Below are 54,879 nucleotides of genomic sequence, written 5' to 3'. Positions count from 1 at the left end.
TTCGACGCCCGGGGAACGGAAATCATCAGCCACCCACGCCCGCCCAAAGGAACCGTCTACATCGGCCTCAACGGCCCGGGCAAGCAACCGTCCACGAAGTCCTGAGACATGAAATGTCCACGATCAGCTGAGACATGAAGTGTCAACGATCAGGTGAGACATCACACGGCCCGGAAGCAACCACAACTGATAGCGCAACGGGTTTAGTTCCGGTTCTCCGGCGGCAGCGCCACCTGGAGCTTGCGGACCTTGCCGCGGCCCACAATGTAGCCGCGGCCCGGGATGAAGTCGGTACTGATCCGGCCCAGCGAGGTGCTGAGCAGGCTGTCGCCGTCGATGTCCCCGGGGTTGAGCAGCAGGCCGCGGCGGCCGGACTTGAACGGCTGCGCCAGGGACCACGCCGAGGACCAGGTGGAGGTCTCGGATTCGCCCACCACCCACTGCTCGGCCTTGATCGAGGACGTGATGAGCCGTTCGATCCCGGATTCCGCGCCCGTGTCGGTGAAGTCCGTCAGGCCCTCGATGAAAATGGCCAGCTTGCCCGGCGTGCCGGTGGAGTAGTCCACCAGCTCGTCCAGGGCTTCCTCAACGTCGTCAGGACCCACCACGGAGCGGTCCCACAGCTTGAGGGACGCGGCGGCCGAGCGCCGGGAGCCCAGGTAGATCAGTTCGACGCCGGGATTGGAGCGGCGCAGCGCGTACGCCAGGGTCACCAGGGCCACGGTGCGGCCGGAGCCGGGAGGGCCTGCCAGCAGCAGCGGGCCCTTGGCCAGGATCTCGGCCGGCTGGAGCGTCTCGTCGTCGACGCCGATCACCGGCAGGTCCGGGCTGCCGGCGGGAAGGATCTCGAGGTCGATCTGGTCCGGGAGGCGTTCAATCCGCGGCGCGCGTTCCATGCCCTGGCGCAGCATGGCGTCGGCGAGCTTGTGCACCTCGCGGGCCTGCACGGCCAGGTTGGAGTTGCCGCCCAGCACCGCCAGCTGCACCTCGAGGCTGCCCAGCAGGCCGCGGCCCGGAGGCGAGGCCTGGCCCAGGACATCCTTGGGCACGTCCATGGACAGGTAGTCGTCCTCGGAGGAAAGCCGCAGGACCAGCCGGCGCTGGATGGAGGCCAGCAGCGACGCGGGCACGGAGTTGGGCCGGTCCGCGCTGACCACCAGGTGGATGCCCAGCGGGCGGCCGTCGGTGGCGAGCTGCAGGAAGATGTCCCACAGCGCCGAGAGCTTGCTGTATTCGTAGGCCTCGCGGAAGGCTGACATGCCGTCCACCAGCACGAAGATCCGCTTCTCCTCCGGCTGGTTCGCCAGGGTGCGGTACTCCACGATGGTGGACGCGCGGACCTCCGCGTAGCGGGCGGACCGGTCGTCGGCGAGGTCCCGCAGCCAGCGGAGCAGCCGGCCGACGCGTTCGACGTCGTCGCCGTTGATGATCTCGCCGACGTGCGGCAGCTCATCGAGCATCTTCAGCCCCGAGGAGCCGCAGTCGATGCCGTAGACGTGCACCGGGCCGCCGCGCGGGGTGACGGCGGCGGCGATGGCGATGCCGCGCAGGGCGGCGGACTTGCCGGAGCCGCCCGTGCCGTAGATGGCCATGTTGCCGTCCTGGTCCGGCTCGTAGAACACGGTGGGCTGGTCCTGGTGCGCGGGGTCGTCCGCGACGCCGAGGAGCAGCCGTTCGTCCGTGCGGGGGTTCGGCAGCTTGGAGAAGTCGTACGTGGTGGCGAGCTCGTCCAGCCAGGGTTTGCGGGGCGGCTCGATCGAGAGCACGTCGGCGGCCCGGATGATGTTGGCCGTCATGCGGGCGATGTCGTTCGGGCCCGCGGCCTCCTCCCGTACCGGGGTTTCCGGGGCCGGGGCGGCCCAGGCCGGGCCGGAGCCGAAGGCCATCTCGACGATCTCGATCTGCGGCCGCTGCGGCTTTTCCGTGGTCCAGCCGCCGGCGTACCCGGTCTGGAAGCCCTGGATCCGGCCGGGGCCGGTCTTGGCGGCGCCGCGGCCGGGAATGGAGGGATCGAAGTAGGCCGCGGTGGGCACACCGAGGATGTCCACGGCGTCGTCCTCGTCGGCCATCCGCAGCGCCACCCGCAGGTTGGTGTTGGCGCGCAGGCTCTCCTTGATGACACCGGCGGGCCGCTGGGTGGCCAGGATCAGGTGCAAGCCCAGGGAACGGCCGCGGGCGGCGACGTCCACCACCCCGTCGACGAACTCCGGCACCTCGGTGGCCAGGGCGGCGAACTCGTCCACGATGATCACCAGGTACGGCGGCGCTTCCGGGTCCGCTTCGCGCTGCAGTTCCAGCAGGTCCTTGGCTTTCTTCCGGTTCAGCAGCCGTTCCCGGTAGTGCAGCTCGGCCCGCAGCGAGGTCAGCGCGCGGCGGACCAGATGCGGGGACAGGTCGGTGACCAGGCCCACGGTGTGCGGGAGGTGCAGGCAGTCCGCGAACGCGGCGCCGCCCTTGTAGTCGACGAACAGGAAGCTCACCCGGTCCGGGCTGTACGCCGCGGCCATGCCCATCACCCAGGACTGCAGGAACTCGGACTTGCCGGCGCCGGTGGTGCCGCCGACCAGCGCGTGCGGCCCCTCGTTCTTGAGATCGAGGTAGAGCGGTTCGATGCCCTTGGAACCGACCAGCGCCCGCAGGGTGCCGTTGTCCTTCCGGTTGGGGACCGCGGAGGCGTGCACGGAGTTGTTTTCCGTCCAGCGCTCGGCCACGGCCGCCGGGTTGTCCAGGAAGTCCTTGCCGATCAGCGTCGCGTAGGACACCGCGCGCGGCAGGTCGGAGTCGTCCTCCAGGGGCTTGCCGACGTCGACGACGGGCGAGAGCATGCGGGCCAGCTGGGCCGCGAGGCCGGCGTCGAGGCTTTCGCAGCTCACCGGGAAGGTGTGCCGGCCCAGCCGGACCTGGCCGGTGGTGGTGCCGTGGTCGCCGTCGACCGCCATGAAGTCCCGGCACGCGGCGGGCAGCTGCTGCACGGAGGAGGCCACCCACATCACGTGCACGCCGGAGTCCGGGCCGCGCTCGAGGACCCGGGTGAGCCGGCCGCGGTCCACGGGGGCGTCGTCCTCGACCACCAGCAGCACGGTGGGCACCAGCGGCTCGGGCAGGTCGGTGCTGAGCGGGTCGAGGCCGGGCCGCAGGGCCGGGCGGGGTTCCTGCGCGGCGGCCTCGCGCTGGTCGATCAGGTCTTCCAGCCGGGAGAGCAGCGCCGAACCGCCGGCCGGGCCTGCTGCGAGGTGGTCGCCGCTGAGCGGGCTGTGGCCGGAGCCGACGTGCGGGAGCCACTGCAGCCACTCCCAGCGGTCCTTCGACTGCGCCGAGGTGATGGCAGCCACCACCACTTCCGCGGGCGAGTGGAGCCCCACCAGCTGCAGCACCATGCCGCGGGCCACGTCGTCGACCAGGCCGCGGGAACCGGCGAGGCCGAAGGACCCGGCGGTGCGCAGCTGCGAGACGATCGGCACCCCTTCGATGTCCTGGAACTGCGCCATGCACTCGCGGATTTCGGCCATGTACTCGGCCTCGGTGTCGTTGCTGTTGGGCTCCTCGAACTGGATCCTCGAGGGGGCCGTGCCCAGGCCGAAGCGCAGGCCCAGGAACCCGGTGTGCTCGGGCCGGTGGGTCCAGAGCAGCGGGCCGAGCTTGTAGATCGAGTCCACCGTGTCACTGACCGACGGTGCTTCCTGCAGCCGGACCGAGCGCTCCACGTTCTGCAGCCGGGTGATGTCCGTCCGGAAGGCTGCCATGGATTCGCGGAACTGCTTGTGCTGTTCCTTGCGTTCCCGCTTGGCCTGCAGCTTCTGGTCCACGTAGTGGCCCACGATGAACAGCGGCATCATCAGCATGAACACGACGGACAGCACGTTCTGGGTGACGGCGAAGAGGATGCCGCCCATCATCAGCGGCGCGAGCAGCATGATGTACGGGAACGCGTGGTGCTCCTGGCGTTTGGGGCCGGCAGGGAGCATCCGCTTCTGCTGCTCAAACCGCGGCACCACACGGGGCGAACGGTTGAAGTCGATGAGCGGGGACGTGGGCCCCGCGCCGTGCCCTGTGCCCAGCTGCACCACGGCGACGGTGGTGTCGCCCAGGGCCACGGTGTCCGAGGAGTTCAGGGTGGCACGGGTGACCGGCAGCCCGTCCATCAGCAGGCCGTTGGCCGAATTCGTGTCCACGATCTCGACGCTCTCGCCGACGGTGATGCGGGCGTGGCGTTTGGAGGTGAGCGGGTCCGTGAGCCGGACGTCGGCGTCGCGGCCCCGGCCGATGTAGCTGGTGCCGGACGGCAGCGAGAATTCGCGTCCGACGTCGGGCCCGGACAGCACCCGCAGCGTCGCCGCGGCGGGTCCCCGGTTTGCCGCCGGCGCCCCGAACTGCTCGCTGAGCTGGGTCAGCGACACGATGGAGCCGGGCCGCAGCCCGGATTCGAGCAGGTTGTCCCCGCGGTCCAGGGTGGTGCCTTTCAGGCCGCCGGCGGCGAAGGCTTCCTCGATGCTGAGGGACAGGTTCGACGGCGGCGGGGTCCCCCGGCGTGCCGGGTCGGCCGCCCACAGCTGGGTGGCGATGTCCGCGACGGTGGCGAGCCCGTCCACGGTGACGGCCAGGTCTTTGGCCTCGGCTGGGTCGCGGCGCAGCGTCAGTCGGATTCTCACCCTTGGCCGCCCTTCTTCTGGTCTTGGCTTTTGTTGTCCGGGCTTGTGTTGTCAGGGCTTGCGTCGTCCGGGCCGGGTTCGCCGGTGCGGAATTTTTCCAGCAGGTACAGGTCGGCCGGGGTCACCAGGTGCGAGGTGACGGCGTGCTCCACCAGCCGGGCCCGGCGGTTGGTGGCGAGTTTTCCGCCGCCGCCGCGGAGGCCGGCCACCCCCACCCGGTCCAGCTTGTCGCAGACGTTGTCGAGCTTCCGGTTGAACCGGGTGAGCGCCCAGCCCAGGGTCTTGGCGGCGTCGGCGGAGGACGGGATGGCGCTGAAGCCGGTCCCCTCGCGGCGCAGTACGGGTTCGGCGAGGGCCACGATCAGTGCCTTCTGCGAGTCGGTGAACACCACCGGGCCGATGGTGGTGTCCCCGCCGCTGTCCTCCTCGCGCGATTCCTGCCGGAACGCGGGGGTCCGGAGGTGCACGGCGAATTCGTAGGTGGTGGGGCCGGCGGTGAAGATGACGTTGGTGTGGCTGAAGACCAGCGGGATCCGGGCCCCCGGCGACAGCCAGGCCTGCATTCCGCCGGATGCGTCGGCGATGGTCGCGGAGAGCATGCTGCCCACGTTGCTGAGCCACCAGATGCCGTCGTAGCGGGCGATCTGCAGGAACTGCCGGTGCAGGTAGGGGTTGTCGTCCACCTCAAGGTCGCCCTCGCGGCCGATGCTGAAGATGTCCTCGTCCGAGGGCTCATGCCATTCGCCGCAGAAATCTATTGCCAGATCCCCCATCATCCGTACCTTTCCGGGAAGTCGTTGGTGTGTGGTGCCGGTGCCGTGCACTGCCGGTTGGCGCGCTGGTGCCCTGCTACTTCGGAGGCCTGCTACTTCGGGACGCAGGCGATTGAATCGGGTCCCAGCGGGGAGGAGGCCCCGTCGCTGCGGACGATCATCACCTGGATGCAGCTGGGTTCGCTCGGGTTCGCCGCCATTTCGGCGGCCGGCCCGTCGGCGGCCTGGTACGGCCCGTCGCCCGTGAGGGTGTGGACCCGCCACTTGTAGCTGTCGCCGGGCTTGGGCTGCGGATTGGTCCAGGTGAAGCTGACCTTCCCGGCAGGTCCGGCCGTGCCGGCCAGCCCGGTGACGTCCGGGACGGTGCCGTTGTCCAGGGCATCCGCGGGCGGCTTGCTGACCTGGTCCGTGGCTTTCGGTGCCGGATCGGGCCGGGTGGTGCCCGCCACGAGTCCCAGGCCGACGGCGGCTACCAGCACAGTGCCGCCGACGATCGCCAGCATTAGGTTCCGGCGGCCGTGGCCGTTGGTCTCCTCCCCCGCGCCGTCGACGCCGTCGCTGCCTGCCGTGTCGGCGGACGGGGCGGCGCTGGAGCGGTTGACGGTGGCGGCGAGGTCGTCGTCGTCCGGCGCCGGCCGCCGCGGGGCGGGGGCATCGAACCCCGGCAGTGCCCGGGGCCGCTGGACCGTCCGGTTGTTGAAGGTGGTGGCGTTGTCAGGCTCCCCTCCGGTGTCACCGCCGGTGTCACCGGCCGGGAGCCGGGCCGGGAAGGTGGGCGCGTTGCCGGTGGCGTCCGGGTCGATCGCGGCGACGCTCCGGACCCGGGTTTCCTCGACGCCGTCGTCCGCGTGGTGTTCCTCGGCGCGCGGCTCCTCCAGGACCTCGAACGGGGTCACCGAGAGGTTCAGTTCGGCCTGGATCCGCTGCAGGGCCAGGGCGAAGGCGTGCGCGGAGGAATAGCGGGAGGAGGCGGACTTGGCCATCGCCGTCGAGAGCGCCAGCTCCAGGGATTCCGGCACGTCGGCGCGGCCCAGCCTGGGCAGCGGCAGGTTGGTGATGCGCGAGATCAGTTCGCGCTGGGAATTGTCCGCTCCCGGCAGGACGAACGGGGACCGGCCGGCCAGCAGGGTGTACAGGGTGGCGCCGAGCGCCCAGACGTCCACCAGGACGCCGTCCACCTGGTGTCCGGTGAACTGCTCCGGCGGGGACCACGGGATGGACATGCCCGCGTCTTCGTCGGCGTCCCCGGCCAGCGTGCCGGAGATGCCGAAGTCGGTCAGGGCGGGCCGGTTGTAGTCCGTGACCAGGATGTTGGCGGGCTTGATGTCGCGGTGCGCGATTCCGGCCCGGTGGGCGGTCTCGACGGCGGAGGCCACCTGGATGCCGACGGCGAGGACCTCGTCCACGCTGAACCGCTGGCGCCGGTAGCGGACGTCCAGGCTGGGCCGGGAGCAGTACTCCATGGCCAGGTACGAGTGCCCGGCGTCGGTGATCTCCGCTTCGAAGATCGTCACGATGTACGGGTGCGAGGACAGCTGTGCCATCAGGTTCGCTTCGGATTCGAAGCGGCGCCGGGCGCCCTCGGTCTTCAGGTCGGAGAGCAGCACCTTGACGGCCACCTTGCGGCGCGGCCGGTCCTGCTCGTAGAGGTAGACGTCGGAGAACCCGCCGGACCCGAGCAGGCTGATGTAGGTGAAGCCGGGGATGGCCGGCGGCGGGGCGACCGGGCGTTTGGTACTCACGGGATCTCCTCAAAGCGCAGGGAAATGCCGTCCCCGACGTCGGCGATGTCGCCGTCGAGCAGGATGGCCATCTCGCCCTGGGCCAGCCGGCGCGGCGGCTGGCCCTCGCGGATCAGCACAGTGCCGTTGGTGGCCTTGAGGTCGCACAGCATCACATGCCAGCCTTCCAGCCGGACTTCGACGTGCGAGCGGGAAATGTCCCCGCTGGGGCTCGCCACCTGGACCAGCTTCGGCATGACGGCGCCCTGGACGCGCGACACCGAGGGCTGGCGTCCCACGATCAGGGACTGGTCCAGGTCGATGAGCTCGCCGGTGGACAGCCGCATCCGGCCCAGCCGGGGGCGGCGGACCTGGATGCCGTCGCCGGGCAGGGGCGCACCGCAGCGCCCGCACTGCGAATAGGTGGAGGGGTTGGCGTGTCCCTGCGGGCAGACCCGGGCCAGCACCATGGGACCGGTGGACGGGGCGGCGCCCGGGTCCGGGGCGGCTGCGGGCCGCGGCTGCGCGCCGGCAAGATCGCCCTTCATGATCGTCTGGCCGTCGTGGTCGGCGTCGGCCGGCATCTGCGGGGCGGGTGCCTGCGGGGCGGACGGCGGGACGAAGGCCGTCGGCGGCACGAAGACAGCTGGCGGCGCCAGCGGGGATGCCGGGGACGCCGACGGCCGGTCGCCGCCGGTGTTCCACGGCACGGAGTCGATAAGGCCCGTGGGCAGCGGGTTCCGTGGTGCCGCCGGCGGTTCCGGCGCGAAAGCAGCAGCGGGCGCGGGGCCGGCGGTGTCAGGTTCCGGAACCTCAGGCGCCGTGCCCGGGCCCGGGGTTTCTGAATGCCCGGGTTCCGGGGAGCCCGCCGGATCCGCCCCGGGACCGCTGCGGTGGTCGGAGCCTGCTGCGGGCTCGGAAGCAGATTCGACGGCGGGATCGGCGTCGGGGTCCTCGCGGACGGCGGCGTCTTCGATGCTCCGCATCACGGTCTGTTCCCAGAGGTGGTCGTAGCTGCTGGTCGGCTCCTGCTCGGCCGGTTCCGGCGCGGCGGCAGGCTCCGGGGCACTGTCGGGCTGCTGCGGGGACGCCGCAGCAGCATCATCAGTTTCCGCGGCGGGGCCGGTGTCCGGCGCGGGGTCATCCTGGGCTGGGTCATCCTGCGCGGGGTCATCCTGAGCTGGGTCACCCTGCGCGTCGGCGTCGAGATCCTCTTCGGAGAACTCCAGCACAGTCTCCGCGGAGGCGCCGTGGTCGGTGAGCCCGGCGGCCATGTCAGCCTCGGCGGCCGCCAGGACTTCATCCTCCGAAGCGGCCTCGTCCGCTGCCCCGGGGTCCGGCTGCACCGGGCCGGCCGCCAGGGCGGCCGTTGTCGCCGCGGGCGGAATGGCGGCGGGAGCAATCTCGGCAGGAGCAATCACGGCGGCCTCCGCGGGCGCAGCCGCGGGCACGGACCCGGCGGCCGCGGGTGCAGCCGTGGGCACGGACCCGGTGCCGGCCGAAGGTGCGGCGCCGGTGAGGTCCACCCGCAGGGCCCGCAGCAGGACCACCCCGTCAGTCAATGGCAAGTCCTGTGCTTGGTCCTGGGTTGCGTCCTGTGCCTGGTCCGCGGTGCCGACGGACTCGGCAGCGGTTTCGTCCGCGGGGACTGTCAGGCTGAACCCGTCGGCCGCCGCGAAGCGCCGTTCCGTCCAGGTAGTGACATCGCGGCCGCTCAGTTCCGCCGGGCCCGAGGGCAGGTCCACGGTGAGGTCGATCTCGCCGCGGAGGAACACCTGGACGGGGCCGCGGCATGCCACAATCGCGAACCACGGCAGCCGGGCCAGGGAACCGCCCGAAGCGGCGGAGACGGCGTCGAGCACTTCATGGGCCTCGGGGCCGGTGGCCAGAAGCTTCCACAGGGAGTCGACGAGGTCCGCCCCGCTGTCCGGGCGCAGCAGCACCACGGTTCCGGAGCGCACCACGCCGAGCCAGCTGCCGGGTGTGTAGCGCGCGGCGGCGGGGTTACTGCTTGCCATCATGCGGGTCCTTGGCTTTTTCTGCCTCAGCGGCTGCGTCAGCGGCTGCGGCAGCGTGTTCTTCAGCGGCCGGCACTTCGGGGCCAACTGCCCCGGCCGGCGCCCCGTCAGCCGTTTCCGCTCCGGGGAGCAGCTCCCCGTTGGGGGCCAGATCCAGGGCATCGGTGCGGGGCAGGGTGTCCTCGTCCTCCGCTGCGGCTGCGCTGCGCGGCGCCGTCTGGGCGGCGGCGTCGTGGTGGGTGACGTTGGTGGCGTCCAGCACGATGCAGGTGACGTTGTCCCGGCCGCCGCTGCGGAGGGCGGCCTGGATGAGTTCGTCCACGGCCGCCTGCGGGTCCGCGTGGGCGCGCAGGATGTTGGCGATGTGCTGGTCGTCGAGTTCGCCGTTGAGCCCGTCGGAGCAGACCAGGATCCGGTCGCCTTCGTCCATGGGCAGCAGCCAGTAGTCGGCCTCAATCTCGTCGCCCGTGCCGAGGGCGCGGGTGACGACGTGCCGGCGCGGATGCACGGCAGCCTCGGCCTGGCTGATCTGCCCGGCGTCGACCAGTTCCTGGACCTCGGAGTGGTCCACGCTGACCTGGGTGAGCTTGCCCTGGCTCAGCCGGTACGTCCGGGAATCGCCGATGTTGAGGACCAGCCAGTACGGGACGCCCGTCTGTTCCACCACCACAACACCGGAGAGGGTGGTGCCGGCGCGGGAGCCCGTGGCCTCGCGGATACTCTCGTCGGCCATCAGCAGGTGTTCCTGCACGACGCCGGCGGTCGCGTCGCGTTTGCCGCTGGCCAGTTGCGGGATCCGGGCGAGCGTCCGGACGCAGATGCCGCTGGCGATCTCCCCGGCCTCGTGGCCGCCCATGCCGTCCGCCACCGCGAAGACGGGGTCGGAGGCGATAAAGGAGTCCTCGTTCATTTCCCGGCGCAGGCCGCGGTCAGTGCCGTAGCCGCAGTTGAGGCGCAGGCTTGAGGCGGCGCCGGCGGCCACGTCGGGGCCGCCTCCGGCAGCATTCGCGGCTTCGTCCAGGGACGTGGCAGCGGCGGGTACGGGGGCGGTGTCGGGACCGGGGGCGGAGGGAACAGCGGCCGGCGAGGGATTCATGCCTGTCCTAGGTAGAAGGAGCGGTCACCGAAGTGGACGGTGGAACCTGGGCGGACGTGGGTGGGCTCCCCGGCCGCAAGGGCGGTACGGATACCGTCCGGGGTGGTCACGGCGCTGCCGTTGGTGGAATTGCGGTCCGTCACCCAGACGCCCCCGTTGCCGGCGAGCAGGTGAAGGTGGGTTTTGGAGATCGAGCGGCCCGGATCGGCGACCGGGATCAGCTGCACGGACTCCTCGCCGGGGTGGCCGGCGGGGTTCCGGCCGATCAGCACCGTACGGTCCAGTTCGATATCGCGGCCGTCGTCCAGCCGGATCCGGAGCATGGCCACGGTCACCGGGGCGTGGGTGTCGCCGCGCACCTGGGTGCGGTCGTGGTCGTCATCCGGATGCGGCAGCTGCCGGACCGGGGAACTTTCGACGGCGACCCGGGCGGGCTGGGCGGCGGCGGCCGGCTGGACGGCAGGACGCACCTCGGCCGGCTGGACTGCGGAAGGCAAAACCGTGGCGGGCGGCTGGACCTGATTGACGGGGGCGGCGGGCGGCTGCCACTGGTTGGGGTCGAGCACCGCCGGAGCGGGCGCGGCGGCAGCAGCGGCCGCGGCCAGCGGCGAGGCCACCTGCTGGACCGGCGGGAGGTCCAGCGGCGCAAAGCTGTACGGTCCGGCGATGCCGCCGGTAGTGATGGGGTTGCGTCCGGCCTTGACGTCGAAGACGAGCGTTTTCGCGGCCGTATCGTGCCAGCCGCGGAGCTTGCCGTTGCGGTCCCAGGTGCTGGACAGCACCACCAGGACAGCCCACGCAGCACCCAGGAACAGGAGCGGGCCGAGGATCAGCAGGGCCATGCCGAACCACTGGAAGACCACCACCGCGGCGGCGGCCACCACGGCCAGCAGGACGCCGGCACCGGTGATGAGGCCCCGGAGGAACACCGCGCCGCCGCCCGGGGCATAGCCGTCGGCGTCCGTGCTGCGGATGCCCATCAGGCGGTTGCCGGGGGTTGCGCCGGACCGGCCTTCGAGGATGGCCAGGACCACCACGTAGGCCAGGGTGACGCCCGCGCCGATGCCTCCGAAGAGCACCAGGGAGGAGGTGTCGTAGACGATGAACCCGCCGCGCTGGGTCCGGGTGATGCCGGCGAACCCGAGCGCCAAAAGGATCGCCAGGACGGTGACCGGCGGCAGCCAGTCCAGCACGGCTGCGGCCAGCCGTTTCCCGGCAGTTGCGGGAACCAGCTCAAGTTTGCTTGGCACGGCAGGACCTCCCCCTTGTCCGTGGCCCGCGGCCGGGCCCGGCGTTACGGGGATACTACCGGGGATCTGGGCATGCTCCCGCGCGTTGCGGGCGTTCCGCGCGGAACGGTTGCTCAGCGGCGTCCCGCACGAGGTGCAGAAGGCTGCTCCCGCGCGGAGCGGCTGCTGGCAGCGCGGGCAGCGCTCGGCGTCGTCGGTCATGGCTCGTTGCGGCTCTTCCTGGCAGTCTTCCTGGCGGTCTGGCTGGCGGTCTGGCTGGCGGTCTGGCTGGCGGTGTGGCTGGTCGTGGACCCGGCGCCGTCAGCACCGTCACTGGGTACTCCTGCGGCCGGACCGGGTTCCACTGTACCTGCGGGCGATTCCTGCCCACCTGCTGCCACGCCCTTCCTGCCGGGCAGCACAGGCCGGAGGCCCTGCAGTTTCAGCACCGCCCTGCCGTCGGCGAGCAGGGAACGCGGTGAGAACCGGGCGCGTTGCCGTCCCCAGAACCCGAGGCCTCCGGTCATCTCCTTGAGCGAGCCGTCCACGATCTCCCAGTACTGCCGCACCTGGTCCTCACTGGGCTGGCCCGCACCAAAGATCGCGGCGTCGGCCCGGTTGGCGAGCAGCGTGGTGGTCCCCCCGGCGGCCGGGAAGGCATCCGCGAGCACGACGGCGGACTCGCGCCGGGTGGCGCGGGTGTCGACGCCGGCGCCGAGGTCGGTCGCCAGGCTGAGAACTTCGTTCCAGCCGCCGCCGACGCGCTGCGCGGGAGGCCCGTCGCTGAAACGGGACTTCCGGCGGCGGGACTTCAGCAGCGCAATGAGCAGCAGCGGCAGCGCGAGGATCCCGACCGGGATCAGCGCGATGCCGATCGCCGTGAGGAGGGGGCCCCAGAACAGCCAGGGGTTGTTCTTCTTCTCGTCGGCGTCCAGCGCGTCCGGCGAGGAATCCGGCGGCAGGTCCGCGGGCTCCTGCGGCGGGGGCGGCGGCTGCAGGACCTGCGGCTTGGGCTTGGATTTGCTCTCCGGGTCCGGCGGGATGGGCACGTTGTCCTTGGGCGGGGTGGGGTCGAAGGACACCCAGCCCACCCGGTCGAACGCGACTTCCACCCAGGCGTGGACGTCCTTGCCGGTGATCTTCACTTCGCCGGCGCCGTTTTCGGGGCTCTTGGGATCCGGGTAGAACCCCATCACCACCCGGGAGGGGATGCCGAGGTGGCGCAGCATCAGGGACATCGCGACGGCGTACTGTTCGTCGTCGCCCAGCATCTGCTTGGCGGTGAGCAGGCTCCGGATGCGGTTGGCCCCGTGGCCGGAGACGCTGGGCAGCTGGCCTTCGGCGATCAGGCCGTTGCTGAAGGCGCCGGTCTTCTGGAAGTGCGCCTCGATCTGGCGCACCCGGTCGATGGCGGTGGGGGCGTCGGCGGAGAGGTCGTTCGCCTGGGAACCGACCACCGGGGGCACCTCCGTGGGGTCCGGCAGGGACAGCCGGGCGAAGTCGTACTGCGTCAGCTGCCCGTGTTCCAGGGTGGCGGGGTCTGCCACCTGGACCTGGTAGGCGTCGCCCCGGGCCAGGCCCTTGGTGGTCACGGCCGTGTCCGTCCCGGCGTTGAAGTACAGTCCGGTGGCCGCACCGGAGCCGTCCCGGGCGAAGCTGATTCCGGTGGTCTTGGTGCCGCCCGGCAGGAAGAAGCCCTGGTAGTCCTCGATGGTGATGTCGAGGGTGTAGTTGGTGGTGGGGACGATCCCGGTGGAGTCCGCGAGGGTGTTGAGGGACTTCGCGTCACCCACTTTGCTGAAGCTGCCGGAGCCGTTGGGGTCCATGGTGTAGTTGGTGCCGTTGAACGAATCGAGCGCCGCGAGGCGGACCCGGGCGTCCTTGGGCAGGCCCTTGACCACGAAGAGGCTGTCGTCCTTTTTGTCCTTGACGAAGTTCCGGAAGCTCGCCAGCGGGGTGACGTAGTCCTTGGGGTCGAACGGGGGCACGATGGTGTTGCGCAGCACCCGGCGGTTGTCGTCCGCGGTGACGATCGGGGACACGACGGCGGTGATCCCGACGGCGGCTGCGATCACCGCCGCGGCGGTTCCCAGCCGGCGTGCCTTGGCCGCGCGGGCGGTGGCCTCGTCCTTCTCCAGCCGGTTGACGGAGACCTTGCGGGTGTCGCTGCGGCGGAGCGCATCGCGGCGGAAGGTGGCCCAGGCGATGGCAATGACGGTGAGCGCGATGCCGCGTTCCACCGTAAGGAAGCCGGCGCTGGTGCTGAAGGCGATGCCGGTGACGAAGAGCACCAGCACCGGCAGCAGCGGCCAGTAGGGGCTCTTGCGCCGCCAGATCAGCAGCCCGGCGGCCAGGGCGGTGAGGAGCGAGCTCAGGAACGGCACAATCAGCGTGCCGCCGGCAGTGCCCACGGGAACCCCGACGGTGAGCATGTCCTTCCAGGCGAATACCACGCCGAGGAGCAGGGTGCGCAGCGAGTCGAGGGTGGGCAGGACGCCCGCGATGGCGGCCTCCGGCACGGCGAGGGCGGTGCCGAAGACGAGGTAGGCGCCGAGGGTCAGGGCAGCGGTGATCAGGAGCCCCAGGCGGTAGTGCACGCTGGCCGCTGCCAGGCCCAGGCCCAGCAGGATGCCGCCGAAGCCTGCCACCAGGTAGTAGGGATCGCCGCCGAAGCTGAGGCTGAAGCCGAGGACGCCGAGGCCGAGCAGCGCGGTGAGGGCACCGGCGTCGAGCGCGTAGTGCCAGGCCGGCTGGCCGTCCGCGAAGCCGCTGCGCTTCGCGGCGGTGGTGCGGCGTCGGGTTGCTGGTGCGGAACTCATGCGGCAGCCTTCCTCAGCACGATGGCCAGGTCGGAGAGGTCCCCGAGGGTGAGGACTGTCAGGTCCCCGATGTTGGCCCGGGCCGGGGCGGCGCCGAGCTGGAGCCGGACAGCGAGGCTGCGGACCCCCAGGGGTACGGATGCCGCGGCGGAGCGCAGCTGGGCGGCCGTGACGTTGCTGCCCACCACAAGGAACACCACGGATGCGTTGGGGACTGTGTCCGCCAGGGTCCGGGCGAGGTCGACGGCGTTCTTGCGTTGCGGTGCGCCGACAATCCGGGTCATGTCGTCCAGCATGTTGCGGCCGGTCTCGCAGCGCAGCGGCCCTTTTTGGGTCAGGACGTCGAGGTCGCGCTGTTCGCTGATGGCCTGCCGTCCGATCGAGGCGGCGGCGGAGATGGCCAGTTCGAACTCCTCCTCGGAGGCGTATTCGTCGGTGTTGATGGACAGTGCGATCGCGAGGTGGGCGCGGCGGGTCTCCTCGAACTGGCGGACCATCAGCTTGTTGGTGCGGGCCGTGGTCTTCCAGTGGATGTGCCGCCGGTCATCGCCCGGCACATAGTCGCGCAGGGCGTGGAAGGACACGTCGGCGCTGGACAGGTCGGTGGTGGGCATGCCTTCGAGGTCGCGGATGAATCCGGCGGCCGAGCCGGCCAGTGCCGTGGTCTTGGGGTGCACAAACAGGTCCTCGGGTTCGGTCCAGAGGACCTGGCGGCGCAGCAGGTGCAGCGGGTCGGCGCGGACGGAGCGCACCGGGCCCACCACAATCACGGCGCGGCGCGCGGTGGGGATGGTGAACAGGTCCTCGTGGACCTGCTGCGGTTTCATCCGGGGCAGGTGGAACACGGCGGTGGCGGCGCCGACCGGGAGTTCCAGGTCCGCGGGCAGCAGCGGCCGGGCGGAGGTGTTGGACACCGCGATGCTGCCGACGGCGCTGTCCCCCACCGCGACCCGGGTGCGGGCCAGATCCAGGACCACACCGTAGGAGGACCGGCCCAGGATGAAGCCGACGGCCAGGGCGAACAGCACAAAGGCGGCAATGGCTGCCGCTTTCGCTTCCTGCCAGCCGAAGGCCTGGCCCACCGTCCACAGCAGGATCGCGGCCGCCAGCACGGACCAGCCCAGCACACTCACCACGGAGAGCACCGGCCACGCGTAGCCCAGCCAGAGCTTGCGGACGGCGCGGCCGGCCGGGGCGAGGGCCAGGCCGGCAGTGCTGGCGGCCTCGCCCCAGAGGGACGCGGGATGCAGCCGCGTGGGCCTGCCGTCCCGGTGGAAGAGGCGCTGCAGGTGTTCAGCAAGCCGGGTCAGGGCAGCGCTGGAGGACATATGGGGGCCTTTGTTCGTGCTGGGGTGTGGGGTGCCGGGGTCGTGGGGTGCCGGGGTGCAGGCTAGCTGACGGACGCGCGCTGCTGCGGGGCGGCCACCTCGGCGAGGACGCGGGCCAGGACGGCGTCGGCGGTGGCGCCGGAGAACTCGGCTTCCGGGTCCATCACCAGGCGGTGGGTCCAGACGACGGAGGCGAGGTCCTTGACGTCGTCCGGCAGCACGAAGTTGCGGCCCTGGCTGGCGGCCCAGACCTTTGCGGCGCGCACCATTGCGAGGGCGCCGCGGACGGAGACGCCCAGGCGGGTTTCCGGCGCGGTGCGGGTCTCCTCGCAGAGCCGGGAGATGTATTCCAGCACGGCGGTGTCCACGTGGGTGGTGGCGGCGAGGTCCGCCATGTCGGCCACGGCCTGGGTGGTGATGACGGCGGTGATGTCCTTGGAGCGGTCCTTGAGGTTGGCGCCGCCCAGGAGCTGCACGGTGGAGGCGTGGTCCGGATACCCGATGGAGGTCTTGATGAGGAAGCGGTCCAGCTGGGCCTCGGGCAGCCGGTAGGTGCCGGCCTGCTCGATCGGGTTCTGGGTGGCCATCACCATAAACGGCCGGCCGGCCTCGTAGGTGGTGCCGTCCACGGTGACGCGGGATTCCTCCATGACCTCCAGCAGTGCCGACTGGGTCTTGGGCGAGGCGCGGTTGATTTCATCGGCCAGGACGATGTTGTTGAAGATGGGGCCCTTGTGGAACTCGAACTTCTGCGTCTTCTGGTCGTAGATGGTGACGCCGGTGACGTCGGAGGGCAGCAGGTCCGGGGTGAACTGGATGCGGTTGTTGGAGCCCTGGACGGTGGCCGCGAGGGCCCGCGCCAGCGAGGTCTTGCCGGTGCCCGGGGCGTCCTCGAAGAGGACATGCCCCTCGGCCAGCATGGCCGTGAAGGTCAGGCGGATGACGTGGGACTTGCCCAGGACGGCCCGGCCCACGTTGTCGACGAGCTTCTCGAAGGTGCCGGCAAACCATTCGGCCTGTTCGGTGGTCATGGTCATGGGTTGGTCCTCTTCTGTTCTGGGTGGAAAGTCTGGCGAGCCGCCGGCCGGAGGTTCCGGCCGGGGCCCGTGCTGGAATGTGGAGCGGCCATCAGCAGCCGCCGGGCCGGGGTCCGTACAGGTCCACGGTGGTGGACTTGACGAACCATCCCGGGTGGCTGCCTTCGGTCACGCGGAACCAGGGGGTTCCGTTGCCGTAGATGTCCTTGGTGCAGTTGATGGTAAGCCTGCCCTCGGACCGTTCCACCCAGCCGGCGCCGCAGGTCTTCGGCGGCCCCTCGGAGAACGTGTCGGTCTGGTTCGGCTTGCCGGGGCAAGTCCGGACGGTGGTGGCTTCCACCTGTACCTGGGAGGTTGGTGGCGGCGCCGGCTCCGCGCCGCTGCGCGACGTGTCGCTGCCGATCCGGCCGGGCTGGTTAGCGCTGATGGCCCGGACCCGGAGGGTGTGGGTTTCGCTGAAGCCCACGCTCTTGGAGAAGGACCGTTGGCCGGTGTCCTGCCAGGCGCCGCCGTCGAGGCTGTACTGGTAGCCGGACACGGGGCGTCCGTTGCCGTTGGGCTGGTTCCAGGTCCAGGACACCGTTTTGTCGCCCACGCCGCTGCTCTTGCTGCCCGTGACATTGGGCGCGAAGGCCAGCCCGTAGGGGTTTACCGAGTTGGACGCGGGGCTGGCGTCGCCGGCGGCGGAGCTCCGTGAGGAGACGGCCCAGACCACCACCGCGGTGGCGGTGCCGTTGGGGGCAGCCACCACCCCGCCGCCGGCGGGGATGTTGCCGCTGCCGTCACCGGAGGTGAGTTTGTACTTGTACGTGATTTCCCCGGCGCTGGAGCCGTTGCGCTGGTCCGCGGTGAGCGGGGTGAAGCGCACGTCGATCTTGCCGCCGTCGCCGCCGGTATCCACCAGGGACGCCGACGGCGCACCCACCATGGCCGGTTTGCCCACGGCGCGGACCGCGGCCGACTGGCCGGACGTCCCTGACGTGCCCGCCTTGTTCGTGGCGGACACCGTGAAGGTGTAGCCGGCCTCGGAGTTGTCCACCGTGACGTTCTGCGTGGTGCCGGAGACCTGCTGGGTGGCCACGACGGCTCCGCCGCGCAGGGTGGTGAGCGTGTAGCTGGAGATGGCGTCACCGTTGTTGTTCGGGGCTGTCCACGCCACCTTGAGCTGGCTCTGGCTGCCCACCGAAGGCGCCGCAGTCGCACTCGGCGCCGCCGGGGTGGCGGGCACGCCGGCCGGGGTTTCCGCCGCGGAGTAGGCGCTCCATTCGGAGGGCTCCTTGGCGTCGTTGCGGGCCAGGACGCGGACCTTGTAGGCCACGCCGTTCTGGAGGCCCTTCCAGACGTAGCTCACTGAGGTGAGGTTCTGGATCTGGGCGTTCTGCCCGGCGGGGGCCGGCGAGATCTCCAGGTCGTAGGACTTCACCGGGGAGCCCTTGGACGCCGGCGCCGCCCACGTGACCGTGAGCTGCTTGTCGCCGTCCTTGAGGGCCGGCGCCACGGGGGTGTCCGGTTTGACGTCCGGCCGGACCTCGGCAGAGGCCGGGGACCGCTCGGACTCGCCGAGGGCGTTCGTGGCGGTGACCTGGAAGTGGTACTTCGAGTTGTTGGTCAGTCCGGTCAGGGTGCAGGAGTTGGCCGGGCAGTCCTGGCGGTAGCCGCCTTCGCCGTACACGGTGTACTTGGTGATGGCCGAGCCGCGCTCCGCGGGGGCGGTCCAGTTCAGCAGGGCTGTGCTGTCCCCCACGCTGGCGGCCTGCGGCGTGGTGGGCGCCAGCGGCTTGTCCTTGACGGTGAGCCGGATCCGGGCCGTCGCCTGACGGGACGCATCGTTGGTCTTATCGGCCACTGTGTAGGACACGATCATGGTGCCGGAGAACCCTTCGGACGGGGTGACGGTGACGGAGTCGCCCGCGACTTCGGCGGTGCCCTGGCCCGTTTCGGTCCCGGCGGTGACGATCTTCAGCGGCGTTTCGGGGAACGGGTTGGCGTCGTTGGCCAGCACGTTGACCGTGACGGGCTTGCCCGCGGCGGCATCGGGTTCGAGGTCGTCGTTGGCCACCGGCTTGGGCCGGTTGGAGGCGGTGACGGCCAGCTGGTACGTTGCCGTGGCTTCGAGGCCCCTGGGGTCCTTGGCCTTGACCTGGACGGTGCCTCGCGTCCCGGCGACAGTGCCGTCCTTGGCGGCAGCCTTCAGGGTCTTCCCCTCGATGCCGGCATCGAATCCGGCCGGCACGCCGCCCACCAGTTCGTAGGACATCCGGTCCACATCGCCGTCGTCCGGGTCAGTGGTGAGCCGGGACAGGTCGGTGCTGGCGGAGTCCGCCATGGGCACGTCCACCTGGCTGCCCAGCAGGACAGGCGGGTTGTTCCGGTTGGGGTCCGGCAGGACCCGGGTGCGGATGCTGAGGGTCGATTTCAGGCCGGCGGGGTCGTCCGGGCCGGAGCCGTCAGTGACCTCGAAGCTGAGCGAGCCGGGGCCCACGTAGTCTTTGCCGGCGGTGTATTTCAGGGCGGTGCCGTTGTCCGCCACCACGTCGGAGCCGTCGGCGCCGTCGGCCCCGATCAGCTTGATCCGGTCCGCCTGGGTGATCCGCGGCGAGCGTCCGTCGCGGACCTTGACCCATTCCTTGAGGTCCACCGTGACGGACTGCCCGGCGACGAGTTCGATCACGTCGTCCTTGGCCAGGGTGGGGACCTGCTGGCCCAGGCCCGGAACCCAGATGATCGCGGTGGACTTCTGCCCGTCCACGTCTTCCACGGTGTACGGGATGAGCTGCGGCTGTTCGGTCAGTTCCACGATCATGGTGCCCTCGGCGCCGGGCCGGGCGGTGGTGGCCTCGGTGGCGATCTTGAGGTTCTCGCCGACGCCGTCGGGGTCCTCGTCGTTTTTGAGCACTGGCACGTCGACGGCGGTCTTGCCCAGGGTCTGGGCGGAGGTCACCCGGTCGTCGCGGGCGATCGGCGCCTGCAGGGGCACGTCGTTCCGGACGTTGACGGAGATGGCGGCCTGGGCCGTGGCGCCGCGGTCGTCCGAGACGGAGTAGCGCACGTTGACGGTGCCTTCCTCGGCGGGGGCCAGCAGGAGGATCCGGGAGCTCTGCTTGCTGACGCTGGCCTGGAGTTCCGGGGCGGCTTCGATCCCGTCCCCGACGATCCGGATCGGGTCGCCGTCCGGGTCGGTGTCGTTGCCGGTGGCATCGATGGCGATCTGGCGGCCGGGCCGGACCTTGACCTCGTCGTCCACCGGGGTGGGCTTCTGGTTGGTTTCCCCGCGCGGGGCGATGCCGACCGTGACGGTGCCGGTGTTGACGGCGCCCTGCCGGTCCACCACCTTGTACCGGAAGGTGTCCGTGCCGGCGCCGTCGCCGGCTGCCGTGAAGTCGATGAAGTTGCTGCCCACCGTGGCGGTGCCCATCGCCGGGGTGCTGTCGATGCCGGTCAGCTGGACCGAGTCGCCGTCGGGGTCGATGCCGTCGAGTTCCACCGGGATCCGCACGGTCCCGGCGGCCACCACGCGGGCGGTGAGGTTCTTCGGCTGCGGGCGGGAGTTCTCCGCGCCCTCCAGCGGCAGGATGTGGATGGTGACGGCCGCGGCGCTCTTCTGGCCCTGCGGGTCCACGGCGTTGTAGATGGCGCGGACCGTCTTTGGCTCGGCGCCGGCGATGAACCGGAGGTTGTTTTCGGAGACGAAGCTCTTGCCGTCCGTGTCCGGGACCGCCTGGGGCAGCACGGGGTCGACGGTGAGCTTTTCGCCCTGGGGGTGGGTGTCGTTGGCCAGCACCGGGATGGTGACGACGTCGTTGACGCGGACGTTGACCTCGTCCGGTTTGGGCTGCGGCGCTTCCACGACGGCCGGTGCCGGGACCGGCACCACGGAGACGCTGCCGGTGGCGGATTTGGTGCCGTTGGACATGGTGTAGCGGAAGGTGAAGGGGTCCTTCGTGCCGACGACGTCGGTGATCCGCAGGACGCTGTGGTCGATCACGCTGACCGAGGCGGTGGCGTTGTCGGCCAGCTGCACGGACTGCAGCACCAGCACTCCCCCGGACGGGTCGGAGTCGTTGGCCAGCGGATCCAGCAGCACGCTGCCGCCGACCGGCATCAGGGCGACGTCGTGCACGGCCACCGGGTTGCCCACGTCCTTGCCGGACTCGACGTCCACCCGGATCAGGCCCTGGCTGCTTTGCGGGCCGTTGCTGGCGATGTAGGTCAGGTAGACGGGCCCGGGGGTGTCGCTGCGGAAGGTGAAGGTTCCGCCGTCGGTCACGGGTCCCAGCTGGGCGGGGCCGGCGGCCTCCACCTGGGCCAGGCGCAGGGCGCCGCCGTTGGGGTCGACGTCGTTCTTCAGCGGGGCGATCACGAGGTCCTGGCCGACGACGGCGGTCACGTGGTCGGCGTTGACCACGGGCTGCAGGGCTCCTGGCGGCTGCACGTTGACCACCACTTTGCCGGTGGTGGTGGCGCGGCCGTCCCAGACCGTGACGGTGACGGATTTCTTGCCCGCGGCGGCGCCGGAGTCCTGATAGGTCAGCAGGCCGTCGCGGCGGACCTTGACCTGGTCCTGTTCGTTGTCGGCCTTGGCGTCCATGAGGACGAGGTCGTCGCCGTCGGGGTCGGTCCAGTCCGTGAGGATGTTCTGGCTGACCGTCTTGCCCTGTTCAACGAGCATGGTGGTGGGTTCGCCGCGCTTGAACAGCGGCGGCTTGTTTTCGTCGGGGCCCACGACGTTGAGCGTGATGCTGCCGGCGGCGGAGAGCCCGCGGCCGTCGGCGGCGTTGTAGGCGAAGGTTTCCGTGCCGGGTTTCGCGTCGGCGGGGACGGTGACCTGGAAGGCGGTGCCGCCGTAGATGTTCTCCAGGCTCCCGGCCTGCGGGCCGTTGCCCCCGACGGAGGCGGTCAGGACATCGCCGTCGGGGTCCGAGTCGTTGTCCAGCACGGACAGGACTGTGGTGCGGCCGGGCCGGACGCCGACGGCGTCAGGCGTGGTTTCCGGCGGCCGGTTGGGTTTGGTCCGGTCGGGCAGGACGTTGATGGTGTTGTTGTCCGCCGATTCCTGGTCCTGGTCATCGGACTGGTTTTTGGGCGGGACCACGTCGTCCCAGTTGTTGACCAGCTGCATGTTCTGGTTGACCAGCCACACATTCCCGGAATTCACATCATTAAGCACCACCAGGTCCCGGTTCACCCGGAACACATAACTCGGCGACGCAGACGCCTTCGGCACATCCACGTTCTTGTCATTGGCATCATCCACACAATCCCGGACATACTTGTTCGCCCCCGACCACGCAGCATGCACACAACCACCCAGCTGCACCGGAGCCGCCGGCACACCCTGCCCGCCAAAAGACACCGTCTTCGCCGTCGAACCATCCAACGGCTGCTCCAGCAACGCCTTCGGAGTCGCCACCGCCACAGCATCCGCCGCCGGCCCGGACTGCTGCAGCTTCGCCTCCCGCGCATCCGCCAAAGCCAACTCACGCCCGCCCGGCAGGAACAACTTCCCCCGCCCGGCATCCAGCACCACCGGCCGGTCCCCCACCACAGCCAGCTGCAAATCCCCGGCACCCTTCAACCCGTCCCAGGTCTCCACCGACGAATCCGCAACCACACCGTCCGCACCAGCCGACGTCACCGTCACCTGCCCCGACTTCGGATCCGCACTGTAAATCCGGTCATCAGACCCCACCGCGGACACCGTCCCCTGCGACCCCTGCAACACCGGCTCGGAATTCTCCGCATCAAAACCACTCACCGTCGACGGCGACAACGCCCACACAGTGCCCTTCGCCGCGTCCGTCACCGCAATAACGTCCGACCCGAAACTCACCTCCGCCGACCCCGGCAACTGCTTATCCCCGCCCAACCGCATCTGCGCCGCCGACACCTGATTCAACGTCGAACCAGCACTGTCATCCACAAACACCGTCCCGGCATCCTGCAACACATCAAACGTCGTCGACGCCGGCGTCACCGCCCCATCCAACACCCGCGACGGATAATTCAACCGCCCCACCGCATTCTTCGACTTCGACACCACCCACACACCACCGTCGTTCAACTCCACCTCAGTGGTCTTAAACCCCGGATAAACAATCGCACCCGTCACCAACACCGCACCCGCCGCCGCAAGGCCCGTACCGCTGATGAGGTTTTTGCGGCGGGTGGACCGCGGTTTCATAAAGCCTTGCTTGATGGCCCCCAGGCCGGAGAAAAGTCGTGTCACAGCTTCAGATTTCCTTCAAGATGGCGTCATGATTCGCGTGCCGGACCCGGTACCGGGCCCTCACTTCCCGCGACAGCCTACCGAACGTTCCGGGACCGTGCGATGGGGAGGACTTCCCTGCGGCGCCCCGGGAAGTGGCGGTCCCGGGCCCGGATATCAGCCGCATGGCGGGATCCCGTGGCTGTACGGCGCGCCAAGCTGCGTGTGACCTGCGATGACGTATCGGCCCACGTTTCGGTTGGATCCGAGTTCCACCCGGTACCACTCGGTGTCCGGCGAGCTCGTCCAATTGTCGTTCTGGATGATGTAGCACTTCACCACGATGGTCTCCCCGCTGTTCTTGTAGAACCATGGAGGCGTGTCGCCGTTGTTGACGCCACCGCAGTCGAAGTAGGGGTTGGGGCGGTAGTCGGAGCCGCCGCGGGTGTAGGTGCAGCTGCGGACAAAGTTCGGATCGGACGTCTTGATCCGGGTGGTCCATTCGCGCGTCGGTGGCCCGGACTGGGCCGCCGCCGTGGCGATGCCGCCCCCGGTTCCCCGGGAGTTGACCGTCTGGACCTGGATGGTGTGCCGTTCATCGAAGCCACCGGTGTTCACGGTCCGGCTGCCGGAGGCCGCCACCCGTTCCCAGCCCCGCCCGTCGATGTTGATCTGGGTGTAGGCGACGTCGTTGGTGGAGGTGGACGGCGAGCTCCAGCTGAAGCTGAGCGACTTCTGGTTCTGGCCGCCGTTCTGGCCCGACGCCGAGGGGGTTCCGGGCGCACCGTAGGGGTTGGCGGTGGCGCCGGTGCTGGCGTCGGAGCTCGGCGCGACGGTGGAGTTCGCCGTCACCGTGATGGTGGTGGCGGCGCCGTTCGTAAAGCCGCCCACGGTCTGGCCGGGCCGGATGGGCCCGGACTGCCCGGTGGTGGCGCGGAACGTGTAGCTGACCTCGTTGGGCGCCGAGCCGTTGCGCTCGGCGTCGGTGAGTTCCCGGAAGTTGATGGTGACAGCCTTGCCGGCGCCGCCGGTGTTGGCCTCGGTGGCGCTGACGCCGGACGGCTGTGCCAGTTTGCCGGTGGCGCGCCGGGGGGCCGAGGGGGCACTGACGGCGCCCTTTCCGGCTTTGTTCTCGGCCTGGACGGTGAAGGTGTAGGACGCCTCGGAGTTGTTGGCGGTGAAGGTCGCGGTGCGGACCGTCCCGGCCACCATCTGCGTCTGGGAGGTCCCTCCGCCGCCGGTCATGGTGACGTAGTAGTTCCTGATGGCATCACCATTGGTATTCGGTTCCGTCCAGTTCACTTTGAGCTGGTTCGTGGACCCCACGGCGGAGGCCACACTCGTGGTGGGGGCAGCCGGGGCGGCCGGGACCCCGGCGGGGTTGTCCTCGGCGGAGTAGATGCCCCACTCCGACGGGCCGAGTTCGTTGACGGCCTGGGCGCGCACCTTGTACCGGACGCCGTTGGTCAGTCCCGGCCACGTGTAGGTCAGCCCGGTGACCCCGTTCTTCACGGCGATCCCGGAGGCCGGCGGCGGGGAGATCTCCAAGTTGTAGCTCTTGACGGCGGAGCCCTCGGTTTTCGCCGGAGCCCAGGTGATCACCATGTTCTTGTCGCCGGCTTTGACCGCCGGGGCCTCCGGCGGGGACGGCTTCTCATCCGGCCGGATTTCGTTGGACGCCACCGACGGCGCTGACTCGCCCACCTCGTTCGTAGCGGTGACGGTGAAGACGTACTTCACGTCGTTGGTCAGGCCGTTGAGGGTGCAGGTGGTGGTGGGGCAGTCCTGGCTGAAGCCGCTGGAGCGGACCGTGTATTTGCTGATCGCAGCGCCGTTGTCCGAGGGCGGGGCCCACTTGAGGACGGCGGTGCGGCTGCGGACGTCCGTTGCGGACGGGGCCGGCGGGGTGTCCGGCTTGTCCCGGACGGTGATGCGCAGCCGGCCGCTCGCCTGGCGCGTGGGGTCTCCGGTTTTGTCCAGCACGGTGTAGCGGATCACCATTACGCCCTTGGAACCGTCGGCGGGCGTGACCGTGATGGAGTCGCCGTTCACGGCAGGGGCCCCCGCGGCGGAGCCGGTCTCGACGGTTGCCGAGATGATCTTCAGCGGGGTGTCGCTGAACGGGTTGAAGTCGTTGGCCAGGACGTTGATGGTCTCGGCCCGGCCCGCGTTGGCTTTCTCGATCACGTCCTCGTTGGCCGTCGGGAGGGGGCGGTTGGAGGCGACGACGGTGGCTTCGACGGTGGCTTTGACCGGCTCGGAGCGGCCGTCGGTGACCTTCAGCGGGATGGCGCCCTTCCGCCCGGTGGCGGTGGTGGGCTCCGCGCTGACCTGCAGCGTCTGTCCGTCGACGGTGGCTTTGAGCCCTTCGGGCAGGGTGCCGTCGAGCTCGAACTTCAGCTTCTCCTGGTCGCCCGGGTCGACGTCCTTGGCGAGGTCGCCGAGTTCGAGGCTGACCGATTCGGCCTTCGGCACTTCGAGGTCGGTCCCGCTGAAGGTGGGTTGGTGATTGGCGTTCGGGTCCGGGATGACCCTGGTGATGATGCTGAGGGTCGACTTCAGGCCCTGCGGATCGTCGGGGCCGGTGCCGTCCGTCACTTCGAAGGTCACGGAGCCGGGGCCCACGTAGTCCTGGAGCGCGGCGTAGCGCAGCGCGGTGCCGTTGCCGGCGACGACGTTGTCCGCCGCGGCTCCCTGCACGCGGATCTTGTCCACCTGCGTGATCCGCGGGGTGCGGCCTTCCCTGACGCGGACGTAATCATTCAGGTCGAGGGTGACCTCCTTGCCGGCCATCACCTCGACGACGTCGGTGCGCGAGAGGGTGGGGTGCTGTTCGCCCTGCCCCGGGACCCAGATGACCGCCGTCGCGCTCTGGCCGTCCACGTCGGTGACGGTGTACGGGACCAGCTGGTCCGTGGGGGCGAGGGCCACCACCACGTTGCCGTCGCCGCCCACCCGGGCGTTCGGGTTGCCGTCCGGCAGGGAGATCTTGAGGTCGGCGGCCACGCCGTCGGGGTCCGAATCGTTTTTCAGGACCGGCACGTCGACGGCGGCCTTGCCGAGGGTTTCGGCAGGGGTGATGACGTCGTCCTTGGCAACCGGGGGCTTGAGGGCAGCGTCCGGGCTGATCCGGACGCGGATCACGGCACTGCCCCGGGCCTTTTTGTCGTCCTGGACGGTGTAGCTGACGCTCTCGTTGCCGGCGGTGCCGGGGGCGGTGAGGAGCACCTTGCCGCCGTCGGCCGCCTCCACCTGCAGTTCGGGGCGGGCCTCGAAGGCGTTGGAGGCCAGGGTGATCGGGTCCCCGTCGGGGTCCGAGTCGTTGGTGAGCGCGTCGACGGCGATCTTGCGTCCGGGCCGGACGTCGACGGCGTCGTCGATGGCGATGGGTTTCTGGTTGTTGGCTTCCGGCGGGGCGATGCCGACAATCACGGTGCCGGTGTTTTCGGCGCCGATCCGGTCCCGGACGCGGTAGCTGAAGGTGTCCGTGCCGGCGGCGGTGCCGGTGGCCGTGAATTCGAGGTAGCCGTCCCTGACCACGGCGGTGCCCATCCCGGGCGCCTTGTCCACGCCGATCAGCTGGACGGAGTCGCCGTCGGAATCGATGCCGTCCAGCGGTACGGGAATGCGGACCACCATGCCGGCCACCACACGGGCCGTCAGGTTCTTCGGTTCCGGGCGGGTGTTCCGCTCGTCGTCGCGGGCGTTGATCCGGATGGTGACCTGCTGGGAGTCCGACTGCCCGGAGTCGTTGGTGACCTTGTAGATGGCGTAGACGGTTTTGGCGACGTCCCCGGCGATGAAGCGCAAGGTTCCGCCGGAGCGGAACATACGGCCGTCGGCGGCGTCGGGTTCCTGGGCCAGCACCGGTTCCAGGGTGAGCTTGCCGCCGTTGGGGTCGGTGTCGTTCTCAAGGACGGGGATGGTCACCACGTCCCCGGCCCGCACGGTCGCCTCGTCCGGCTTGGCCTGCGGAGCCTGGAGCTTGGCGGGAGCGGGGACCACCAGCACGGCGATTTCCCCGCTGGCGGAGGACGTGCCGTTGGAGATGGTGTATTTGACGCTGAGCTGGCCCTCGGCACGGACGTCGGTGATCCGGACCACGGAGTGGTCCAGCACCGAGACGCTGACCGGCTGACCGTCCGCGGCGGTCACGGACTGGACCACCAGGACACCGCCCGAGGGGTCGGAGTCGTTGCCCAGGACGTCCACCAGGACACTGCCGCCGCTGGGCAGCAGGGCCGTGTCCCGCACGGCCACCGGGGCGCCGTCGCCGTTGCCGGGAACGACGTCGACGCGGACCAGCTGCTGGGCGCTCGCGGGGCCGTTGGTGACGAGGTAGGTGATGTAGTGGGTGCCGGGGGACGCGGACCCGAAGGTGAACGTCTGCTGGTCGGCGCCGATGGTGGCGGTGGAGTTGCCGTCCGGGGTGACCTGGGCGAGGCGGAGCGCGCCGCCCTGCGGGTCGGAGTCGTTTTTGAGCGGGGCGATGACGGTGTCCACACCGGCCACGGCCACGAGGTGGTCGGCGTTGGCGATCGGCGGCAGCGCGCCGGGCGCCCGGACGTCGACGGTGATCTTTCCCTCGGTGCTGGACTGGCCGTCGGAGACGGTGACCGTCAGGACCTTGCGGCCGGGCTCCGAGCCGGAGTCCTGGAAGCTGAGGAGCCCGTCGGGCCGGGCCTTGACCTGGTCACGGGGGTCGCTGCTGGCGGCACTGACGACGTAGAGGTCGTCGCCGTCGGGGTCGATCCAGTCGGTGAGGATGTTCTGGCTGACGAGCTTGCCGGACTGGACCACCAGGGTTGTGTTCCGGTTGGGCTTCTGCCGCGGGGCGGAGTTCTCCCCCGCCGGGATGATGTTAAGGGTGACGTCGGTGGACGCGGAGAGCCCGCGGCCGTCGTCTGCGGAGTATTTGAAGGTTTCGGAGCCGGTCTTGTCCGCCGGGACGCTGACCTGGAATCCGGTGGAGCCGTAGATGGGTGCCAGCAGCCCGGAGCCGATCGGTTCGGGGGCGCGGACGGTGAGGATGTCGCCGTCGGGGTCGGTGTCGTTGTCCAGGACCGGGAGGATGGTGGTCTTCCCGGCGCGCACGCCGAAGGTGTCCGGTTTGACCGTGGGGGCGCTGTTGGGTTTGGTCCGGTCCGGGAGGACGGTCTGCTGGACCTCGTCGGCGGAGTCCTTGTCCGCGTCGTCGGAGGTTTCCTTCGGCGGGATGACGTCGTCCCAGTTGTTGACCAGCTGCATGTTCTGGTTGACCAGCCACACATTCCCGGAATTCACATCATTAAGCACCACCAGGTCCCGGTTCACCCGGAACACATAACTCGGCGACGCAGACGCCTTGGGCACATCGACGTTCTTGTCATTGGCATCATCCACACAGTCCCGGACGTACTTGTTCGCCCCCGACCACGCAGCATGCACACAACCACCCAGCTGCACCGGAGCCGCCGGCACACCCTGCCCGCCAAAGCCCACCGTCCTCGCCGTCGAACCATCCAACGGCTGCATCAACAACGCCTTCGGAGTCGCCACCGCCACAGCATCCGCCGCCGGCCCGCTCTGCTGCAGCTTCGCCTCCCGCGCATCCGCCAAAGCCAACTCACGCCCGCCCGGCAGGAACAACTTCCCCCGCCCGGCATCCAGCACCACCGGCCGGTCCCCCACCACAGCCAACTGCAAATCCCCGGCACCCTTCAACCCATCCCAGGTCTCCACCGACGAATCCGCAACCACACCATCGGCACCAGCCGACGTCACCGTCACCTGCCCCGACTTCGGATCCGCACTGTAAATCCGGTCATCAGCACCCACCGCGGACACCGTGCCCTGCGACCCCTGCAACACCGGCTCGGAATTCTCCGCATCAAAACCACTCACCGTCGACGGCGACAACGCCCACACAGTGCCCTTCGCCGCGTCCGTCACCGCAATAACGTCCGACCCGAAACTCACCTCCGCCGCCCCCGGCAACTGCTTATCCCCGCCCAACCGCATCTGCGCCGCCGACACCTGGTTCAACGTCGAACCAGCACTGTCATCAACAAACACAGTCCCGGCATCCTGCAACACATCAAACGTCGTCGACGCCGGCGTCACCGCCCCATCCAACACCCGCGACGGATAATTCAACCGCCCCACAGCATTCTTCGACTTCGACACCACCCACACACCACCGTCGTTCAACTCCACCTCAGTGGTCTTAAACCCCGGATAAACAATTGCACCCGTCACCAACACCGCCCCCGCCACCACAAGGCCGGTACCGGAGAGGATGCGCCGGCGGCGGGCGGTGAGGGGGCGCGCGTCAGCCTGCCGGCGGGATTTCGGCCGCAGGGCAGCGAGGAAGGTGTTCATGTGTGCTGTGTCCCCCAGAAAGTCACGGCGCCGCGCACGGGGCATCGCCCGCGGTGGTGCCAGATAGCTTCGACTATCGCATATTAGCCATCGATTAGAGAAACGTTGGCCGGGTCAAATCCGGCCGGGTCAGCATCGGCCCAGCTCAGGTGCGGTTAATCCAGATCTAGTCCAGAACGAGCCCGCGGCCGGCGCCCCGCTGGAGCTGGATCGGGTGGATCTCGCCGAAGCCGCGGACGTCCTCGGCCGGGCGCGGCAGCAGGACGAAGCGTTCATCGTGTTCCAGCGCCGCTGCCGTCATGGAATCCACCAGCACCGTTCCCGGATCCGCCAGCGCGGTCAGCCGCGCCGCGAGGTTGACCGTGGGGCCGTAGATGTCGCCCAGCCGGGACAGGATCCGCCCCCAGACCATGGCCACCCGGGCCTGCGGGAGGATCTCGTCGTCCGTGAAGGCCTGGCACAGGGCGAGGGAGATTTCGGCGCCGGCCGCGGGGGTCTCGGCGATGTAAAGGACTTCGTCGCCCACGGTCTTGACCAGGCGCCCGCCGCCCACCGAGATGATTTCGGCGCACTTGTTCTCGAAGCGCTGCACCAGCTGGGCCAGGGTTTTTTCGTTCATCCGGCGGGACAGGCTGGTGTAGGAGACCAGGTCCGCGAAGCCGACGGCCCGTGCCAGCGGCAGCGGTGCGTCGTCCTCGTCGCCTTCGCGGCCTTCCTCGCTGGAGGCCAGCCCGGCCTCGGCCCGCACCGCGAGGCGCTGGATCCCGGCGTTGAGCTGGCGGCGCCAGGAGTAGACCAGCATTTCCTCCAGCGCGTCCACGAGGGACGGCAGTTCGCCGACCAGTCGCTTGCGGGCCACGGCATCGGTGACGCCCTGGTTCTGGACCATGTCCTCCACCAGGGCTTCGATCTGCCACACCACCATGCGGTCCGTCATCTGGCCGATGGCGCGGGTCACGGAGATCGCGGCTTCCTCGGTGAGCTGGCCGGCGCGGACCAGGTCCACGATGGTATTCAGCGCGGACTGGTCGCGTTCGGTGAAGGCCACATCCTCGTCCCCGATATTGGGGAAGCCGAGGGCGCGCCAGAGTTTCCGGGCGGACAGCAGGGACAGCCCGGCGCCGGAGGCCACCTCGCGGCGGCGGAGTTTGCGTTCGCCGCCCAGCAGCCGCTGCTCCAGGGCTTTGAGGGCAAGGCGTTCGGCGGACATGGCGCCGGTGGGCGGCCCGGCGGCAGCGGGGGCGGCTACGTCGGGGGCGTCCGCGTCGGGGGCGTCCGCGTCGGGAGCGTCCGTGTCGGGGGCGTCCGCGTCGGCGGCGTCGGAACCGGCAACGGCCGCATCGGCAACGTCGGGCTCAGCAACGGCAGGCTCGGCATCGCCTGAATCAACGGCGTCCGGGTCAGCAGCGTCAGGTTCACGGACGTCCGGTTCAACGACGTCCGGGTCGTCATCGTCTGGTTCAACGACCCCGGACGCAGCAATACCGGGTTCCGGTGTTACAGCGGAAGCCGCGGACCCGCCGTCGGTGCCCTCGGCGAGCGTGTCGAGGACGGCGGCTTCGAGGCTGGCAGCCTCCACAAAGGCATCCGAAACATGCGCGGGCCCTTCGGCCAGCAGCCCCGTGTCACGGTGACCGTTGTCAGCGCTCATCTCTTCCACCTTCTCTCGTCTCCAAGGTCCACGGCTCTATCTGCCCGGGGCCGGCGTTATCGTAGGGCAGTTCCCCGGCGCCCAGCACCCCGCCCTGCGGGAGCTCTTTGATGGCGTCGAATATGAAGCTGCGGAACGTCGCCGCTTCCGGAACGTCGGGGACCACGGTGCCGGCCGGGTACCCGGTATCCAAGGATATGTTCCCTGACCGCAATATGCGCTGGAGCAACGACTGATGGATCTCCACATTACGGACGGCGGCCAGCCACACCTGCTGGTCGCGCCGTCGGAGCATGCCGTACCGGGCAACCAGCCGCTGGCTGGTCAGCGTGTATTTTGTGGCCTGCCAGGACAGAACCCTGGGCAGGCAGTAGCCCAGCAGTACCCAGGCCGCCAGCCCGATACACGCCCCGACCAGCCACGGCGTCCACTGCCTGGCCGATTCCCTGACCACCGGAACCAGCGTGCCCGGCCCGCCCTTGACGATCCATGCGCTGGCGTAGGCAGCCAGGGCCGGCACCAGGATGAACAGCAGCGCCGGGAAAATCAGGGTCCGGGGCTGCGGCCGGGTCACCACAATGACTTGTTCGCCCGGCAGGAGCTCTTTACGCATAACCGCTTTCATGGCCCGCGCTCTGGCCCGGAGGTGTCCAGGGCCGCAGGTGCACCACGTCGCCGGCAGTCACCACGTGCTCGTGCCCGCCGGAGTCCACCACCAGGAGCGATCCGTAGTCGTCCAGGCGCGTGGCGTGGCCGATGATTTCGTGGTCGCCGGGAAGCTGGGCACGGACCTGCTTGCCCAAGGTGGTGAGCTGGTGCTCCAGCCGCTTGTGCAGGGAGGACCCGCCGGCCATCCCGGCGGTGGGATCGCCGTCGGCGTTGCAGAAGCTGCGGTAGAGCGCGGTGAAGCGGGACAAGTAGCTCTTAAGCAGCGCAGTCCGGTCCGTCGAGGCAGCGTTTTCCAGCAGGACGGAGGTGGCGGTGGGGACGGGAAGCTCGGCCTCGGTGAGCGTGACGTTCAGTCCGGTGCCCAGCACCACGGGCGGCACGGCGCCGCCCTGCAGGGGGCCGAGCTGGGCCAGGATGCCGGCGATCTTCCGGCCCCGGACCAGGACGTCGTTGGGCCATTTCAGTTCCGCCGGGAGGCCGGCGGTGTCCACCAGGGCCTCGCAAAGGGCGAGGGCGGCGAGCAGGGAGAGCCAGGAATAGCTCTGGGTCGGCAGCGGCCGCCCCTCCGCGTTGACCGGGCGCAGCACAAGCGATACTGACACCGAGCTCCTGGCGGGCGCTTCCCAGCGGCGGTCCAGCCGTCCGCGCGCCGCGCTCTGGTATTCGGCGGCCAGCACCGTCAGGTCCGGGTAGGCGGAGGGATCTTCGCCGGCTCCGCGGAGCAGGTCCGCGTTGGTGGAGCCGGTGGACTCCACCACGGTGAGCCGCGGAATGCCGTTGGCTGAGAGGAACGCCTCATCGCTGAGGGCGTTCACATCAAGGGGCGGACGGTCCGGGGATTCCTGCGCGGCTTCCATGCTTTGAATCCTACCGAGTTACGCGGTGCTCGGCTCCGGCCGCACCGGCGGTAAGTGCCGCCGGTGCGGAATCCACAGGAAACCCTGGGGGTTTATCCGGGGGTTCAAAGGAAGATGTCGGGAATCAGCCGGTCTTCCGGGGCGCCCAGGCTGTACGGGCTGAAGTCCGTGACGCCGGCGGCGGCGAGGACCTGTTCGTCGGTATAGAAGTTTCCCGTCCGGCTGCCGGAGTCCGGAACGGCGTGGCTGCCGGTCAGCACCGCGTGGGCTGCGTCCGCCATGATCTCCGGTCCCCGGGCGCCCTGGACGATCTTGTCCCCGCCCGGCATGTTGCGGATGGCGGCCGTGTCGATCAGCGTGCGGGGCCACAGGGAGTTCACGGAGATCCCGTCGGCCTTCAGTTCCTCGGCCAGGCCCAGGGTGGTCAGGCTCATGCCGTACTTGGCCATGGTGTACGCCAGGTGCAGGCCGGCCCACTTGGGGTCCAGGTTCAGCGGCGGGGACAGCGTCAGGATGTGGCCGGCGTCGGACTTGCGGAGGGCCGGCATGGCCAGCTTGGAGAGCAGGAACGTGCCCCGGACATTGATGTCCTGCATGAGGTCGTAGCGCTTCATGTCGACGTCGTCGGTGGTGGACAGGTCGATGGCGGACGCGTTGTTAATGACCACGTCGATCCCGCCGAAGCGTTCGACGGCGGCGGCCACGGCCGCGGCGACGTCGGCGTCGTTGCGCACATCCCCCACCAGCGGCAGGGCCTGTCCGCCGGCCGCCTCGATCTGTTCGGCCGCGGAGTACACCGTGCCTTCGAGCTTGGCGTGCGGCTGGCCGGTCTTGGCCATCAGGACGATGTTGGCGCCGTCGCGCGCGGCACGGGCGGCAATGGCCAAACCGATCCCGCGGCTGCCGCCGGAGATGAGGATGGTGCGGCCCTGCAGGGAACCGGACCCCTGGTAGGGCCCCTCCTGCCGGGACTGCGGCTGGGACTGCGGGGCGGCGCCCGAAGCGTCGTTGCTCAAAGTCATGAGGACACTCTAACCGATGTTACTCGCCGGTAACATACCGGCGCTGCCGGGTGTTGCGGTCCGGCACCCGGGTGGGATTGGGCCGAAAATTGTAGGTTTTCTACAGCGGCGCGGGCGAATACCGTCACTAGACTTGCCAACACGGCCATGTTTTTGTGTGGAACCCACTTAAGCGCCCCCGCACAGGCCAGCGAGAACGTACACAGCCGTAATGACCTACAGAGCCGGAGACACCTGATGAGCCACGATCTGACCACGACCGCGGGGAAGATTGCCGACTTCCGCGACCGCCAGGCCCGTGCTGAGCAGCCCTCCGGCCCGGAAGCGATCGAAAAGCAGCACGCACGCGGCAAGAACACGGCCCGCGAGCGCATCGACCTGCTGCTGGACGCCGGCTCCTTCGTCGAGTTTGATGCCCTCGCCGTGCACCGCTCCTCCGCCTTCGGCATGGAGAAGAAGAAGCCGCTGGGCGACGGCCTGGTCTCCGGCTACGGCACGGTGGACGGCCGCCCGGTGGCCGTGTACAGCCAGGACTTCTCCGTCTACGGCGGTTCGCTGAGCCAGGTCAACGGCGAGAAGATCGTCAAGGTCCAGGAGTTTGCGCTGCGCAACGGCTGCCCCGTGGTGGGCATCCTCGACGGCGGCGGCGCCCGCATCCAGGAGGGCGTCGCCTCGCTGGCCATGTTCGCGGACATCTTCCGCAACAACGTGCACGCCTCCGGCGTCGTCCCGCAGATCTCCCTCATCATGGGCCCGTCCGCCGGCGGCGCGGCCTACTCCCCCGCCTTGACAGACTACGTGGTGATGGTGGACAAGACCTCCCACATGTTCATCACCGGCCCGGACGTCATCAAGACCGTTACGGGTGAGGACGTGGACATGGAAACCCTGGGCGGCGCCCGCCAGCACAACGCCACCACGGGAACGTCGACCTACCTCGCCTCCGACGAGGCCGACGCCGTCGAGTTCGTCCGTGAGCTCCTGGACTTCCTGCCGTCCAACAACCTCGCCGAAGCCCCCGTGCTGGAGCACTCCCAGGAGCTGGAGCTCGACGACGACGACCTCGCCCTGGACGTCCTGATCCCGGACTCGGCCAACCAGCCCTACGACATGCGCAAGGTCATCGAGCAGATCGTGGACGACGCGCACTTCCTGGAGATGCAGTCCCTGTACGCCCCGAACGTGATCATCGGCTACGGCCGGGTGGAGGGCCACACGGTGGGCATCGTTGCCAACCAGCCGATGCAGTTCGCCGGCACCCTGGACATCGCCGCCTCGGAGAAGGCAGCCCGCTTCGTCCGGCACTGCGATGCCTTCAACATCCCCATCATTACGCTGGTGGACGTCCCGGGCTTCCTGCCCGGCAAGGACCAGGAGTTCCAGGGCATCATCCGCCGCGGCGCCAAGCTGCTCTACGCCTACGCCGAGGCCACCGTGCCGAAGCTGACCGTCATTACCCGCAAGGCCTACGGCGGGGCGTACATCGTGATGGGCTCCAAGAAGCTCGGCGCGGACATCAACCTGGCCTGGCCTACGGCCCAGATCGGTGTGATGGGCGCCCAGGGCGCCGTCAACATCCTGTACCGCCGCGAACTCGCCGCGGTCGCCCAGGAGGGCGGCGACGTCGAGGCCAAGCGCGCCGAGGTCATCCGGCAGTACGAGGAAGAACTGCTCAACCCCTACCAGGCCGCGCAGCTGGGCTACGTGGACGCCGTCATCGCGCCGTCGGAGACGCGGATGCAGATCATTAAGGGCCTGCGTGCCCTGCGGGACAAACGGGCCAGCCTGCCCGCCAAGAAGCACGGGAACATCCCGCTGTGACGGCCTCAGCAGTCCCGGAAAACACAGTCTCGAAAAACACAGTCCCGGAAAACGCAGTCCCGGAAAACGGTGCCGCCGGCCCGGAGCAGCCCCTGCTCGCCGTCGCCAAGGGCGAGCCGACGCCGGAAGAGCTCGCCGCGCTCACCGCCGTCGTGCTGGCCCTGGGCAGCGGCGGCCCGGCCACGCCGGAGAAACCGAGTGCACGGCAGTGGATCCGCCGCCAGCAGCTGCAGCTGGCGCCCAAGCCCGGACCCGGTTCGTGGCGGCGCAGCCGGGGCTAATAAAAGTTCAGCAACCCTTTCATAACGGCCGGTGCCGGGCTAGTCTCGTCGGGTGACTAACGAAACCACTGAGAACACGTCCACCACCAGCCTGGACGGCGCACGCCCGCACACGGCCATCGATGCCGTCGCCGACGCCTTCACGGACACCCTGATCCGGCTTAACCCCAGCTTCGCCACCGAGCTTGGCCTTCCCGGGCACGAGACCGAGTACCAGGACTTCTCCCCCGCCGGGCACGAGGAGTTCACCGCGGCCGCGCGGGAGACCCTCGCGGCGCTGGACGGCCTGGCGCCGGCAGACGACGTCGACGCCGTCACCCTGGATGCCATGCGCGAGCGGCTGGGCCTGCAGCTGGAGCTCCACGAATCCGGCTGGGACCTCGCCGAACTGAACAACATCGCCTCCCCCTCGCAGGAGATCCGGGCCATCTTCGACCTGATGCCGACGGACACCGCCGGGCAGTGGGAGCACATCGCGGGGCGTGCGCACAACGTCCCGGCCGCCCTGGACGGCTATATCGAATCGCTGCGGGCCGCCAAGGAAGACGGCAAAGTGGCCGCCGCCCGGCAGGTCAAGATCGTGATCGAACAGACCACCAAGCACGCCGCGGAGGACGGGTTCTTCGCGAAGCTGGCCCAGGAGGCCAAGACCGCGGACGGCCCGCTGCCGGCGGACGTGCAGTCAAGGCTCGACGCCGGTGCTGCCGCAGCGCGCGTGGCGTACTCCCGGCTGGCCGGATTCCTGGAATCCGAACTGCTGCCCGTAGCCCCCGAAAAGGACGCGGTGGGCCGCGAGCGCTACGCGCTGGCCTCGCGCGCGTTCCTCGGCGCCACGGTGGACCTGGAGGAAACCTACGCCTGGGGCGTGCAGGAACTGGACCGCCTGATCGCCGAGCAGGAGCGTGTGGCCGAAGAGATCCGCCCCGGCGCCACCATCGAGGAGGCCAAGGAGGTTCTGAACAACGACCCCGCGCGGCAGCTCAAGGGCACCGACGCCCTCCAGGCCTGGATGCAGGAACTCTCGGACAAGGCCGTGGCCGACCTTGCGGGCGTCCACTTCGACATCCCGGACGTCATGAAGACCCTGGAATGCAAGATCGCCCCGACCGACGAGGGCGGCATCTACTACACCGGCCCGTCGGATGACTTCAGCCGGCCGGGCCGCATGTGGTGGTCCGTTCCGCCGGGCGAGGACACGTTCACCACCTGGGCGGAGACCACCACGGTCTACCACGAGGGCGTTCCGGGCCACCACCTCCAGGTCGCCACCGCCACCTACCGCCGCGAACTGCTGAACAAGTGGCGCCGGAACGTCTGCTGGACCTCCGGCCACGGCGAGGGCTGGGCGCTTTACGCGGAGAAGCTGATGCAGGAACTGGGCTACCTCAAGGACCCGGGCGACCACATGGGCATGCTGGACATGCAGCGCATGCGCGCGGCACGGGTGGTGTTCGACATCGGCGTCCACCTGGAGCTGGACGTCCCCGAGCGCTGGGGTTCCGGCACCTGGACCCCGGAGAAGGGCTACGGCTTCCTGAAGCAGAACCTCGCCATCAGCGAGGGCCAGCTCAACTTCGAGTTCACCCGCTACCTCGGCTGGCCGGGACAGGCGCCGTCGTACAAGGTGGGCCAGCGTTTGTGGGAGCAGATCCGCGCCGAGCTTGAGTCCCGCCCCGGCTTCGAGCTGAAGGCCTTCCACACCAAGGCCCTCAACATCGGCTCGGTCGGCCTCGACACCCTCAAGCGAGCCCTCCTGGGGTAGGCGCGGTCCGCGAGTGTGCAGTTCGCGGCAGTGTTGTTCGATGACACTGCCGCGAACTGCTGTCTCGGTGCAGGGAGCGGAGACAATCGCCACATCCGGGCCGGGAATAACTTCACAAACGGGCCGTTCCGCGGCGTAGTTTCGGGGATTTTGCGGCCGGACCGCAATCCCGGCCACGTAATATTTCTCAACATGCGTTCGCCGTGATAGGCACCCCGGTCCTAGCGTGATCCGGTGACCACTCAGACAAGCACCCCCGCACCCGCCGGGAAGACCGGCTTCCAGCTGCCCAAATGGGCCGGCTCGTTCGGCTTCCAGATCATCGCCGCCCTGATCGTGGGCCTGGGACTGGGCCTCCTGGCCAAGTACACGGGCAGCACCAAGGCGAACCCCAACGCCCTCGGCGCCACCCTGCAGACCATCGGCTCGAGCTACGTCTCGCTGCTGCAGACCGCCGTCGTGCCCCTCATCTTCACCGCCGTCGTCAGTTCCATCTCCAACCTGCGCGCGGTTTCCAACGCCGCCCGGCTGGCCTGGAACACGCTGCTCTGGTTCGCCATCACGGCCCTGATCGCCGTGCTGATCGGCATCGGCCTGGGCGTGCTCCTGCAGCCGGGCGCCAACACCGGCATCACCGGCCAGGGCGAGGCACCGTCCAAGGTGGGCAGCTGGTGGGCCTTCCTCACCGGCCTGTTCCCGAAGAACTTCCTGGGACTCGGGGCCAGCACCACCGTGACCGACGGTGTGGCCACCACCTCGGTGAGCTTCAACGTCCTGCAGATCCTGGTGATTGCTGTCGCCGTCGGCATCGCAGCGCTGAAGGTGGGCAAGGCGGCCGAGCCGTTCCTGAACCTCAACGCCTCCGCCCTCGCCGTGATCCAGAAGGTTCTCTGGTGGATCATCCGGATCGCCCCGCTCGGCACCGTCGGCCTGATCGGCAACGCTGTGGCCATCTACGGCTGGGACACCATCGGTTCCCTCGGCAAGTTCACGTTCGCCATCTACGTGGGCCTGGCGCTGGTGCTCTTCGCGGTGTACCCCATCCTGGTCCGCGCGCACGGACTGTCCGTCCGGCAGTACTTCTCCGGCGTCTGGCCGGCCGTCCAGCTGGCCTTCGTCTCCCGCTCCTCGGTGGGCACCCTGCCCCTGACGCAGCGTGTGACCGAACGCAGCCTGGGTGTCCCCCGCGGCTACGCCTCGTTCGCCGTCCCGCTGGGCGCCACCACCAAGATGGACGGCTGCGCCGCGATCTACCCGGCCATCTCTGCGATCTTCGTGGCCCAGTTCTTCGGCATCCAGCTCGACTTCACCCAGTACCTGCTGATCGCCCTCGTCTCCGTCCTAGGCTCCGCCGCGACCGCCGGGACCACCGGCGCCGTCGTCATGTTGACGCTGACGCTCTCCACGCTGGGACTGCCGCTGGCCGGCGTCGGGCTGCTGCTGGCCATCGACCCGATCCTGGACATGGGCCGTACCGCCGTCAACGTTGCGGGCCAGGCCCTGATCCCCACCATCGTCGCCAAGCGCCAGGGCATCCTGGACGAGTCGCTGTACAACGCGCCGCGCACCGGCGACCCGTTCAGCGATGACTCCGAGAACACGGCTGCTGAGAACACGGCTGAGGCCACGGCCGACGGCGGGCCCGCCGCAGCAACTGGTACCGCCGCTGCGAACGGCCGCGAGCTGGCCGACGCCAAGGCGTAGCCGCAGGCATACGTTCCACGAAAGGAGTCCCCGGGAGAATTCCCGGGGACTTCTTTGGTGTTGGGCTCCTTTGGCGCCTTTGGAATTGGGCCGGGTCAGGGACGACGGCGGCCCGCGCGGGTCTTAGTGTCCGCCGCCGCCGATCACGCCCTTCTCGACCGCCTTGGTGACGGCGTCCGCCTCGGCCTGGGTCAGGGTCCCGTCGGAGACGGCCTTGTCCAGCCTTGTCTTCAACGCGGCGGCACGGTCCGACTGCGCCGCGGTGCGAAGCTCCTCCAGCGCCGCGGTGACCTTTGATTCCTCGATGCCCAGCGACTCCGCCAGGGACTTGGCCAGCGCGGCTTCCCGCTCTGCGCGGTCCGGCTTGGTGCCTTCCGCCGGCGGCGTCGCCGGCCGGTTGGCCTCCCGGAAGGCCTGCAGGGCCTCGGTCACTTTTGCCTCATCGACGCCGAGCTTGGCGGCCAGTTCCGAGGCCATGGCCGCCCCGCGGTCGCCGCCCCGGCCGTGCCCGCCGCGCATGCCCGGCCCGTCGGTGGTGCCGGGAGCCGCTTCCGCGGACGTGCTGGTGCTGGGGGCCGGCGTCGGCGTGGTGGCGGCCGACGCCATCTCGGTGACGCCAAGGCCGGCGCCGAGGGCCAGCGCCCCGGCGGAAATGGCGAGCGTCATTCTCTTGGTGCGTGACATGGAGTGCCTCCTGGTCCGGCCGTGTCGCCACGGCTCTCTCGATGGTGTCTTGTTCAAGACGTGGTTCCAGTCTGCGAGGGCCGCTTCTGCGAGAGCTGTCGGGAACCTTTCATCTTCCTGTGAGGGTTTTTCGGCCCCGGAAATCCGGCCAGGAAAAAGTTGCCCGGAGTGCAAATATGCACGTAGTGTAAAAGCGTGCCCGCCTTCCAGACCCAGCCCCTGCCCGAGGCACCGTCGCGCCGCGAACTCAACAAGGCGGCCACCCGCCAGGCCATCACCGATGCCGCCCTGGCGCTGATCCGGTCAAAGGGTCCCAGCAATTTCACGGTGGAGGACATCGCCGACGCCGCGGGGATCTCCCGCCGCACATTCTTCAACTACTTCGGCAGCACCGAGGCGGCCATCGCCGCCGTCACCTTCGGCTTCCTGGACAAGGCCCTGCAGCAGTTCCGGCTGCGCCCGGCCGGCGAACCCTTCCTCGAATCCGCCCGGGCGGCGCTCGTGGAGCTCGCAGACCCCATGACGGTGGCCCCGCTGGCTGAGCTCTACAGCCTGGGCCAGGCCAACCCCCAGCTCAGCCGGTCCGAGCTGGAAGCCTGGGACCACTGCACCGACCAGATCATTGCCGCCGCCCGCGAACGCCTCAGCGACGGCGTCGAGCTCGACGAACTGTACCTGCGCGCGCTGGCCGGGTCCGTCATCTCCTGCGGCAAAGCAGCCATGGACGTCTGGTTCGCCCGCTGCGGCGGTTCGCTCACCGCCGATTCCCTCTCCACCCTGCGCCAGCTCCTGATCGAATCCATGAGCCTGCTGGGCTCCGGGTTCGCCCTCCCCGACGCCGTCCCGGCCACTCCGGCCACCGCCTCCAACCCTTCCCCAGATCGGCACTGACATGGCCCTACTGCTCTACCGTCTCGGCAAGTTCTCCTACCGCCACCGCTGGCTCGTCATCTCACTGTGGCTCGCAGTGATGGTGGCGGTGGGCGGTGCTGCCGCCGCCTTCCACGGCACCCTGTCCAACAACTTCCAGATTCCGGGCACCGAAACCCAGCAGATGGCAGACAAGCTCAAGGAGAAGCTGCCCTCCGCCTCGGGCGGTTCCGCGAGCGTCGTCTTTGAAGCCAACGGCGCGGAGTTCAGCCAGGCGGGCAAGGACGCCGTGTCCGCGGCGCTGACCAAGCTCGAAACCCTCCCGGACGTGCAGGGAACGGTGGACCCGTTCGCCACGCAGGCGCAGCTGGACCAGGCCGCGGCGGACCTCGCCGCCGGCAAGGAACAGTCCGTCGCCGGCAAGGCGCAGCTGGAGACCGCCGTCGCGGAACTCGCGGCAGGAAAGGCGCAGCTGGACGCCGTCGAGCAGCAGATGGCCGCCGCCGGCATGCCCCCGGCTGCGATCGAAGCCCGGCTGGGGCAGCAGAAGGCCGCCCTCGCCGAGGGTCAGGCCAAGCTCGACGCCGGCAACCAGGAACTCGCCGCCGGCGAGGCAAAGCTGGCCCTGGGTGCACGCCAGCTGGAGGCCTCGGAGGGCCTGCGCTTCGTATCCGAAGACGGCAAGGCCGCAATCGCGCAGGTCCAGTTCACCACCTCCATCAATGGGCTCGACCCAGAGGTCCGCCAGCAGGTCCAGGACATCGTGGGCGAGGTCTCCGCCGCCGACGTGACCGCGCTGCCCAGCAAGGAAATCAGCGAGGACATCTCCGAACTCTTTGGCACCGCCGAAATTATCGGCATCGCAGTGGCGGCCCTGGTGCTGATCATCATGCTCGGCACCCTGATCGCCGCCGGCCTTCCGCTGCTGATGGCACTGGTCGGCGTCGCCGTCGGCGTGGGCGGCACATTCGCCCTCAGCGGTGCCGTGGACATGAGTTCCATCTCCCCGATGCTGGCCCTCATGCTGGGCCTCGCGGTCGGCATCGACTACTCGCTGTTCATCGTGAACCGGCACCGCGGCCAGCTGCTGGCCGGGATGGACGCGGAAGAATCGGTGGCGCTGGCCACCGGAACCTCCGGCAACGCCGTGCTCTTCGCCGGCCTCACCGTCATCATCGCCCTCGCCGCCCTGGTGGTCCCGGGCCTTCCGTTCCTCGCCGTGATGGGCCTCTCGGCCGCCGCGACGGTGGCCGTCGCCGTCGTCGTCGCCCTGACCCTGACCCCGGCTGTCCTCTCGCTCGTGGGCCGGAAACTGATCTCCAAGCGCGCGTGGGCCAAGGCGGAGAAGCACAATGCCGCTCCCGGCCACGACGCCGAAGACCGTGCCCGGGATGAATACCGCAGCAGCCACGGCTGGGGCGGGATCGTCACCAAGCACCCGTGGCTGGCCATGCTGGCCGGGGTCCTGCTGCTGGGGATCGTGGCGCTGCCTGCCAGCCAGCTGCGGCTCGCCCTGCCGGATGCCAGCTCCGAACCGGTCGCCTCCACTGCGTTCCAGGCCTACGACACCACCAGGCAGAGCTTCGGCGAAGGCATGACCGGCCCGATCATTGTGGTGGGCGATTTCCCCGCGGGCCTGAGCGCGGAAGAGGCACAGGCCAAGCAGTTCGACGTCGCCGACATCCTGCGCGGCACGGACAACGTCAGCGCCGCCATTCCGCTGGCACTGAGCGAGGACCGCCGCACCGCGGTGTTCCAGGTCATCCCCAACGAAGGCCCCGCCAGCGCCAGCACCGTGCAGGTGGTGTCCCAGCTGCGCGCCGAGAAGGGCCAGATCGAGGACAGCACCGGCGTCACCATCGGTCTCACCGGTCAGACAGCCGGCAACGTGGATGTCTCCACCAAGCTGGGCGACGCGCTGCCGCCGTACCTGGCCATTGTGGTGGGGCTCTCGCTGATCCTCCTGCTGCTGGTGTTCCGGTCCATCTGGGTGCCGCTGCTCGCCACCGGCGGGTTCCTCCTCTCGCTCGCCGCAGCGTTCGGCGCCGTCGTCGCGGTGTACCAGTGGGGCTGGCTGGGGAACGTCTTCGGCGTCGAGAACCCCGGTGCCGTGCTCAGCTTCCTGCCGATCATCCTGATCGGTGTGCTGTTCGGCCTGGCCATGGACTACCAGGTTTTTATCGCCTCCGGCATGCGCGAGTCGTACATGCACGGCGAGTCCGCCAAGCACGCGGTCCGCTCGGGCTTCAGCCACGCCGCCGCGGTGGTCACGGCCGCCGCGATCATCATGGTCAGCGTGTTCTCGGGCTTCATCTTCTCGCACCTGAACATGGTCCGCCCGCTCGGCTTCGCCATGGCCTTCGGGGTGCTGATCGATGCCTTTGTGGTCCGCATGACAATCGTCCCAGCCGTTATGTACCTGCTGGGCGAGAAGGCCTGGTGGCTGCCCCGCTGGCTGGACCGCATCCTGCCCGACGTCGATGTGGAGGGCGCCAAGCTCCGCACCCAGGCAAGCCCGACGGCGGACGTCGCCGAGCCTGAACCCGAGGAAGTCGCCGCGCGCTAGCCTCCATCTAGCCGCCACCGGGTTGCACCCGCTGGGTTACAACAGAGCCGCCCGCCAATCCTTACGATCGGCGGGCGGCTCTGTTGTGCGCACGCACTGTAGCGAACACGGCAGGTGGCCGAGCGCTGCTGGCGGCACTGCTTCCAAGGCGCTCTTCCGGGCGGGTTCAGGCCGCAGGTTTGGCCGCAGATTTGGCCGCCCGAGACCGATGGCACCGGGCCAGCTTGAGGGCCTTCGCCTCGTGCCGGAGTTTGCGTCGGTGACGCCTGGTGTCTGCGACACCGGATTTGGGCGTCGCAGTAGCGGGCCAGGATGTGCCGGAGCGAGGAATGCCGGGTAGTGGCTGGTCGGCCAGTGGCATTCCGGGCAGAGCCGGGCCGGTGCGCGGGGTGCCGGTCGGGGGTGTGCCCGTCAGGGGTGTGCCCGTCAAGGGCGTGCCTGGGAGGGGTGGTGCGGTGGAGTGGTAGGTGTGGCCGGTGGGGGTGGTGACTTGAAGGGTGTGTCTGGGGCCCGGGCGCGGCCTGACGGTCCAGCCGGGGGTTTCTTTGGTGTGGTTGCAGGCTTCGCAGAGCCCGGCGCCGTTGGTAGCGGTGGTGGGGCCGCCGCTGTGCCACGGGATGATGTGGTCCAGGTGGCGGATGGGCGCGTCGCAGTACGGGGTGCGGCAGGTGTCGTCCCGGGCGGTGATGAAGCGGCGGAGCCCGGGCGGGAACAGCCGCGCCCGGGAGTCCATCGCCACCAGTTCACCGGTGCCCGGCGCGGTGTAGAGTCGCCGGAGCCAGAGGGTCAGGTCAGCGCCAGTGCCCGTTGGCGGTCCTGCCTCCGGCCCCGCTCCGGGTCCAGCTTCGGTTCCCGTTCGCGATTCCGCTTCAGTTCCGGTCCACGGTTCCGTGTCGCGTCTCGCACGCGTCCGCCCTCCCGTGTCGGGTCCAGCTTCGGTTCCCGAGAGCGCTCCCGAGTCGGGTCCCGCTTCCGGTTGGGCGCCGGTGAGGAGTTTTCGGGTCCAGCCGGCGGGGACGATGCCGTAGCCGGGGAGCCGGGCCGGTTCCGCGTCTCCCCTCAACAGGGTGCGGTCGGTCATGACGAGCTGGATCTCGATGCCGGTGATCCCGCCGGGGGTGCCGGTGATCCGTTCAACGAGGGCGTCGGCTTTGAGCTGGCCACGGGTTCTCGGGTCTCCGGCGGCGCGGGCGCTGTCGGCGTCCCGGGTGAGGGCGGCGTGCACGGCGACCCCGGCGGAGACCGGGAGCAGGGCGGTGAGGTAGCACATGGTGTCCGGCGCCGGGCGGAGGGAGACGGTCCGTTCGGTCGCGGCGTGGGCCGCGCGCTGGGTGACGGTGCGCGGGTCCCGCCGGTACGCCGCGGCCCGAGCGGCGGCGATGATGGCCCGGTCCCCGGCGCCGTCGAACGTTCCGGTATCCGCGGCGAGTTCCTCATCAACGGCGGCCCGGTCCGCCGCAGACAGCGCCGCTGTTTCCTTCACGAGGAGGGTGGCGCGCCATTCGTTGACCTGCCCGGCCTCCAGCGCCGCGAGGGTGCGGGGCATCTCGGTGACGAGGGCTTTGGCCAGGCCCAGCAGCCGGCCGCCCTTGGCCGGGGACTCACGCCGGGCCAGCGCGATCTGCGCTGCGACACCGGCACCAAGTTCGGCCGCCGGCACCCCGGCCGCGGCCTGTTCCCGGCGCTGGACCAGGTCGAACTCGACGGACTGCCGGGCTGACAGGGCAGACTTCTCGTCTTCCAGTTCGCGGATCTCAGCAAGCATCCCTGCCCCGGCCGGCTGGGCGCTTTCCGGCCCAGTCCCGTCCCGGCTGGGCCCGTGCAGTTCCGACATCTCCGGCTGAGCCCCAGCCTGCTCCGGCATCACGCCGCGCGTCGCTGTGGCTTCGTATTCGCCCGCCTCATCCTTCCCGCAACGGCAGGCGCAATTGCACCCGGCTGCTGCCGGTGCTTCCGCGGCTGACTCCGTACCGTTCATGGTTCAAGTCTCCCCGAGAGCTATGACATTTTTGATGGCCAGCCGAAGTCGGTCAGCAGCCTCTGCGGCCATGGGCGAGGTCCCCGTACCGGACGTCAATAGCGGCGCACGGCAAAGAATCAGCTCCACTTCCAACCGGGTCTTGACATCAGCCATCGCTGCGCTGAGCACGTCCAGCCGGCGGAGAGTCTCAAGGAAGCCTGCTGCGCTGGTGGGCTCGGGCACCTGGTCAAGCGCGGCACCGCACATCGCGATCAGGCCACGGAACGCGCTTCCCGTTTCTTGGGCTGGCCCCTTGCTTGTTCCCTGACGTGGTCCCCGGTTGAACCCCTGGCTCTCATCCATGCACCCACCCTGCCAGCGACCTCCGACAAAAAAGCACGGCAGCATCCAGCCCCGGCAACTAGGCTGGAGCCGTGACCCGCCTCATTCTTGCCTCCCAGTCCCCCGCCCGCACCAAGCTGCTCACCGACGCCGGCATCCGGCACGAGGTCCTTGTCTCCGATGTGGACGAGGACGCCGTCCAGGCCCGCTACGGCGTCACCGACCCGCACGACACCGCCCTGCTCCTGGCCCGGGCCAAGGCAGAGGCCGTCGCCTCCCTGCCCGAGGCCGACGGCGCGCTGGTGATCGGCTGCGATTCTGTCTTCGAGTTCGACGGCGAGGCGCACGGCAAGCCGTACACAGCGGACGTCGCCAGGGAGCGCATGCTCCGGATGAGCGGCAGCAAGGGTGTGCTGCACACCGGACACTGGCTGGTGGACTGCCGCGACACCGAGGATTCCGACGAGCCTGGGGCAACCGGCTCCGGCGCCACCCTGGGCCACGTCACCTCAGCGGAAGTCCACTTCATGGAGATGGACCCGGAAGAAATCGAGGCTTACATCGCCACCGGCGAGCCCCTGCAGTGCGCCGGCTCCTTCACCATCGACGGCTACGGCGGCGCGTTCATCCGCAAGGTCGACGGCGACCCGCACGCCGTCGTCGGGCTGTCCATTTCCACCCTGCGCGGGCTCCTGGGGCAGGCCCAAGTGGGCATCACCGATCTGTGGACCACCGGCGCCGCGGATCCCGCACTTCTCCGGGCTGAGTGAGCTATTTCGCAGCACCTTGTGGAAACCCTACAAAGGTTGGGCGCTTTACGCGCGGAATCCGCAAGTAATATCGGCGGAACCTCCAAAACCGCGCTAGGCTCCCTGAAGGAAAGAAGGAGACGCCTTGTCAGCAAATACGGAGCAGTCCGCAAATCCCCTGCAGCGATCCGCCCAGGAAGGCACCGCCGCAGCCGCGCCGGGCAGCCATTCCCTGAGCAAGGTGCTGGTCGCCAACCGTGGTGAAATCGCGGTGCGCATCATCCGCGCCGCACGCGACGAAGGCATCGCCTCCGTGGCGGTCTACGCAGACCCGGACCGCGACGCCCTGCACGTCAAGCTCGCCGACGAGGCGTACGCTCTGGGCGGCAACACCGCTGCCGAGTCCTACCTCGTGATGGACAAGCTGATCGAAGTGGCCCGCCGCTCCGGCGCCGATGCCATCCACCCCGGCTACGGGTTCCTGGCCGAGAACGCCGAATTCGCCGCGAAGGTGATCGACGCCGGCATCACCTGGATCGGCCCCTCCCCTGCCGCGATCTCCGCCCTCGGCGACAAGGTCCAGGCCCGCCACATCGCCGAAAAGGTCGGCGCGCCGCAGGTTCCCGGCACCGCCGACCCCGTGGAATCCGCCGAGGAAATCCTCGAGTTCGTGGACAAGTTCGGCCTTCCGGTGGCCATCAAAGCAGCCTTCGGCGGCGGCGGGCGCGGCATCAAAGTAGCCCGCACCCGCGAGGAAATCCCCGAACTGTTCGAATCCGCCGTCCGCGAGGCCGTAGCGGCCTTCGGCCGGGGCGAGTGCTTCATCGAACGCTTCCTGGACGCCCCTCGCCACGTGGAGACCCAGTGCCTCGCCGACGCCCACGGCAACGTGGTGGTGGTTTCCACCCGCGACTGCTCGCTGCAGCGCCGCAACCAGAAACTTGTCGAAGAGGCCCCGGCCCCGTTCCTCACCGAGGAGCAGAACCGGCGGCTCTACGAGTCCTCGAAGGCCATCCTCAGGGAAGCCGGCTACCTCGGCGCCGGCACTTGCGAATTCCTCGTCGGCCAGGACGGCACCATCTCCTTCCTCGAGGTCAACACCCGCCTCCAGGTGGAGCACTGCGTCTCCGAAGAGGTCACCGGGATCGACCTGGTCCGCGAGCAGTTCCGGCTGGCCCGCGGCGAGGAACTCGGCTACGGCGACCCTGAAGTCCGCGGCCACTCGATCGAGTTCCGCATCACCGGCGAGGACCCGGGCCGGAACTTCATGCCCGCCCCGGGCACCATCACCCGGCTGAAGAACCCCACCGGCCCGGGCGTCCGGATCGACTCCGGCGTGGAGGAGGGCGACGTCATCAGCGGCAACTTCGACTCGATGCTCTCCAAGCTAATCGTCACCGGCGCCACCCGCGCGCAGGCCCTGCAGCGTTCCCGGCGGGCGCTCGAGGAGATGGTGGTCGAGGGCATCCCCACCGTCATCCCGTTCGACCTCGCCGTCGTGGGCAACCCTGACTTCGCTCCCGCCGAGGGCCCGTTCAAGGTCCACACCCGCTGGATCGAGACGGCATTCGTCAATGACATCCCCGCCTGGACCCCCACCGGCACCGATGTGGAAACGCCCGACGCCGGCGAACGCCAGCGCGTCGTCGTCGAGGTCGGCGGCAAACGCCTTGAGGTCGTCCTCCCGGCGTCGCTGGGCACGGGGGCCGGCCCGGCCGCGGCCAAGCCGGCCAAAGCCAAAAAGCGCTCCCGCGGCGGCGCTGCTGCTGCGGCCAGCGGCAACGCCCTGACCTCGCCCATGCAGGGCACCATCGTCAAGGTGGCCGTGGGCGAGGGTGACACCGTTGCCGAAGGCGACCTGGTGGTGGTGCTCGAGGCCATGAAGATGGAACAACCGCTCACCGCCCACCGCAGCGGCATTGTGATCGGGCTGGCCGCGGCGGCCGGAGAAACCGTCTCCGCCGGTGCCATCATTGCCCTCATCGAAGACGCGGCCACCGAATAGCTGACCGCCCGGCGGGACGCGGGCGCGCCTCTGGCGCCCCCGCGTCCCGCCCGTGCAGACTTGGTCTGTGAAGCCATTTCTGCTCCTTGCCTCCCGGGCAGAGGACGCTGCTGCCGAGGACGAATACGAGGCCTACCTGCGTTACGGCGGGCTGGAGCCCTCGCAGTTGGAGCGCATCCGGATGGAGGCCGGGCCTCTTCCGCGGCTGGACCTCGCCGACTACTCGGGCGTGATTGTGGGCGGGAGCCCGTTTACATCCAGCGATCCCGCCGGGCAAAAAAGCGACGTCCAGCACCGGGTGGAGCATGAGCTCGCGGCCCTGCTGGACCGGATCGTGCCTGCGGACTTCCCCTTCCTCGGCGCCTGCTATGGGGTGGGCACGCTGGGCCGGCACCAGGGCGCTGTGATCGACCGGACCTACGGGGAGGGCCTCGGCGGCGTCGCCATCAAGCTGACGGAGGAAGGGCTGGCGGATCCGCTGCTGCGGGGGTTGCCGGAGACTTTCACAGCCTTCACCGGCCACAAGGAAGCCTGCACGCTCCTGCCCTCCCACGCGGTGCTCCTGGCCAGTTCCGCAACCTGCCCGGTGCACATGTTCCGGATCAAGACCAACCTGTACGCCACGCAGTTCCATCCCGAACTCGATGCACAGGGCCTGGTGACCCGGATCGACATCTACCGCCACGCCGGCTACTTCCCGCCCGAGGCCGCCGAGATGCTGATGGAGGACGCCCGGGGATTCTCCGCGACGGAACCGATGAAGATCCTGCGGAACTTTGTGGAGCGCTACGCCGCCTAGCCGCGCTGGATGCACCAACCCCGGGCCTGCCCTGACCTGACCTGACCTGCCCTGACCGGGCGGAGCGTTCCTGCCCGGTTACTTTTCCCGCACCGGCCCCGGACACGGAAATGCCCGGCGTGTTCAGCGAACACACCGGGCAATTCCATCAGTAACCGGGCAGGAGCGTCAGCCCGGACCGGGAACGGGCGTCAGGCTACGTTGTTGGTGTAGTCCAGATCGCGGGTTTCCTTGCTGACGAAGAGTGCGATCAGCGTCAGCACGGACATGACCGCGAGGTAGACACCCACCAGCACGGGGCTGCCCTTCGCCATCTCCCAGAGCCAGACGGCGATGAACGGGGCCACCGCTGCGCCCAGGATGGACGAGAAGTTGTAGCTGATGGCGGAGCCGGTGTACCGGACGTTCGTCGGGAAGAGCTCCGGCAGCAGCGCCCCCATGGGCCCGAAGGTCAGCCCCATCAGGGAGAAGCCGATGATCAGCAGGGCCATGGTGCCCACGAAGCCTGCGCTGAACAGCGGAACGAACAGCAGGCCGAACGCGAAGATGCCGAAGGTCACGGCGATCAGCATTTTGCGGCGGCCGTACTTCTCGGCCAGCGGGCCGGAGACCAGGGTGAAGATGCCGAAGAACACGACGCCGGCAATCAGCATCCAGAGGAAGTCGTTGCGGGAGTAGCCCAGGCCGGGAACAAACGCGGCTGCGGCCGCCTCGGTCATCGGCTTGCCGGCCTTCTCCGCTGCAGCCTTGGCGGCGTCCAGGCTGGACGCGCGGGTGCCGTAGGTCAGGGTGAACGTGGTCATCAGGTAGAAGAGGACGTACGTGGCGAGCATGATGAACGTGCCCAGGATCAGCTGGCGCCAGCTGGTCTTGAAGACCCGGGCCAGGGGCAGCTTGGCCACCTCTTTGGATTCGATGACCTTGGTGAAGGCCGGGGTCTCGATCAGCTTGAGGCGGACGTAGAGGCCGATGATGACCATCACGGCGCTGAGCAGGAACGGCACACGCCAGCCCCACTCCATAAACGCTTCCGGGGAGAGTGCGTAGCTGAAGACCAGGAAGATCACGTTGGCGATGATGAAGCCGATCGGGGCACCCAGCTGCGGGAACGTGCCGTAGATGGCGCGCTTGTCCGCCGGGGCATTCTCGGTGGCCAGCAGTGCGGCACCGCTCCACTCGCCGCCGAGGGCCAGGCCCTGGGCGAAGCGCATCACAACCAGCAGGGCCGGCGCCCAGAATTCCCAGCCCGGCACGAGCGCCGTCGGGAGGCAGCCGATGAGGAAGGTGGCAATGCCCATGGTCAGCAGCGACGCCACCAGGGTGCCCTTGCGGCCGAACTTGTCACCGAAGTGACCAAAGACGATGGACCCGAGCGGGCGGGCGATGAAGGCGACACCAAACACCGCGAAGGAGCTCAGCAGCTGGGTGGTTTCGTTCTGCCCGGGGAAGAACAGGCGGGGGAAGACGAGCACAGCGGCGGTGGCGTACACGTAGAAGTCGTAGAACTCAACGGTGGTGCCGACCAGGCTGGCGACGATGACGCGGCCGCGCGAGTTCACCTGTTTGGCGGACCCATGCTCCGTGGATGTAGCAGTGGATGACATGTAGTAGCGCTTTCATTGAAGACCGGACTGGTGCTGCTCGAAGCCGCCCGGCGGAGGATACGTATGTTTACATATTAGTTCCGGGCGTCCAGTCAATGGACAAATGTTCCACTATTTGGACAGGTTGATTCGTCTCACGTGGTGGTCATCACACTATGCCCCCAACATCCCCTCACCCCGTCACAAACGCGCCGATAGGCAAACGTCACAGCACGTTAACAAACAGCGACGGTCCCGGAAACGCGGCGTCCCTACCGTGAAAGGACAACATCCCCAAGGAGGTCCCCGTGACTGCTGAACGCACCGCAGATGCCCCGACCGGCATTTCCCCCGGAATTTCCCCCGCCGCCCGTGCCGGCACCGCCCTCGGCGGGCCCGCCCTCGAACACCGCCCCGGCCGCTGGATCGCGAACTGGGATGCGGAGAACAAGGAACAGTGGGAATCCCAGGGCCGGGCCATCGCCCGCCGCAACCTGAACTGGTCCATCTTCGCCGAGTTCCTGGGCTTTGTGGTGTGGCAGCTGTGGTCGATCGTGGTGGTCCAGCTCCCCGCGGCCGGCTTCACCTTCACCACCTCGGAAATCTTCTGGCTGATCTCCATGCCCAGCCTGGTGGGGGCCACCCTCCGGATCCCCTACACCTTTATGGTCCCCCGCTTCGGCGGCCGCAACTGGACCATCGTCTCGGCACTGCTGCTGCTCATTCCCTCGATCGGGCTGGCGTTGTGCGTCTCCAACCCGGAAACGCCGTTCGGCACCATGCTCCTGGTCGCAGCCCTGGCCGGGTTCGGCGGCGGCAACTTCGCCAGCTCCATGGCCAACATCACCTTCTTCTACCCCGCCCGCGAAAAGGGCTGGGCGCTGGGCCTCAACGCCGCCGGCGGGAACCTGGGTGCCGCCGTCGCGCAGCTCGCCGTCCCGGTGGCCATCACGCTCCTGGCCGCCGGCACCGTCAACCTGCCCGTCGCCGGCCTGATGTGGGTCCCGCTGATCCTGCTCGCCGCGTTCGGCGCGTGGAAGTACATGGACAACCTCACCAGCGCCAAGGGCGACGTCGCCGGCTCGCTCGCCGCGCTGAAGGAACCGCACCTGTGGATCATGGCGCTGCTGTACATCGGCACCTTCGGTTCGTTCATCGGCTTCGCCGGTGTGTTCCCCAAGCTCATCAAGGACTACTTCCCGGCGTTCTCCTCGATCGGGGTCGGCACGGTGGCCCTCTCCCTCGCGTTCCTGGGCCCGCTGGTGGGGTCGCTGGCCCGTCCCTACGGCGGACGCATGGCCGACCGCATGGGCGGCGCCCGGATGACGGTCGCCGCATTCGCATCGATGGCAGTGATCACCCTGGCCATGGTCTGGACACTGCCGCTGAAGAACTTCTGGATGTTCCTGGGCCTGTTCCTGCTGCTCTTCACCGCCAGCGGCTTCGGGAACGGCGCAACCTACCGGATGATCCCCATCATTTTCGCCACCTCCAGCCGCGCGGCAAAGTCCGGCGCCGGCACCGTCACCACCCAGCGCCTCGCCTCCTCGGCCCTGGGCCTGATCTCGGCCATCGGCGCCTACGGAGGCTTCGTTATCCCGCAGGTGCTCAACGCCTCCAACACCACCAGCGGCTCGTACACCCCGGCGTTCTACGGTTTCGTCGGCGCCTATGTCCTGATGCTCGCCGTCTGCTGGTTCTTCTACATCCGCAACGCCAACCGGAACGCGATGGGACACGTCTAACATGACCAACGGCGCCGCCACGCACTGCCCCTACTGCGCCCTGCAGTGCGCCATGACGCTCACCCCCGCGCCGGCCGCTCCCCCGGACGTGGCCGGCCGGGACTTCCCCACCAACCGCGGCGGCCTGTGCCGCAAGGGCTGGACCTCGGCGTCGCTCCTGCAGCACCCCGGACGCGTCACCGAGCCGCTGCGCAGGGGCGCCGACGGCGTCCACCGTCCGGTGGGCTGGGACGAGGCCCTGGCGCTGATCACCGCCGCCGTCAAGACCACCCGCGCCCGCCACGGCGCGGACGCGATCGGAGTCTTCGGCGGCGGCGGACTCACCAATGAGAAGGCCTACCAGCTGGGCAAATTCGCCCGGCTGGCCCTCGGCACCTCACGGATCGACTACAACGGCCGGTTCTGCATGTCCTCGGCCGCCGCCGCCGGGATGCGCGCGTTCGGCGTCGACCGCGGCCTGCCGTTCCCGGTGGAGGACCTCGACTCCGCCAGCACCATCCTGATGCTTGGCTCCAACGTCGCCGAAACCATGCCGCCCTTCGTCCAGCACCTCCAGGGCGCCCGCGACGCCGGCGGGCTGATCGTGGTGGACCCCCGGCGCTCCGCCACCGCGGCTTTCACGGACGACGGCGGCGGCCTGCACCTTGCGCCGCTGCCGGGCACAGACCTCGCCCTCCTGCTGGGCATCTCGCACGCGGTGATCCATGAGGGCCTGGCCGACGCCGGCTACACCGCCGCCCGCACCACCGGCTACGAGGCGGTGGCCCGCAGCGTGGCCTCCTACTGGCCCGAGCGCGTGCAGTCCATCACCGGCGTCCCGGCCGGGCTGATCCGCGAGACGGCCCGCCGGCTCGCCGACGGATCCCGGCGCGGCGGCAGCTACATCCTCACCGGCCGCGGCGTGGAACAGCACGTCGACGGCACGGACACCGCCACCGCCGCCATCAACCTGGCCCTCCTGCTCGGCCTGCCCGGCTCCGCCCGCAGCGGCTACGGCACCCTCACCGGCCAGGGCAACGGCCAGGGCGGCCGCGAACACGGGCAGAAAGCGGACCAGCTTCCCGGCTACCGCAAAATCACAGACCCCGCCGCCCGCGCCCACATGGCCGCCGTCTGGGGCGTGCCGGAAACCCTGATCCCGGGCCCCGGGCTGCCCGCCGTGCAGCTCCTGAAGTCGCTGGGACAGCCCGACGGCGTCCGCTGCCTCTTTGTGCACGGCGCCAATGTGGCGGTGTCCGCGCCGGACGCCAACGCCGTGATCGCCGGCCTGCGGAGCCTGGACTTCCTGGTGGTCTGCGATTTCTTCCTCTCCGAGACCGCCGCCGAGGCAGACCTGGTCCTGCCGGTCACCCAGTGGGCCGAGGAGGAAGGCACCCTGACCAACCTGGAGGGCAGGGTGCTGCGCCGCCGCCGGGCCCTCGCTCCCCCGCCCGGGGTGCGCACCGAGCTGTGGATCATGGCCCGGCTGGCCGAAGCCCTGGACGCCCCCTCGACGTTCAGCGAAGACCCGGAGTCCGTCTTCGAGGAGATCCGGCTCGCCTCCGCCGGCGGCCTGGCCGACTACTCCGGCATCGACTACGCCATGCTGGACCGCGGCGAGGCAGCCTACTGGCCCTACCCCGCCGGCAGCACCGGAACGCCGCGGCTGTTCCTGGACGCGTTCGCCCACGCGGACGGCCGGGCCGTGTTCACCCCGGTGACGCCCCGCCGTCGTACTCCGTCGTCGGGGCCCGGCACCGGGTCCGCCGCTTCCGCCGCGGACCCCGCTGGCACTCCGATGACCCTGATCACCGGGCGTCTGATGGAGCACTACCAGTCCGGTGCGCAGACCCGCCGGGTGGCCGCCCTCGCCGCGGCCCGGCCCGGGGCACGGCTGCAGATCCATCCCGCAGCGGCCGCTGCGCAGGGCATCGCCGAGGGAGACCTCGTCTCGATCTCCAACAGCCGCGGTGAGGTGTCCTGCCGTGCGGAGCTGAGCACGGACATCCGGCCCGAAACGGTGTTCCTGCCGTTCCATTTCCCCGAACTGGAGAGCGCCAACCGGCTGACCGAGGCGGCCACGGATCCGATCTCCGGGATGCCGGAATTCAAGACAAGCCACGTCTGGGTCCGGCCCGCGGCTGCCGAACCCCGCGCCAACGAACTGCAGAAGGAAGGTGCGTTATGACTGAGCGCATTGTTGTTGTGGGCTTCGGTCCGGTGGCCGCGCGGCTGGTCGATGAGCTGCTGCCGGCGGTCCGCAGCGGCCTCGCGCACCTGAGCGTGGTCGGCGAGGAGGCCGAGGCCGCCTACAACCGGGTGCTGGTGGCGGACCTCGGCGTCGGCCGGACCACGGCAGCGGCCCTGGCGCTGTCCGACGCGGCCGCACTGATTGCCGACGGCGTCGACGTGCGGCTGGGCGTCCGCGTCCGCCGCGTGGACCGGGCCCGGCAGCAGGTGGTCCTCAGCGACGGCACGTCCCCGGGCTACGACCGGCTGGTCTTCGCCACCGGATCGCGCCCGGTAATCCCCAACCTCACGGGCCTCAACCCGGACCCGGCCGCCCCGGTGCTACCGGCCGGCGTGACGGCGCTC

At 69.4% G+C, this 54,879-nt stretch carries 34 protein-coding genes (1 of these 34 cut by a window edge); 15 read left to right on the top strand and 19 right to left on the bottom strand.

Going from position 1 to position 54,879, the window contains the following annotated elements:
- Positions 1 to 203 precede the first annotated feature (203 nt).
- The 10 genes from AR539_RS07900 to AR539_RS07855 form a co-directional block, all read right to left on the bottom strand.
- The gene (locus AR539_RS07900; protein ID WP_066434494.1) at positions 204 to 4,649 is read right to left on the bottom strand and encodes an FtsK/SpoIIIE domain-containing protein; all 4,446 of its coding nucleotides are present in this window, start codon (positions 4,647 to 4,649) and stop codon (positions 204 to 206) included.
- Positions 4,646 to 5,422, bottom strand: a complete 777-nt coding sequence (locus tag AR539_RS07895) for a hypothetical protein (RefSeq protein WP_082699323.1) — start codon at positions 5,420 to 5,422, stop codon at positions 4,646 to 4,648. The genes AR539_RS07900 and AR539_RS07895 overlap by 4 nt, the downstream gene beginning before the upstream one ends.
- Before the next feature lie 92 nt (positions 5,423 to 5,514).
- A complete protein-coding gene (locus AR539_RS07890; protein ID WP_066434492.1) occupies positions 5,515 to 7,164 on the bottom strand; it encodes a serine/threonine-protein kinase in 1,650 nt (549 codons plus the stop codon).
- Positions 7,161 to 9,164 carry a hypothetical protein gene (locus AR539_RS07885; protein WP_066434490.1) on the bottom strand — a complete coding sequence of 668 codons (2,004 nt, stop codon included), beginning with the start codon at positions 9,162 to 9,164 and terminating at the stop codon, positions 7,161 to 7,163. Before AR539_RS07885 ends, AR539_RS07890 begins: the two co-directional genes overlap by 4 nt.
- Complete coding sequence (locus AR539_RS07880) at positions 9,148 to 10,257, bottom strand: PP2C family protein-serine/threonine phosphatase (RefSeq protein WP_082699246.1); 1,110 nt, start codon at positions 10,255 to 10,257, stop codon at positions 9,148 to 9,150. The genes AR539_RS07885 and AR539_RS07880 overlap by 17 nt, the downstream gene beginning before the upstream one ends.
- Complete coding sequence (locus AR539_RS07875) at positions 10,254 to 11,708, bottom strand: RDD family protein (RefSeq protein WP_066434488.1); 1,455 nt, start codon at positions 11,706 to 11,708, stop codon at positions 10,254 to 10,256. The genes AR539_RS07880 and AR539_RS07875 overlap by 4 nt, the downstream gene beginning before the upstream one ends.
- Positions 11,705 to 14,305 (bottom strand): transglutaminase-like domain-containing protein, encoded by a 2,601-nt coding sequence (locus AR539_RS07870; RefSeq protein WP_231728536.1) that lies wholly within the window; start codon positions 14,303 to 14,305, stop codon positions 11,705 to 11,707. Before AR539_RS07870 ends, AR539_RS07875 begins: the two co-directional genes overlap by 4 nt.
- Positions 14,302 to 15,633, bottom strand: a complete 1,332-nt coding sequence (locus AR539_RS07865) for a DUF58 domain-containing protein (RefSeq protein ID WP_066434480.1) — start codon at positions 15,631 to 15,633, stop codon at positions 14,302 to 14,304. Before AR539_RS07865 ends, AR539_RS07870 begins: the two co-directional genes overlap by 4 nt.
- Before the next feature lie 62 nt (positions 15,634 to 15,695).
- Positions 15,696 to 16,670: an AAA family ATPase gene (locus AR539_RS07860; RefSeq protein WP_066434479.1), complete on the bottom strand. Its 975-nt coding sequence runs from the start codon at positions 16,668 to 16,670 to the stop codon at positions 15,696 to 15,698.
- Between the two features lie 91 nt (positions 16,671 to 16,761).
- Positions 16,762 to 21,924: an Ig-like domain-containing protein gene (locus AR539_RS07855; protein WP_231728535.1), complete on the bottom strand. Its 5,163-nt coding sequence runs from the start codon at positions 21,922 to 21,924 to the stop codon at positions 16,762 to 16,764.
- Positions 21,925 to 21,940: 16 nt separating this feature from the next.
- Here AR539_RS07855 and AR539_RS19685 point away from each other — a divergent pair, with 16 nt between their 5' ends.
- A complete protein-coding gene (locus AR539_RS19685; RefSeq protein WP_231728534.1) occupies positions 21,941 to 22,339 on the top strand; it encodes a hypothetical protein in 399 nt (132 codons plus the stop codon).
- 713 nt (positions 22,340 to 23,052) lie between these two features.
- On the opposite strand, the gene AR539_RS07850 is transcribed toward AR539_RS19685, so the two are convergent.
- A complete protein-coding gene (locus tag AR539_RS07850) occupies positions 23,053 to 28,257 on the bottom strand; it encodes an Ig-like domain-containing protein (protein ID WP_231728533.1) in 5,205 nt (1,734 codons plus the stop codon).
- Here AR539_RS07850 and AR539_RS19680 point away from each other — a divergent pair.
- Both AR539_RS19680 and AR539_RS19675 read left to right on the top strand, forming a co-directional pair.
- Positions 28,244 to 28,672: a hypothetical protein gene (locus AR539_RS19680; RefSeq protein ID WP_231728532.1), complete on the top strand. Its 429-nt coding sequence runs from the start codon at positions 28,244 to 28,246 to the stop codon at positions 28,670 to 28,672. The two genes, AR539_RS07850 and AR539_RS19680, sit on opposite strands and share 14 nt — an antisense overlap.
- Before the next feature lie 30 nt (positions 28,673 to 28,702).
- Positions 28,703 to 29,005: a hypothetical protein gene (locus tag AR539_RS19675; RefSeq protein WP_231728531.1), complete on the top strand. Its 303-nt coding sequence runs from the start codon at positions 28,703 to 28,705 to the stop codon at positions 29,003 to 29,005.
- Positions 29,006 to 29,401: 396 nt separating this feature from the next.
- On the opposite strand, the gene AR539_RS07845 is transcribed toward AR539_RS19675, so the two are convergent.
- The 4 genes from AR539_RS07845 to AR539_RS07830 form a co-directional block, all read right to left on the bottom strand.
- Entirely contained in the window at positions 29,402 to 30,886 is a 1,485-nt protein-coding gene (locus AR539_RS07845; RefSeq protein WP_231728530.1) for an adenylate/guanylate cyclase domain-containing protein, read from the bottom strand.
- A complete protein-coding gene (locus AR539_RS07840) occupies positions 30,876 to 31,499 on the bottom strand; it encodes a PH domain-containing protein (RefSeq protein ID WP_066434472.1) in 624 nt (207 codons plus the stop codon). Before AR539_RS07840 ends, AR539_RS07845 begins: the two co-directional genes overlap by 11 nt.
- Positions 31,492 to 32,412 carry a biotin--[acetyl-CoA-carboxylase] ligase gene (locus AR539_RS07835; RefSeq protein WP_066434469.1) on the bottom strand — a complete coding sequence of 307 codons (921 nt, stop codon included), beginning with the start codon at positions 32,410 to 32,412 and terminating at the stop codon, positions 31,492 to 31,494. The genes AR539_RS07840 and AR539_RS07835 overlap by 8 nt, the downstream gene beginning before the upstream one ends.
- Positions 32,413 to 32,516: 104 nt before the next feature.
- Positions 32,517 to 33,434, bottom strand: a complete 918-nt coding sequence (locus tag AR539_RS07830) for an SDR family oxidoreductase (RefSeq protein ID WP_066434467.1) — start codon at positions 33,432 to 33,434, stop codon at positions 32,517 to 32,519.
- A gap of 237 nt (positions 33,435 to 33,671) precedes the next feature.
- Here AR539_RS07830 and AR539_RS07825 point away from each other — a divergent pair, with 237 nt between their 5' ends.
- From AR539_RS07825 to AR539_RS07810, 4 genes are all read left to right on the top strand, one after another.
- On the top strand, positions 33,672 to 35,255 hold the full coding sequence (locus tag AR539_RS07825) for an acyl-CoA carboxylase subunit beta (RefSeq protein ID WP_066434465.1): 1,584 nt from the start codon (positions 33,672 to 33,674) through the stop codon (positions 35,253 to 35,255).
- A complete protein-coding gene (locus AR539_RS07820; RefSeq protein ID WP_082699244.1) occupies positions 35,252 to 35,536 on the top strand; it encodes an acyl-CoA carboxylase subunit epsilon in 285 nt (94 codons plus the stop codon). The genes AR539_RS07825 and AR539_RS07820 overlap by 4 nt, the downstream gene beginning before the upstream one ends.
- A 52-nt stretch (positions 35,537 to 35,588) precedes the next feature.
- Positions 35,589 to 37,298: a DUF885 domain-containing protein gene (locus AR539_RS07815; RefSeq protein WP_066434463.1), complete on the top strand. Its 1,710-nt coding sequence runs from the start codon at positions 35,589 to 35,591 to the stop codon at positions 37,296 to 37,298.
- Between the two features lie 234 nt (positions 37,299 to 37,532).
- Positions 37,533 to 39,002, top strand: coding sequence for a dicarboxylate/amino acid:cation symporter (locus AR539_RS07810; protein ID WP_066434460.1), 1,470 nt, complete (start codon positions 37,533 to 37,535; stop codon positions 39,000 to 39,002).
- Positions 39,003 to 39,125: 123 nt separating this feature from the next.
- On the opposite strand, the gene AR539_RS07805 is transcribed toward AR539_RS07810, so the two are convergent.
- A complete protein-coding gene (locus AR539_RS07805) occupies positions 39,126 to 39,686 on the bottom strand; it encodes a hypothetical protein (RefSeq protein ID WP_066434457.1) in 561 nt (186 codons plus the stop codon).
- Between the two features lie 195 nt (positions 39,687 to 39,881).
- Here AR539_RS07805 and AR539_RS07800 point away from each other — a divergent pair, with 195 nt between their 5' ends.
- Positions 39,882 to 40,577: a TetR/AcrR family transcriptional regulator gene (locus AR539_RS07800; RefSeq protein WP_066434452.1), complete on the top strand. Its 696-nt coding sequence runs from the start codon at positions 39,882 to 39,884 to the stop codon at positions 40,575 to 40,577.
- Position 40,578: 1 nt separating this feature from the next.
- Positions 40,579 to 43,122, top strand: a complete 2,544-nt coding sequence (locus tag AR539_RS07795; protein WP_066434449.1) for an MMPL family transporter — start codon at positions 40,579 to 40,581, stop codon at positions 43,120 to 43,122.
- A gap of 166 nt (positions 43,123 to 43,288) precedes the next feature.
- On the opposite strand, the gene AR539_RS07790 is transcribed toward AR539_RS07795, so the two are convergent.
- Together AR539_RS07790 and AR539_RS07785 are read right to left on the bottom strand one after the other, a co-directional pair.
- Positions 43,289 to 44,887 (bottom strand): HNH endonuclease, encoded by a 1,599-nt coding sequence (locus AR539_RS07790; protein WP_231728529.1) that lies wholly within the window; start codon positions 44,885 to 44,887, stop codon positions 43,289 to 43,291.
- A gap of 216 nt (positions 44,888 to 45,103) precedes the next feature.
- Positions 45,104 to 45,445, bottom strand: a complete 342-nt coding sequence (locus tag AR539_RS07785) for a hypothetical protein (protein ID WP_157360946.1) — start codon at positions 45,443 to 45,445, stop codon at positions 45,104 to 45,106.
- Between the two features lie 71 nt (positions 45,446 to 45,516).
- Between AR539_RS07785 and AR539_RS07780 the strand changes: the two genes are divergently transcribed.
- From AR539_RS07780 to AR539_RS07770, 3 genes are all read left to right on the top strand, one after another.
- Positions 45,517 to 46,194, top strand: a complete 678-nt coding sequence (locus tag AR539_RS07780; RefSeq protein WP_066434443.1) for a Maf family protein — start codon at positions 45,517 to 45,519, stop codon at positions 46,192 to 46,194.
- A gap of 157 nt (positions 46,195 to 46,351) precedes the next feature.
- Complete coding sequence (locus AR539_RS07775) at positions 46,352 to 48,178, top strand: acetyl/propionyl/methylcrotonyl-CoA carboxylase subunit alpha (RefSeq protein WP_066436300.1); 1,827 nt, start codon at positions 46,352 to 46,354, stop codon at positions 48,176 to 48,178.
- 67 nt (positions 48,179 to 48,245) lie between these two features.
- Positions 48,246 to 48,977 (top strand): glutamine amidotransferase, encoded by a 732-nt coding sequence (locus AR539_RS07770; RefSeq protein ID WP_066434437.1) that lies wholly within the window; start codon positions 48,246 to 48,248, stop codon positions 48,975 to 48,977.
- A gap of 191 nt (positions 48,978 to 49,168) precedes the next feature.
- Here the strand turns inward: AR539_RS07770 and AR539_RS07765 are convergent, their stop codons facing one another.
- The gene (locus tag AR539_RS07765; RefSeq protein ID WP_066434435.1) at positions 49,169 to 50,581 is read right to left on the bottom strand and encodes an MFS transporter; all 1,413 of its coding nucleotides are present in this window, start codon (positions 50,579 to 50,581) and stop codon (positions 49,169 to 49,171) included.
- Positions 50,582 to 50,868: 287 nt separating this feature from the next.
- Here AR539_RS07765 and AR539_RS07760 point away from each other — a divergent pair, with 287 nt between their 5' ends.
- The 3 genes in view from AR539_RS07760 to AR539_RS07750 are tightly spaced (at most 1 nt apart) and all read left to right on the top strand, a layout consistent with a single transcriptional unit that may run on beyond the window.
- A complete protein-coding gene (locus AR539_RS07760) occupies positions 50,869 to 52,305 on the top strand; it encodes an MFS transporter (RefSeq protein WP_066434430.1) in 1,437 nt (478 codons plus the stop codon).
- 1 nt (position 52,306) lies between these two features.
- Positions 52,307 to 54,472, top strand: a complete 2,166-nt coding sequence (locus AR539_RS07755; protein ID WP_066434428.1) for a molybdopterin oxidoreductase family protein — start codon at positions 52,307 to 52,309, stop codon at positions 54,470 to 54,472.
- Positions 54,469 to 54,879, top strand: partial view of an FAD-dependent oxidoreductase gene (locus AR539_RS07750; RefSeq protein WP_066434426.1) — the 5' end (the start) only. 1,146 nt of this gene lie beyond the right edge of the window; the window shows 411 of its 1,557 coding nt (coding positions 1-411); the start codon lies at positions 54,469 to 54,471; its stop codon lies beyond the right edge, outside the window. Before AR539_RS07755 ends, AR539_RS07750 begins: the two co-directional genes overlap by 4 nt.

Source organism: Arthrobacter sp. EPSL27, assembly GCF_001512305.1.
GTDB lineage: Bacteria > Actinomycetota > Actinomycetes > Actinomycetales > Micrococcaceae > Arthrobacter.
The sequence above is the reverse complement of the archived record's forward strand: the minus strand, read 5'-3'. Positions and strand labels throughout refer to the sequence as shown.

Excerpts from the sequence above, each read along its gene's own strand:
- AR539_RS07790 (WP_231728529.1), bottom strand. The coding sequence starts at position 44,887 with ATGCTTGCTGAGATCCGCGAACTGGAAGACGAGAAGTCTGCCCTGTCA.
- AR539_RS07885 (WP_066434490.1), bottom strand. The coding sequence starts at position 9,164 with ATGATGGCAAGCAGTAACCCCGCCGCCGCGCGCTACACACCCGGCAGC.
- AR539_RS07865 (WP_066434480.1), bottom strand. The coding sequence starts at position 15,633 with ATGTCCTCCAGCGCTGCCCTGACCCGGCTTGCTGAACACCTGCAGCGC.
- AR539_RS07785 (WP_157360946.1), bottom strand. The coding sequence starts at position 45,445 with ATGGATGAGAGCCAGGGGTTCAACCGGGGACCACGTCAGGGAACAAGC.
- AR539_RS07870 (WP_231728536.1), bottom strand. The coding sequence starts at position 14,305 with ATGAGTTCCGCACCAGCAACCCGACGCCGCACCACCGCCGCGAAGCGC.
- AR539_RS07825 (WP_066434465.1), top strand. The coding sequence starts at position 33,672 with ATGAGCCACGATCTGACCACGACCGCGGGGAAGATTGCCGACTTCCGC.
- AR539_RS07755 (WP_066434428.1), top strand. The coding sequence starts at position 52,307 with ATGACCAACGGCGCCGCCACGCACTGCCCCTACTGCGCCCTGCAGTGC.
- AR539_RS07830 (WP_066434467.1), bottom strand. The coding sequence starts at position 33,434 with ATGACTTTGAGCAACGACGCTTCGGGCGCCGCCCCGCAGTCCCAGCCG.
- AR539_RS07845 (WP_231728530.1), bottom strand. The coding sequence starts at position 30,886 with ATGAGCGCTGACAACGGTCACCGTGACACGGGGCTGCTGGCCGAAGGG.
- AR539_RS07880 (WP_082699246.1), bottom strand. The coding sequence starts at position 10,257 with ATGAATCCCTCGCCGGCCGCTGTTCCCTCCGCCCCCGGTCCCGACACC.
- AR539_RS07895 (WP_082699323.1), bottom strand. The coding sequence starts at position 5,422 with ATGGGGGATCTGGCAATAGATTTCTGCGGCGAATGGCATGAGCCCTCG.
- AR539_RS07765 (WP_066434435.1), bottom strand. The coding sequence starts at position 50,581 with ATGTCATCCACTGCTACATCCACGGAGCATGGGTCCGCCAAACAGGTG.
- AR539_RS07875 (WP_066434488.1), bottom strand. The coding sequence starts at position 11,708 with ATGACCGACGACGCCGAGCGCTGCCCGCGCTGCCAGCAGCCGCTCCGC.
- AR539_RS07860 (WP_066434479.1), bottom strand. The coding sequence starts at position 16,670 with ATGACCATGACCACCGAACAGGCCGAATGGTTTGCCGGCACCTTCGAG.
- AR539_RS07795 (WP_066434449.1), top strand. The coding sequence starts at position 40,579 with ATGGCCCTACTGCTCTACCGTCTCGGCAAGTTCTCCTACCGCCACCGC.
- AR539_RS07805 (WP_066434457.1), bottom strand. The coding sequence starts at position 39,686 with ATGTCACGCACCAAGAGAATGACGCTCGCCATTTCCGCCGGGGCGCTG.
- AR539_RS07840 (WP_066434472.1), bottom strand. The coding sequence starts at position 31,499 with ATGCGTAAAGAGCTCCTGCCGGGCGAACAAGTCATTGTGGTGACCCGG.
- AR539_RS07835 (WP_066434469.1), bottom strand. The coding sequence starts at position 32,412 with ATGGAAGCCGCGCAGGAATCCCCGGACCGTCCGCCCCTTGATGTGAAC.